Origin of the sequence: Pseudomonas sp. JAI115 (genome assembly GCF_014200835.1) — a bacterium.
In the GTDB taxonomy this organism is placed as follows: domain Bacteria; phylum Pseudomonadota; class Gammaproteobacteria; order Pseudomonadales; family Pseudomonadaceae; genus Aquipseudomonas; species Aquipseudomonas putida_A.
Window position 1 is genome coordinate 1 of sequence record NZ_JACHCY010000023.1, and the last position, 55541, is coordinate 55541.

55 protein-coding genes and 2 pseudogenes (1 of these 57 running past the window's edge) are annotated in these 55541 nt (G+C 58.9%); 25 read left to right on the forward strand and 32 right to left on the reverse strand.

Going from position 1 to position 55541, the window contains the following annotated elements:
• Window positions 1-103: 103 nt before the first annotated feature.
• Window positions 104-1330: a winged helix-turn-helix domain-containing protein gene (locus tag HDC30_RS27950; protein WP_097088305.1), complete on the reverse strand. Its 1227-nt coding sequence runs from the start codon at window positions 1328-1330 to the stop codon at window positions 104-106.
• 64 nt (window positions 1331-1394) lie between these two features.
• Entirely contained in the window at window positions 1395-1616 is a 222-nt protein-coding gene (locus HDC30_RS27955) for a DUF1127 domain-containing protein (RefSeq protein ID WP_097088306.1), read from the reverse strand.
• Between the two features lie 96 nt (window positions 1617-1712).
• Between HDC30_RS27955 and HDC30_RS27960 the strand changes: the two genes are divergently transcribed.
• A complete protein-coding gene (locus HDC30_RS27960; RefSeq protein ID WP_025113145.1) occupies window positions 1713-2567 on the forward strand; it encodes a LysR substrate-binding domain-containing protein in 855 nt (284 codons plus the stop codon).
• On the opposite strand, the gene HDC30_RS27965 is transcribed toward HDC30_RS27960, so the two are convergent.
• The gene (locus tag HDC30_RS27965; protein ID WP_027613445.1) at window positions 2557-3306 is read right to left on the reverse strand and encodes a sulfite exporter TauE/SafE family protein; all 750 of its coding nucleotides are present in this window, start codon (window positions 3304-3306) and stop codon (window positions 2557-2559) included. The genes HDC30_RS27960 and HDC30_RS27965 overlap by 11 nt on opposite strands.
• Before the next feature lie 110 nt (window positions 3307-3416).
• Here HDC30_RS27965 and HDC30_RS27970 point away from each other — a divergent pair, with 110 nt between their 5' ends.
• From HDC30_RS27970 to HDC30_RS27980, 3 genes are all read left to right on the forward strand, one after another.
• Window positions 3417-4373, forward strand: a complete 957-nt coding sequence (locus tag HDC30_RS27970) for a LysR family transcriptional regulator (protein WP_096794959.1) — start codon at window positions 3417-3419, stop codon at window positions 4371-4373.
• Window positions 4374-4446: 73 nt separating this feature from the next.
• Window positions 4447-4902, forward strand: a complete 456-nt coding sequence (locus HDC30_RS27975; protein ID WP_103368328.1) for a MarR family winged helix-turn-helix transcriptional regulator — start codon at window positions 4447-4449, stop codon at window positions 4900-4902.
• A 320-nt stretch (window positions 4903-5222) separates the two neighbouring features.
• Window positions 5223-5642, forward strand: coding sequence for an organic hydroperoxide resistance protein (locus HDC30_RS27980; RefSeq protein ID WP_007964807.1), 420 nt, complete (start codon window positions 5223-5225; stop codon window positions 5640-5642).
• Window positions 5643-5832: 190 nt separating this feature from the next.
• Here the strand turns inward: HDC30_RS27980 and HDC30_RS27985 are convergent, their stop codons facing one another.
• Window positions 5833-6402 carry an elongation factor P gene (locus HDC30_RS27985; RefSeq protein WP_003226785.1) on the reverse strand — a complete coding sequence of 190 codons (570 nt, stop codon included), beginning with the start codon at window positions 6400-6402 and terminating at the stop codon, window positions 5833-5835.
• 48 nt (window positions 6403-6450) lie between these two features.
• Window positions 6451-7593, reverse strand: coding sequence for an elongation factor P maturation arginine rhamnosyltransferase EarP (gene earP / locus HDC30_RS27990; RefSeq protein ID WP_183786042.1), 1143 nt, complete (start codon window positions 7591-7593; stop codon window positions 6451-6453).
• Between the two features lie 124 nt (window positions 7594-7717).
• Here earP and HDC30_RS27995 point away from each other — a divergent pair, with 124 nt between their 5' ends.
• Window positions 7718-8128, forward strand: coding sequence for a hypothetical protein (locus HDC30_RS27995; RefSeq protein ID WP_041069540.1), 411 nt, complete (start codon window positions 7718-7720; stop codon window positions 8126-8128).
• Window positions 8129-8130: 2 nt separating this feature from the next.
• A complete protein-coding gene (locus HDC30_RS28000; RefSeq protein WP_183786044.1) occupies window positions 8131-8613 on the forward strand; it encodes a GreA/GreB family elongation factor in 483 nt (160 codons plus the stop codon).
• 9 nt (window positions 8614-8622) lie between these two features.
• On the opposite strand, the gene cysB is transcribed toward HDC30_RS28000, so the two are convergent.
• The 5 genes from cysB to HDC30_RS28025 all read right to left on the reverse strand — a co-directional run bounded on the left by cysB (window position 8623) and on the right by HDC30_RS28025 (window position 12590).
• Window positions 8623-9597, reverse strand: coding sequence for an HTH-type transcriptional regulator CysB (cysB, locus tag HDC30_RS28005; RefSeq protein ID WP_007908591.1), 975 nt, complete (start codon window positions 9595-9597; stop codon window positions 8623-8625).
• Between the two features lie 113 nt (window positions 9598-9710).
• Complete coding sequence (locus HDC30_RS28010; RefSeq protein WP_027613453.1) at window positions 9711-10214, reverse strand: universal stress protein; 504 nt, start codon at window positions 10212-10214, stop codon at window positions 9711-9713.
• A 98-nt stretch (window positions 10215-10312) separates the two neighbouring features.
• Window positions 10313-11218 (reverse strand): 5'-nucleotidase, encoded by a 906-nt coding sequence (locus HDC30_RS28015; protein ID WP_027613454.1) that lies wholly within the window; start codon window positions 11216-11218, stop codon window positions 10313-10315.
• Window positions 11219-11246: 28 nt separating this feature from the next.
• Window positions 11247-12203: a putative 2-dehydropantoate 2-reductase gene (locus HDC30_RS28020; protein WP_183786046.1), complete on the reverse strand. Its 957-nt coding sequence runs from the start codon at window positions 12201-12203 to the stop codon at window positions 11247-11249.
• Complete coding sequence (locus tag HDC30_RS28025; RefSeq protein ID WP_027613456.1) at window positions 12204-12590, reverse strand: co-chaperone YbbN; 387 nt, start codon at window positions 12588-12590, stop codon at window positions 12204-12206. It lies immediately after the preceding gene.
• Here HDC30_RS28025 and HDC30_RS28030 point away from each other — a divergent pair.
• On the forward strand, window positions 12589-13032 hold the full coding sequence (locus HDC30_RS28030) for a PilZ domain-containing protein (RefSeq protein ID WP_003226800.1): 444 nt from the start codon (window positions 12589-12591) through the stop codon (window positions 13030-13032). The genes HDC30_RS28025 and HDC30_RS28030 overlap by 2 nt on opposite strands.
• Window positions 13033-13161: 129 nt before the next feature.
• On the forward strand, window positions 13162-14238 hold the full coding sequence (locus tag HDC30_RS28035) for a 3-deoxy-7-phosphoheptulonate synthase (protein WP_027613457.1): 1077 nt from the start codon (window positions 13162-13164) through the stop codon (window positions 14236-14238).
• Window positions 14239-14298: 60 nt separating this feature from the next.
• Here the strand turns inward: HDC30_RS28035 and HDC30_RS28040 are convergent, their stop codons facing one another.
• Window positions 14299-14580, reverse strand: a complete 282-nt coding sequence (locus HDC30_RS28040; RefSeq protein WP_003226804.1) for a GNAT family N-acetyltransferase — start codon at window positions 14578-14580, stop codon at window positions 14299-14301.
• A gap of 635 nt (window positions 14581-15215) precedes the next feature.
• Here HDC30_RS28040 and oprI point away from each other — a divergent pair.
• Window positions 15216-15467 (forward strand): outer membrane lipoprotei OprI, encoded by a 252-nt coding sequence (oprI, locus tag HDC30_RS28045; protein ID WP_025113130.1) that lies wholly within the window; start codon window positions 15216-15218, stop codon window positions 15465-15467.
• Window positions 15468-15589: 122 nt separating this feature from the next.
• On the opposite strand, the gene HDC30_RS28050 is transcribed toward oprI, so the two are convergent.
• From HDC30_RS28050 to HDC30_RS28060, 3 genes are all read right to left on the reverse strand, one after another.
• Entirely contained in the window at window positions 15590-16561 is a 972-nt protein-coding gene (locus tag HDC30_RS28050; RefSeq protein WP_027613458.1) for a L,D-transpeptidase family protein, read from the reverse strand.
• A 136-nt stretch (window positions 16562-16697) separates the two neighbouring features.
• On the reverse strand, window positions 16698-16991 hold the full coding sequence (locus HDC30_RS28055) for a hypothetical protein (RefSeq protein ID WP_003226812.1): 294 nt from the start codon (window positions 16989-16991) through the stop codon (window positions 16698-16700).
• A 57-nt stretch (window positions 16992-17048) separates the two neighbouring features.
• Entirely contained in the window at window positions 17049-17654 is a 606-nt protein-coding gene (locus HDC30_RS28060) for an arylesterase (protein WP_007964780.1), read from the reverse strand.
• A 10-nt stretch (window positions 17655-17664) separates the two neighbouring features.
• Between HDC30_RS28060 and HDC30_RS28065 the strand changes: the two genes are divergently transcribed.
• Genes HDC30_RS28065 through greB form a run of 3 tightly spaced genes read left to right on the forward strand, consistent with a single transcriptional unit; the run spans window position 17665 to window position 21384 of the window.
• Window positions 17665-18348 (forward strand): ABC transporter ATP-binding protein, encoded by a 684-nt coding sequence (locus HDC30_RS28065; RefSeq protein ID WP_007964778.1) that lies wholly within the window; start codon window positions 17665-17667, stop codon window positions 18346-18348.
• Window positions 18348-20852, forward strand: a complete 2505-nt coding sequence (locus HDC30_RS28070) for an ABC transporter permease (protein WP_183786048.1) — start codon at window positions 18348-18350, stop codon at window positions 20850-20852. Before HDC30_RS28065 ends, HDC30_RS28070 begins: the two co-directional genes overlap by 1 nt.
• A 34-nt stretch (window positions 20853-20886) precedes the next feature.
• Window positions 20887-21384: a transcription elongation factor GreB gene (gene greB, locus HDC30_RS28075; protein WP_016770885.1), complete on the forward strand. Its 498-nt coding sequence runs from the start codon at window positions 20887-20889 to the stop codon at window positions 21382-21384.
• Between the two features lie 5 nt (window positions 21385-21389).
• Here greB and HDC30_RS28080 read toward each other — a convergent pair whose 3' ends face one another.
• The 3 genes from HDC30_RS28080 to HDC30_RS28090 all read right to left on the reverse strand — a co-directional run bounded on the left by HDC30_RS28080 (window position 21390) and on the right by HDC30_RS28090 (window position 23911).
• Window positions 21390-21698, reverse strand: coding sequence for a hypothetical protein (locus HDC30_RS28080; protein ID WP_003226820.1), 309 nt, complete (start codon window positions 21696-21698; stop codon window positions 21390-21392).
• Window positions 21699-21946: 248 nt separating this feature from the next.
• Window positions 21947-22381 (reverse strand): DoxX family protein, encoded by a 435-nt coding sequence (locus HDC30_RS28085; protein ID WP_183786050.1) that lies wholly within the window; start codon window positions 22379-22381, stop codon window positions 21947-21949.
• 108 nt (window positions 22382-22489) lie between these two features.
• Entirely contained in the window at window positions 22490-23911 is a 1422-nt protein-coding gene (locus HDC30_RS28090) for a transglycosylase SLT domain-containing protein (protein ID WP_183786052.1), read from the reverse strand.
• A gap of 235 nt (window positions 23912-24146) precedes the next feature.
• On the opposite strand from HDC30_RS28090, the gene HDC30_RS28095 reads away from it, so the two are divergent.
• The 3 genes from HDC30_RS28095 to HDC30_RS28105 all read left to right on the forward strand — a co-directional run bounded on the left by HDC30_RS28095 (window position 24147) and on the right by HDC30_RS28105 (window position 27226).
• Window positions 24147-24953: a TatD family hydrolase gene (locus HDC30_RS28095; RefSeq protein ID WP_183786054.1), complete on the forward strand. Its 807-nt coding sequence runs from the start codon at window positions 24147-24149 to the stop codon at window positions 24951-24953.
• A 212-nt stretch (window positions 24954-25165) separates the two neighbouring features.
• Complete coding sequence (locus HDC30_RS28100; protein ID WP_183786056.1) at window positions 25166-26647, forward strand: methyl-accepting chemotaxis protein; 1482 nt, start codon at window positions 25166-25168, stop codon at window positions 26645-26647.
• A 213-nt stretch (window positions 26648-26860) separates the two neighbouring features.
• Window positions 26861-27226 carry an Mpo1-like protein gene (locus HDC30_RS28105; protein WP_183786058.1) on the forward strand — a complete coding sequence of 122 codons (366 nt, stop codon included), beginning with the start codon at window positions 26861-26863 and terminating at the stop codon, window positions 27224-27226.
• Between the two features lie 5 nt (window positions 27227-27231).
• Here the strand turns inward: HDC30_RS28105 and HDC30_RS28110 are convergent, their stop codons facing one another.
• From HDC30_RS28110 to HDC30_RS28120, 3 genes are all read right to left on the reverse strand, one after another.
• Complete coding sequence (locus HDC30_RS28110) at window positions 27232-28026, reverse strand: acyl-CoA thioesterase II (protein WP_183786060.1); 795 nt, start codon at window positions 28024-28026, stop codon at window positions 27232-27234.
• Window positions 28027-28252: 226 nt separating this feature from the next.
• Window positions 28253-29020, reverse strand: coding sequence for a CHAD domain-containing protein (locus tag HDC30_RS28115; RefSeq protein WP_183786062.1), 768 nt, complete (start codon window positions 29018-29020; stop codon window positions 28253-28255).
• Between the two features lie 79 nt (window positions 29021-29099).
• Window positions 29100-29378 (reverse strand): hypothetical protein, encoded by a 279-nt coding sequence (locus HDC30_RS28120; RefSeq protein ID WP_007963692.1) that lies wholly within the window; start codon window positions 29376-29378, stop codon window positions 29100-29102.
• 216 nt (window positions 29379-29594) lie between these two features.
• Here HDC30_RS28120 and HDC30_RS28125 point away from each other — a divergent pair, with 216 nt between their 5' ends.
• Window positions 29595-30632 (forward strand): patatin-like phospholipase family protein, encoded by a 1038-nt coding sequence (locus tag HDC30_RS28125; protein ID WP_047598663.1) that lies wholly within the window; start codon window positions 29595-29597, stop codon window positions 30630-30632.
• Between the two features lie 119 nt (window positions 30633-30751).
• Here the strand turns inward: HDC30_RS28125 and HDC30_RS28130 are convergent, their stop codons facing one another.
• From HDC30_RS28130 to kdpF, 6 genes are all read right to left on the reverse strand, one after another.
• Entirely contained in the window at window positions 30752-31447 is a 696-nt protein-coding gene (locus tag HDC30_RS28130; protein ID WP_096794947.1) for a response regulator, read from the reverse strand.
• A 48-nt stretch (window positions 31448-31495) separates the two neighbouring features.
• Window positions 31496-34147: a sensor histidine kinase KdpD gene (locus HDC30_RS28135; protein WP_183786064.1), complete on the reverse strand. Its 2652-nt coding sequence runs from the start codon at window positions 34145-34147 to the stop codon at window positions 31496-31498.
• Window positions 34148-34277: 130 nt separating this feature from the next.
• Entirely contained in the window at window positions 34278-34823 is a 546-nt protein-coding gene (gene kdpC / locus HDC30_RS28140; protein WP_108183417.1) for a potassium-transporting ATPase subunit KdpC, read from the reverse strand.
• A gap of 131 nt (window positions 34824-34954) precedes the next feature.
• Window positions 34955-37018, reverse strand: coding sequence for a potassium-transporting ATPase subunit KdpB (gene kdpB / locus HDC30_RS28145; protein WP_183786066.1), 2064 nt, complete (start codon window positions 37016-37018; stop codon window positions 34955-34957).
• Between the two features lie 10 nt (window positions 37019-37028).
• Window positions 37029-38723: a potassium-transporting ATPase subunit KdpA gene (kdpA, locus tag HDC30_RS28150; RefSeq protein WP_183786068.1), complete on the reverse strand. Its 1695-nt coding sequence runs from the start codon at window positions 38721-38723 to the stop codon at window positions 37029-37031.
• 8 nt (window positions 38724-38731) lie between these two features.
• The gene (gene kdpF / locus HDC30_RS28155; protein ID WP_007963673.1) at window positions 38732-38821 is read right to left on the reverse strand and encodes a K(+)-transporting ATPase subunit F; all 90 of its coding nucleotides are present in this window, start codon (window positions 38819-38821) and stop codon (window positions 38732-38734) included.
• 399 nt (window positions 38822-39220) lie between these two features.
• Here kdpF and eat point away from each other — a divergent pair, with 399 nt between their 5' ends.
• The 3 genes from eat (at window position 39221) to HDC30_RS28170 (ending at window position 41597) form a co-directional block, all read left to right on the forward strand.
• Window positions 39221-40585: an ethanolamine permease gene (eat, locus tag HDC30_RS28160; RefSeq protein ID WP_027612450.1), complete on the forward strand. Its 1365-nt coding sequence runs from the start codon at window positions 39221-39223 to the stop codon at window positions 40583-40585.
• A gap of 127 nt (window positions 40586-40712) precedes the next feature.
• Window positions 40713-40880: a DUF2897 family protein gene (locus HDC30_RS28165; RefSeq protein WP_003226857.1), complete on the forward strand. Its 168-nt coding sequence runs from the start codon at window positions 40713-40715 to the stop codon at window positions 40878-40880.
• Window positions 40881-41039: 159 nt separating this feature from the next.
• A complete protein-coding gene (locus tag HDC30_RS28170) occupies window positions 41040-41597 on the forward strand; it encodes a TetR/AcrR family transcriptional regulator (protein WP_115989193.1) in 558 nt (185 codons plus the stop codon).
• Here the strand turns inward: HDC30_RS28170 and fabF are convergent.
• The 6 genes from fabF to HDC30_RS28200 all read right to left on the reverse strand — a co-directional run bounded on the left by fabF (window position 41594) and on the right by HDC30_RS28200 (window position 48649).
• Entirely contained in the window at window positions 41594-42868 is a 1275-nt protein-coding gene (gene fabF, locus HDC30_RS28175; RefSeq protein ID WP_183786070.1) for a beta-ketoacyl-ACP synthase II, read from the reverse strand. The genes HDC30_RS28170 and fabF overlap by 4 nt on opposite strands.
• Window positions 42869-42885: 17 nt before the next feature.
• On the reverse strand, window positions 42886-43683 hold the full coding sequence (locus HDC30_RS28180) for an SDR family oxidoreductase (RefSeq protein WP_097088337.1): 798 nt from the start codon (window positions 43681-43683) through the stop codon (window positions 42886-42888).
• A 212-nt stretch (window positions 43684-43895) separates the two neighbouring features.
• Window positions 43896-44231 (reverse strand): helix-hairpin-helix domain-containing protein, encoded by a 336-nt coding sequence (locus tag HDC30_RS28185; protein ID WP_183786072.1) that lies wholly within the window; start codon window positions 44229-44231, stop codon window positions 43896-43898.
• A gap of 110 nt (window positions 44232-44341) precedes the next feature.
• Complete coding sequence (locus HDC30_RS28190) at window positions 44342-46336, reverse strand: nucleoside-diphosphate sugar epimerase/dehydratase (protein ID WP_183786074.1); 1995 nt, start codon at window positions 46334-46336, stop codon at window positions 44342-44344.
• Between the two features lie 1211 nt (window positions 46337-47547).
• A complete protein-coding gene (locus HDC30_RS28195; protein ID WP_183786076.1) occupies window positions 47548-48339 on the reverse strand; it encodes an acyltransferase in 792 nt (263 codons plus the stop codon).
• Window positions 48311-48649, reverse strand: a complete 339-nt coding sequence (locus tag HDC30_RS28200; protein WP_183786078.1) for an acyltransferase — start codon at window positions 48647-48649, stop codon at window positions 48311-48313. Before HDC30_RS28200 ends, HDC30_RS28195 begins: the two co-directional genes overlap by 29 nt.
• Before the next feature lie 629 nt (window positions 48650-49278).
• Here HDC30_RS28200 and tnpB point away from each other — a divergent pair.
• The 6 genes and pseudogenes from tnpB to HDC30_RS28230 all read left to right on the forward strand — a co-directional run.
• Window positions 49279-49440: pseudogene (gene tnpB / locus HDC30_RS29680) on the forward strand (IS66 family insertion sequence element accessory protein TnpB); the annotation flags it as partial.
• Window positions 49441-49508: 68 nt separating this feature from the next.
• Window positions 49509-50962: pseudogene (tnpC, locus tag HDC30_RS28210) on the forward strand (IS66 family transposase).
• A gap of 1307 nt (window positions 50963-52269) precedes the next feature.
• On the forward strand, window positions 52270-53244 hold the full coding sequence (locus tag HDC30_RS28215) for a glycosyltransferase family 2 protein (protein WP_183786080.1): 975 nt from the start codon (window positions 52270-52272) through the stop codon (window positions 53242-53244).
• Between the two features lie 4 nt (window positions 53245-53248).
• Window positions 53249-53587, forward strand: coding sequence for a hypothetical protein (locus HDC30_RS29685; protein ID WP_183786082.1), 339 nt, complete (start codon window positions 53249-53251; stop codon window positions 53585-53587).
• A gap of 121 nt (window positions 53588-53708) precedes the next feature.
• A complete protein-coding gene (locus HDC30_RS28225) occupies window positions 53709-54527 on the forward strand; it encodes an ABC transporter permease (protein WP_183786084.1) in 819 nt (272 codons plus the stop codon).
• A protein-coding gene (locus HDC30_RS28230) for an ABC transporter ATP-binding protein (RefSeq protein WP_183786086.1) crosses the window boundary here: on the forward strand, window positions 54517-55541 show its 5' portion. It continues 367 nt past the right edge of the window; only the first 1025 of its 1392 coding nucleotides appear in the window; the start codon lies at window positions 54517-54519; the stop codon falls past the right edge of the window. The genes HDC30_RS28225 and HDC30_RS28230 overlap by 11 nt, the downstream gene beginning before the upstream one ends.

A 55541-nucleotide genomic window follows, 5' to 3' on the forward strand; every position in this document is an offset into this window, starting at 1 on the left:
GTCTCCCACGGTCTGTACTGGTCAGAGTCAGAATCGAGTCTGTAGTCCCGCCCACCCCTTCAAGTCTAAACATACAAGCGAGCCTGCTCGCGAAGAGGCCAGCTCAGTCACTACAGACTTCAGCCAATGCCACCCGCAACCGCCCCGCACTCTCGCGCTGACAATTAAGCTGCACTCGCGCAAGCCCCAGCCAATCGGCCATCTGCCGCAAATTCAACGCCAGCGCCAGCATCCCCTCTTCGTCCAGCCCCGGCTCTTCCTCGTGCACTGCATGCACCGCCAATCGTCCCGACGCCCGCTCGGCGCGCAGATCGACCCGCGCCGCAATCCGCTCATTGTGCAGAAACGGCAACACGTAGTAGCCGTAGACCCGCTTGTCCTGCGGCGTATAGATCTCCAGCCGATAACGAAAATCGAACAAGCGCTCGGTGCGACTGCGCTCCCAGATCAGCGAATCGAACGGTGACAACAGCGCACTGGCGATGACTTTACGTGGGACTTTCGGCTGCGGCAGGCAGTAGGCGATCTGTCGCCAGCCAGCGACTTCGCAGGTCTGCAATTGCCCGTCCTCGACCAGTTCCGCCAGACGCGGGCGCGCATCGCCAGGGTTCAAGCGGAAATAATCGCGCAGATCCTTTTCCGTGCCGACGCCCAGTGCCTGGGCCGCGTGCAGCAGCAAACCACGTTGTGCTTCGGCTTCATCCGGCAACGGCTGCTGCAGAATCGACGTCGGGATCACCCGCTCCGGCAAATCATACAAACGCTCAAAACCGCGGCGGCCGGCGACGGTCACTTCACCGGCGGCGAACAACCATTCCAGCGCATGCTTTTCCGCGCTCCAGTCCCACCATTGCCCGGCCTTGTCCTCGCGGGTCGACAGACTGCCGGCGCCCAATGCACCGCGCGCCTCAACCGCGCTTAAAACCCGGCGCACGACGTCCTGCTGCTCAAGACCAAACTTCGCCAGTTGCTGATAGATGTCTCTGCCAGTTCTGGCCCGCTGCATCCGCCACCCCATCAACGGATACATCGCCAGCGGCAGCAACGACGCTTCGTGGCCCCAGTATTCGAACAGCGTGCGCCGACGGCCCGAACTCCAGGCAGCCTGGTCGAGCAGATCGGAAGAATAGGAACCCAGACGGGAAAACAGCGGCAGGTAGTGCGAGCGCACCACGGCGTTGACGGAGTCGATCTGCAACAGCCCCAGCCGTTCGATCAGCCGGTTGAGTTGCGGCGCCTTGACGGTCGGCGGCTGGCGCCCATTGAACCCTTGGGCAGCCAGCGCCAGACGTCGCGCCTGTTTGAGGGAAAAGGCCAGAGTCGCGGGCATGAGCATCTCCTTGTCTGCTCGCAACCTACCTCACCTGAAAGTGGTTTGTGTAGTAAGGCCCTGATCATTTATGCATCGGATCGTCCCAGAACGGCCGGATGGCCTCGTGCTCGACGTCGGCCCGACTGACCCCGATGTCCTTCAGCGCTTCGTCGCTCAGGCTGGCAAGCAACTCGCGTTCTCGGTGCAGTTCGTACCAGCGGCTAAACTTGTGCAGCAGGTCGGAAACGATATGGCCGTGGCCGGAAAATTTTGCGTCGTCTACATACTCTCTTTGACCTTTCATCGTGTTGCCCTCCATGTGAATGGCTCAAGTCTCGCGCTGGCGCTAAGATCAATCCAACGAATGTTTCTGATGGCATTCATCACGGAGATTCATCAATTGTCGGCCTACCCCAGTATCGATACCGATGTCCTGCGCACCTTCGTCGCGATTGCCGATCAAGGCGGGTTTACCCGCGCCGGCGAAATGGTCAACCGCACGCAATCGGCGGTGAGCATGCAGATGAAGCGCCTCGAAGAAGACGTGCTGCAACGTCAGTTGTTCGAGCGCGACGGCCGCCAGGTACGCCTGACTGCCGAAGGCCAGGTATTGCTGGGTTACGCGCGGCGCATCCTGAAATTGCACAGCGAAGTGTTCAACACGCTGCGCGAGCCGCACATGGTCGGCACCGTGCGCATCGGTACGCCGGATGATTACGTGATGCGGTTTCTGCCGGGAATCCTCTCGCGGTTCGCTCAGTTCTACCCGCTGATCCAGATCGAAGTGCATTGCGAGTCCAGCAAACAGCTGTTGCAGCGCACCGATCTGGACTTGTCGATTGTCACCCGCGAGCCGGGCAACGAGATCGGTCAGTTGCTGCGCAAGGAGCGTTTCGTCTGGGCCGAGGCGCAGAATTTCAGCGCCCACGAGCAGACGCCGTTGCCGCTGGCCATGTTCAACAGTGATTGTTTCTGCCGTTTGTGGGCGTGCAATGCGCTGGACGCGATGGGCCGTGACTACCGCATCGCCTACAACAGCACCAGCCTGTCGGCGCTGATGGCGGTGGTGAGCGCGGGTCTGGCGATCACCGCGCAACTGGAAAGCCTGATCACCCCGGACATGCGCATTCTTGGCGCCGCCGAAGATTTGCCGCTGTTGCCCGAGGCCAGCATCATGCTGATCCGCAACCTGAACAATCCGTCGCCGATCACCGAATGCTTGGCCGAGCACATCGTCGAAGGCTTCAAACTTTAAACGCGAGCATCACCGCGCACAGCACCAGAAAACCGCAGAACAGCCCGCGCAGGAGCCTTTCCGGCATGGCGTGGGCGACTTTCACCCCCCAACTGATGCTGGCCAGACCGCCGATGGCCAGCGGCAAGCCGATCATCCAGTCCACTTCGTGATGCACCGCGTACGTCACCAAGGTCACGCCGGTGCTCGGCAATGCCAACGCCAGCGACAGGCCCTGGGCAACCACTTGGCTGGTGCCGAACAGACTGGTCAGCACGGGCGTCGCCACCACGGCCCCGCCGACACCGAACAAACCGCCCATGGTCCCGGACGCTGCGCCGAGAACACCGAGCCATGGCCATGAGTAACGCATTTCTGAGGTCACGGCGGTTTTCTTGCCGAACATCTTCAGCAGGTTGTACGCCGAGAGCACCACGAGGAACGCGACAAAACCGATGCGCATGGTTTGCGCATCGATGCCGACCGCCCAGATCGAACCGATCCACGCAAAGCAAAAACCCATGACCGCCAGCGGCAGCGCATGACGCAATTCGATGCGATTGCGCTGATGATAGCGCCACAGCGCCAGCATCACGTTGGGCACTACCATCACCAGCGCCGTGCCTTGGGCGATCTGCTGATCGAGGCCAAACCACACGCCCAGCAGCGGGATGGCGATCAAACCACCGCCGATGCCGAAGATCCCGCCCAGTGTCCCTAGGGCGGCGCCAAACAGCAGGTACAACAAAAACTCGATCACAACGATTTCCTCATCCGTCAGGCGATTCATCCTACGCAGTAGAGGCTGGCGGGGAAACGCACAGCAACGCACAATGGCTATGCCAATTTCGCACAAGCACCGAATCACTCATGAATCCCAATCAGTTGACCGAACAGCTCGGGCTGTTTCTCGATGTGCTGGAAAGCGGCAGTTTTTCTGCAGCTTCCCGTCGTCATCCGCTGACGCCTTCCGCCGTGGCGCGGCGCATCGACAGCCTGGAAAGCGCTGTTGGCAGCCAGTTGTTCATTCGCAGCACCCACGCCGTGCGGGCGACCCCGGCAGGTCTAGCGTTTGCCGAGCGAGCACGACGCATCGTCAGCGAACTGCAACTGGCCCGCGCCGAGGCGGTGTCGTTGAGCAGTGCGCCGGAAGGCTTGATTCGCATCGATGCCCCGGCCGCTTTTGGTCGCCGCCATCTCGCGCCGGTCATCGCTGACTTTCTGGTGCTGTACCCGGGCCTCGACGTGCAGTTGCACCTGATCGACAGCTTCATCGACATGCACGGCTCGAATCTGGGCAAAGTCGATCTGGTGCTGCGCGCCGGGCAAATGGCCGATACGCGGCTGGTCGCCACGCCGCTGGCGAGCATGGTGCGCATTGCCTGCGCCAGCCCCGACTACCTCAAACGCCGTGGCGCACCGCGCCATCCCGCGCAGTTGAGTGAACATGACGGGCTGGATTGGGAAGGTCTCGCCCCGCCCTTCGCCTGGCGCTTCGAACTGGACGGGCAAATGCAACTGCATCGCCCCGCGCGCATCCGCATGAGCGCCAACAATGCCGAAGCGCTGGTGTGCGGTGCTCTGGCCGGGCTGGGCATCGCGCATTTGCCGACCTGGCTGGCCAGCGAATACCTGCTGCGCGGCGAACTGCTGCCGCTGTTCTGCGAGAACGGCCTGCCGCAACCGGAAAGCACCGGCATCTATGCGCTGCGCATGGAACAGCAGACCCACTCGCGCAGCCGTCTGCTTTTGGAATACCTCAAGACCCGCTTCAGCCCGGTGCCACCGTGGGATCTGGCGCTGCAACGCGAGCTGGGCCGACACTAGATCCTGGATAATTATCTGGCGCATTAAACATTCGGGCGCTAGATTCAAGCCCATCACCGAACAAGGCTTTGCCATGACCACCGAACGCGACACCTGCGACGACCTGCTGCTCGACAATCAGGCGTGCTTCGCCCTGCATTCCACTTCACTGATGATGACCAAGGTCTACAAGCCGCTGCTGCAAGCGCTGGGCCTGACCTACCCGCAGTATCTGGCGATGATGGTGCTGTGGGAAAAGGATGGTTTGACCGTGGGCGAAATCAGCACGCGGTTGCTGACCGATCCAGGCTCGCTGACACCCCTGCTCAAACGGCTGGAAGGTGAAGGCTTGCTCAGCCGCACGCGCAGTCGTGAAGATGAGCGTGTGGTGATTGTCGAGTTGACCGAGCAAGGTCGAGCACTGCGCGACAAGGCGCAAACCATTCCACAATGCATCCTCGGCGCCAGTGGTTTCACCCTCGAACGCCTGCAGAAGCTTCAATCTGAGTTGCAAGCCCTGCGCAACCATCTGCAAAACAGTTTGGCCTGAGCCCGCCACTGTAGGAGTGAGCCCGCTCGCGATAGCGGTGAACGCGCCGCCATCGTGTTGACTGCTGCATCGCTATCGCGAGCAGGCTCACTCCTACAGGTAATCTCGTTGTCTGAAAAATATTTTTCCACGCCTGACCTTCCCGCCATCCTCTCTAAACCGCGCCTTCCAGGCTAACCAAACGAACCAGTCCTTCGTCGAAGCGCATATTTTTCAGAAAATTATCTTGCGCACTAAACATTAGCGAGCTACATTCACCTCGCACTTACTTAGCGCGCAAACAATTAGCGCAAAAACAGACACCCAACGAGGCCCACACCATGCAAACTCTCTACACTGCAATCGCAACCTCCACTGGCGGCCGTGATGGTCGTGCGATCTCCAGCGACAACATCCTCGACGTCAAACTCGCTACCCCGAAAGAACTCGGCGGTGCCGGCGGCGCAGCGACCAACCCTGAGCAACTGTTCGCTGCCGGTTACTCGGCCTGCTTCATCGGCGCACTGAAATTCGTCGCCAGCCAGACCAAACGCAAAATCCCCGACGATGCCTCGATCACTGCTCATGTCGGTATCGGTCAGATTCCTGGTGGTTTCGGTCTGGACATCGACCTGCACATCAGCCTGCCGGGCCTGGAACAGGCGGATGCACAGAGCCTGGTTGAAGCGGCGCATCAGGTCTGCCCGTACTCCAACGCCACCCGTGGCAACGTTGACGTACGCCTGCACACCACCGTTTGAGAACAACACCAATCCACTGTGGGCGCGGGCTTGCTCGCGAATGCTTTGTGTCATTCAACACACAGGCTGTCTGACCGGGCCTATTCGCGAGCAAGCTCGCTCCCACAGGGTTCGGGGGTAGACGTGGAATCGCAGGCACAAAAAAACCCGACTCAATGGTCGGGCTTTTTCTTTCCGTAAAAAGCAGTGCTTATTTGGCACGGCCTTTGTAGGAACCGCCTTCGCGGGTATCGATCTCGATCATGTCGCCGATTTCGATGAAGTCAGCAACCGACAGCTCGGTACCGTTCTTCAGTTTGGCAGGCTTCATCACCTTGCCGGAAGTGTCACCGCGAGCGGAACCTTCGGTGTAGTCAACCTGACGCACGATGGTGGTCGGCAGTTCTACGGAAACCAGACGCTCTTCGAAGAACACGGCTTCGCAAACGTCGGTCATGCCTTCTTCAACGAAAGGCAGAACGCTTTCGATATCTTCGGCGTTCAGTTCGTACATGGTGTAGTCAGTGGTGTCCATGAACGTGTAGGTGTCGCCGCTGATGAAGGACAGGGTCGCTTCTTTGCGGTCGAGGATCACGTCGTCCAGCTTGTCGTCCGCACCGTAAACGGTTTCGGTCTTGTAACCGGTCAGCAGGTTCTTCAGCTTGGTCTTCATGATCGCGCTGTTACGGCCCGACTTGGTGAATTCAGCTTTCTGAACCAGCCAAGGATCGTTGTCGATACGGATCACGGTACCGGGTTTGAGTTCTTTACCAGTTTTCATTGCGAATATCCGAATTTGGATGGGATTTACAAAAATCTAGGCCGCGTATCATATCCAATTTAGGTAAAACTGTACCAGCGCCGTGGCAAGATCCGCCTGCAAGCCTTGTTCCAGACACCATTGCTCGGCGTTTTCCTGCAGTTCTGGCCAGTGTTTACGGACCTGGAGCCAGTGCTCGCCGATCGGTTTCCCGGCACTCCAGGCCCGCCACAGACCGCTCATCGCCTCGGCAGCGGCCGGGGAAAGCCCTTTGGTGTAGAGCGCGAGAAAGGCATCGAGCTTGTCGAGGTGAATGTCTTCGTCCTGCTGATAGATGTGCCAGAGCATCGGTCGCCCGGCCCACTGTGCACGGACGAACGAGTCTTCACCGCGCACCGCGTTGAAGTCGCAGCACCACAGCAACTGATCGTATTGATCCTGACGGACGAACGGCAGCACCTGCACCGTCAGCGCCTGACGCACGTCCAGATCGCCGACAGCCAATGCATCGACCCCGAGCCAGCGCGCAACGTCACCGAGAATCCGCCCTTCCGGCACCAGCAGATGGGTCGGCGTGCTATCGGCCGCCAACGCATCCAGCCAACTGGCCAGCCCGGCATTTTCGTAGGCAAACAACGAGATCAGCTGTGCGTCAGCTGCGCGATCTACGCCCAGGCCTTGCAGGAATTGTCGCTGCGCAGCCGCGTCCTGCTGAAATTGCTGACGCCGCTCAAGCAGACCGCTTTCACGCAGCAAGCCGCCCGTCCCCGGCTGAAATCCGGGAAAGAAAAAGAATTTCTGCACCGACTTGTACTTCACCGATGGCAAACCGTGACAACCGGTGACCCAGTCTTCGGCGCTGAGGTAATCGAGGTTCATCCACAGCGGTGGCTGTTGCCGCTCGGCCATGGCGTCCATATAAGCGGTTGGCAACTGACAAGCGAACGCGGCGATCACCACGTCCGCCGCTTCTGTCTGCGGCCAGTCGCTCGGCCAGTGCCGCACCTCGACGCCCTGCTGCGATTGCTGCGCCAGGTGGATGTCGATCTCGGGGCAGATACGCTCGAAGGCGCGCAGGTCGTCGACCCACAGGCGCACCGCCAGCCCATGCTCGGCTACCAGTTGCCGGGCCAGACGCCAGGTCACGCCGATGTCGCCATAGTTGTCGACCACGGTGCAAAAAATATCCCAGCGGGTTTTCGGTATCGGCATGCAAGACTCCCGTTGGCAAAAGCGCTGATTGTCCGCATAAATGACCTCGCGCAGAAGAGCCGACGGCGATTAATCTTCGTGCGACAATCGCCACTTGCCCGCAATCATCCGCCAGGAGGCAGCCATGCCCTATCGCCCCAACCCGCGTCGCCCGTTGCCCGTTCAGCTTAGCGCGCTGCAACTGACCGGCAGCATTGCCCTGGGCATGTGGCTGGGTTTTCTGGCCATTGCCCTGACTTGCTGGCTGATTTCGCGTTTTGTGTTGACCGAGCAACTGGCACCGGTTGCTCAGGCGGTGCAGCAACTGGCCAAGCCGCCAGCGGCCGTTCAGGTACAACCGGACATTCCGCCACAGAGTCCGCTGTTCGAACAGTACGAAGAAAACCTGCGCAAGAACGAGCAGCAGGCGCGCCTGGATCAGGCTCGCGGCAGCAGTCGCAACCAGTCAAATCCGAAATGCCAGTTCTGGCTGCAACAGGACCAGACCGCGCCGAGCGAAAAGAGCCGCGCCAACGTTTTGCAATTCTGCGATTGATCATGAACAAACACACCGTCCACCAACTGATCCTCGACAAACTGCGCGTCGACCTCGACATCGCCGAACGCGCCGCGCAGACCGCTTACGAAACCGCGACCCACGAAGAGAACATCGCCGAGAACAAATACGACACGCTCGGGCTTGAGGCTTCCTATCTGGCGGCGGGTCAGGCGAAACGGGTCGAGGAGATCCGCCAGTCACTGGCGCTGTGCCAGAGCCTGACGCTGCGTGCCTACGACGAAAATCGCGGCATCGAGATTGGCGCCCTGCTCGGTCTGGAAGACGAAAAAGGGCGCGAGCAATGGCTGTTTCTGGCCCCGGATGCGGCGGGCCTGAAAGTCGATGTGGTGGGTCAGCCGATTACCGTCATCACCCCGCGCTCGCCGCTGGGCAAAAGCCTGCTGGGCAAGTTCGAGGGCGATGAAGTGGAGATTCTGGTGGCGGGCACCCGGCAACAGTTTGCTGTCACCGAGGTGCTTTGAGGCAGGGTCTTAGTGGACCGGCAGTTCGACGCCGTCGAACAGCTCTTCCAGTTCCTGCTTGTTGTGGCACTGGATGGCTTTGGCCATCACTTCGCGGGTCAGGTGTGGAGCGAACTTCTCGATGAAGTCGCACATGAAGCCCCGCAGGAAAGTACCGCGACGGAAACCGATCTTGGTGATGCTCGACTCGAACAGTTCGCTGGCATCCAGCACCACCAGGTCGTTATCGAGCTTGGTGTCGACCGCCATCTTGGCGACGATACCCACACCCAGGCCCAGACGCACGTAGGTTTTGATCACGTCGGCGTCGGCTGCGGTGAACACCACTTTCGGCGTCAGGCCACGATGGCTGAACGCTTCGTCGAGCTTCGAACGGCCGGTGAAACCGAACACGTAAGTCACGATCGGGTATTCGGCCAGCGCTTCGAGGGTCAGCTTCGGCAGCTTGGTCAGCGGGTGGCCCTGGGGCACGACCACACAGCGATTCCAGCGATAGCACGGCATCATCACCAGATCACCGAACAGTTCCAGCGCTTCGGTGGCGATGGCGAAATCGACGGTGCCGTCAGCGGCCATCTCGGCGATCTGCATCGGCGAACCCTGGTGCATGTGCAGCGCCACGTCCGGGTATTGCTTGATGAAATTGCTGATCACCGGCGGCAGTGCATAACGCGCCTGGGTGTGGGTGGTGGCGATCGACAGGGTGCCTTTTTTCTCGTTGGAGAATTCCTGGGCAATCTGCTTGATGCTTTCAACCTTGCGCAGGATTTCGCCCGCGGTGGTGATGATGCGCTCGCCGGCCGGGGTAACGCGGGTCAGGTGCTTGCCGCTGCGGGCAAACACTTCAACGCCAAGTTCGTCTTCCAGCAGGCGGATCTGTTTACTGATACCCGGTTGCGAGGTGTAAAGGCTTTGGGCGGTAGCGGAAACGTTGAGGTCGTGGTGCGCCACTTCCCAGATGTAGCGCAATTGTTGAAGCTTCATATGTATCCCTCAAAGCAGGTAGACGCCACGGGCATCAGCGACGATATATAACTATATTAATGGTTTGATGAATAAATCTAGAACTTTTTTATCAAAAGGCCATTATTCCCGCTTCAGCGATCCCCCCGGCGCCGGCGCTCCACCAATGGCACCAGATAAACCGGCACCTTGGCCAATTGCAGGACCCGAGTCGCCGTGCGCCCCAAAGGCGTTTCCGCCCCTACGCCGTGGCTGTGAGTGCCTACGATCAGCAAATCCACAGAGAGTTTCTGCACCTGGTCGAGAATCACCTGCGCCGGATCGCCCTGCACCACCCGAACCGCGCAAATCCGCTGCAGATCCTGCTCGCCCTCGTCGCCCAGCTCTTCGCGAAAACTGTCCAGCACCCGTTGCTCGATATTGGCGATGACAGTTTTCAGACCCTGACTGTGAAATTCGTTCAATGCCTGTTCGTCGAGATAACTCTGCAACACCGACTCGGCAAACAGCCCCATGGGCTCCACTGCATGCACCACATACAAGTCGGCATTGAATGTCCGCGCCAGCGCCAGGGCATGCTGCATCACTAAAGGTGCGTACAGACCGAGGTCAGTGGCATACAGCATCGAACGAATCATATGACCTCCTCGCGTGCCAACATGGCGGAGATTTGATTCAGCTTAGCAGTGCCTTGGCGAGTACGACGTGCGACGCAACGTCTTGAAGCACTGGGGCTTTAGATCGACGGTTCGTTACTGATGCCATGCGGTACGTGACCGGTGGCGACCACTTCGCGGGCCGCCTCGCAGTGGCCGGTCTGATCGTCGAAGAACACATCGGCAGCGAAGGCTTCGAGAAACGCCGATTTGGTCAGCCCGCCGAGAAACAGCGACTCGTCGAGGCGGATGTCCCACTCGCGCAAGGTGCGGATCACCCGCTCATGGGCCGGTGCCGAACGCGCGGTAACCAGCGCCGTGCGAATCGGGCAGTCGTCTTCGGGGAACTCGCGTTGCAGCGCATTGAGTGCCGCCAGAAAGCCCTTGAAAGGCCCACCGCGCAAGGGCTCGCGCGCCGACTCGCGTTCCTTGGCCTGAAACGCCAGCAGCCCGCCGGCCTGATAAACGCGCTCGGATTCGTCGGAGAACAACACCGCGTCGCCGTCGAAGGCGATGCGCAACTCATCACTGGCCGCGCGACTGGCGCCGCCGGAAAGAATCGTCGCCGCGGCAAACCCGGCGTCCAGCGCGGCGCGCACATCCTCGGCGTGGGTGGACAGAAACAAGTCACAGCCAAACGCTTTGAGATAGGGATACGGACTGCGCCCGCCGACGAAGGCCGCCCGCGAGATGTCCAGCCCATAATGATCGATCGAGTTGAACGCGCGCAGGCCGGTGTCGGCACTGTTGCGCGAAACCAGAATCACCTCGACCCGGGCGCGATCGAGGCGACTGTTGAGGCTCAGGAGTTTTTCCACCAGCGGGAACGCATCGCCGGGCGCGAGAATTTCGTCTTCGTGTTCAATCTGGTATTGCCGATAGGCTTCGACGCCGCTCGCCAGGTAAACCTTGTGACTCTCACTCAGGTCGAACAAGGCGCGAGACGAAATCGCCAGCACCAGTTTGTCATCGATGTTCTTGGCCATGCCTTCCCCCACTCCCCCGAAAACCGACTCAAGTGTTGCGTCGGTCGATAAAACTCAATGTGCGATACAGCGCTTCGATCCGTGGCAACTCACAGCCTGCCGCTTTGGCCGCAGCCAGTGGCCGGGCATAAATCGCCTCCAGTTCCAGCGGCCGTTTATGCAGGAAATCGTGGTACATGCTCGGCCAATAGTCGGGCATTTTCTCGGTCATCATGAACAGGTACTCGGCGTAACCGGGCGGAACGTCGTGACCGCAGGCCTTGGCGCCCTGCACCACTTCGGCCATCAACGCCTGGATCAGCGCGCGACTGTCCGCGTCGGCCATCAGCGGCGTGGTGCCGGCACCGAGCAACACCGAGAGACCGTTGTAGGGAATATTCCACACCAGTTTCTGCCAGCGCGCCTGTTGCAGATTGGGCATCGCCTGCGAATCGATGCCAGCGGCGCGGAACAGACCGGCGCCCTCCTCGACCAGTGCCGTGCGCGCCGCTTCATCCGCCGCCGGGCCACTGTGATAGCCGACATTCACCGCACCCAAGGCCTGATGGGTGATGTGTCCCGGCCCTTCGCGATGCACGCAGATCAGGCACAGACCACCGAGCAGATGCAGGGAATCGGGTAGCAACTCGCGCAAGCTGTCTTCGACGTCCAGACCGTTCTGCAGCACCAGCACTTTCGCGCCGGGCCTGGCCGCAGCAATGATCGCCGGGGCCAGACCAGCGCTGCTGGTGGTCTTGGCGCCGACCAGCAACCAGTCGCAAGCCGGCATGTCCTCGGCCTTCGCATACGCCTGCACCGGGTTCAGCGTCAGGGTGCCATGCACGGCACTGTCCACCTGCAAACCACGTTCGACCACCGCCGAGAATTCACTGCGCAGTAAAAAGTGCACATCGAAACCGGCCCGCGCCAGCATCAGACCGTAAAACCCGCCAATGGCCCCGGTGCCGATAATCCCGATCACCGGTTTGCTGTCTGCTCCCACCATCTATGGCAACTCCTCTGCAATTCGACCCAGCGCCTGCGCCACTGCCGCGTTCAGCGCAACGGCGGTCAGACGCGTGTGCAATGCCCCAAAGAACTCGCCGTCGCGTACCACAAACAGCGCCGGCAAATGAAAGACCTGATAGCGCTCCACCAACCCGCCGTTGTTGCCGGCATCGATCCAGCACAGGCGATCCACCGCCAGCTCGAACCCGGGCAACACCTCTCTGGCATAGCGGCAGCTGGAACAGCCGACGCTGGTGAAAATCACCAGCGAAACGCCGCTCATCGCCAGCAGCCGCTGGTCGGCGTCGAAATCGGTCAGCTCGGATTCGACCACTATACTGGGGGAAACAATGTCAAATGGCCGACACAGGGAGTCTGTGCTCATGGGACGTTTCATTCCTCATCCGGACGAAGTGCCGGTTGAATTAACCTTGCTCAAGCCCGAGTGTATTTCCAGGCAACAGCTGCACACTATCAGCCTCGGCGGGATCGCTTGCAATTATCACCGCGCCTGGCGCCACGGCACGGCGCTGCAGGTGCGCATGCCGACACTCAACGCCGAGATCTGTTATCCGGGCTATGTCGCGTGGTGTCTGCGGCGCAAAAAGGGCTATCTGGTGGGGATCGCGTTCACCGATGAGCAGACGCTGTTCAGTGCCCGGATGGGCGAACAGGTGTGCCAGATCGAACGTTATTGCCGCATGAACGAGGCCCACGACGATCTGCAGGATATTCAGGCGCTGGCCCTGCAATGGGTCGAACAACACGCCGACGAGTTCTCCCACGACAGCGTGCGCAAGGCTTTTGCCCAGCCAGTGCTGGATTAAAGCGGCGTTTGCCCATTGTCGAGCCGCGTCTGACGCGCTAAGGTTCGGCTCCCCGACGCGCTTAAATCTGCTGTGCTCCGCCGCGCGGGGATCGCTGGCGGCCGGCACCCGTGACCTGACGAGTAAACGATGGCTGATTTACCGATCAACGACCTAAACGTCGCCTCTAACGAGACCCTGATCACTCCCGATCAGCTCAAGCGTGATATCCCTCTGAGCGATGCTGCGCTGCGCACCGTCACCAAGGGCCGCGAAGTCATTCGCAACATTCTTGATGGCACCGACCACCGTCTGTTCGTAGTGATCGGCCCGTGCTCGATCCACGATATCAAGGCTGCCCACGAATACGCCGATCGCCTCAAGGTGCTGGCGGAGGAAGTCTCCGACACCCTGTATCTGGTCATGCGCGTGTATTTCGAGAAGCCACGAACCACCGTTGGCTGGAAAGGCCTGATCAACGATCCGTACCTGGATGACTCGTTCAAGATTCAGGACGGTCTGCATATCGGTCGCCAGTTACTACTGGACCTGGCCGAGAAAGGCCTGCCGACCGCCACCGAAGCCCTCGACCCGATCTCCCCGCAGTATCTGCAGGACCTGATCAGCTGGTCGGCCATCGGCGCACGCACTACCGAATCCCAGACCCACCGTGAAATGGCTTCCGGTCTGTCCTCGGCTGTCGGCTTCAAGAACGGTACCGACGGCGGCCTGACCGTGGCGATCAACGCCCTGCAGTCGGTGTCCAGCCCGCACCGTTTCCTGGGGATCAACCAGGAAGGTGGCGTGTCGATCGTCACCACCAAGGGCAACGCCTACGGTCACGTGGTGCTGCGTGGCGGCAACGGCAAGCCGAACTACGATTCGGTCAGCGTCGCCCTGTGCGAGCAGGCGCTGAACAAGGCGAAGATCAAACCGAACATCATGGTTGATTGCAGCCACGCCAACTCCAACAAGGACCCGGCTCTGCAACCGCTGGTGATGGAGAACGTCGCCAACCAGATCCTCGAAGGCAACCAGTCGATCATCGGCCTGATGGTCGAGAGTCATCTGAACTGGGGCTGCCAGGCCATCCCGAAAGACCTCGCCGACCTGCAATACGGCGTGTCGATCACCGATGCCTGCATCGACTGGTCCGCCACCGAGAACACCCTGCGCGGCATGCACGCCAAGCTCAAGGATGTTCTGCCGAAACGTCAGCGCAGCTGATCAGCGTTTCACGGGCATAAAAAAACGCCGGGCATTGCCCGGCGTTTTTGTGTGTGCGATTCAGATCTTGGCGGCGCGGCGCTGATGACGTTCCATGTAGCGCTCGACGTAGGAGCATGACGGGATCACCGTGTAGCCCATTTCTTCGGCGTACTGCAGCGCGCTTTCGGTCAGCGCGGCGGCAATGCCACGGCCGCGCAAGGCGTTGGGCACGAAGGTGCGATAGATATCCAGGGTCTGTTTCCCCAGATCCATATAGGTCAGGTAGGCACGATGACCGTCCACATTGGTCTCGAACTGATGACCAGCCTGGTCATGGTGGATGGACAACGCCTCGCTCATCACTACTCCTCGCGGGTCTCGAATTCTGACCCCTACCTTACCGATGTTTTTCCGGCGAAGGAACATCTACGCCACCCCGTGCCTGATGGACACCGAGAAAAACCACACCGGTCTCGCGCAATCGAGCACGTCATAAATAGTAGGCACCATTGGCGAAAATGCTCAAGGTGCGCTCGTCATCATGCTCGTTGAACGGGTGACTCCGATGGGCGTAGTGGCAGGCGCGGGGACGATATTCCCCAGGCACTCGCCTGAACATTGCCGGATGTCGAGACTTAAGACGCAGCCTCTTCTTTAAAGTCACCTCAAGAGCGACAAAGATATGTGAGGTGTCATGCAAAATCGGAACAAAAGTGTAGACGAATTCATCTAGGCAGACTTGGTGCAAGACGCAGAAACAGCACCGGACAACGGGAACTTTTTCTCATTAACACGCTCAGGCCGGGGCCTGCAGCTGGATATTTTTTATACAGCCCGGTTAAAAGTTGCTCGAAAAAGAATCAACGCCTACAATTTTTTTTGCTTCTTGCGCTCCGTCAGTTTACTTACTACAAGTAATGGGTAGTATGTACGCCGGCTATTTCCTCAATCGGAGGAGAAAGCCACTTAATTGAAAGTCCTTGAAGGGGAACACGATGAACAACGTTCTGAAATTCTCTGCTCTGGCTCTGGCCGCAGTTCTGGCTACCGGTTGCAGCAGCGCATCGAAAGAAACCGAAGCACGTCTGACCGCTACTGAAGACGCAGCTGCTCGCGCTCAAGCTCGTGCAGACGAAGCATACCGTAAAGCTGATGAAGCTCTGGCTGCTGCTCAAAAAGCACAACAGACTGCTGACGAAGCTAACGAGCGTGCTCTGCGTATGCTGGACAAAGCTAGCCGCAAGTAATAATCCCTCGGGATTGTTATCAAGCCGACCCATTTTTTGGGTCGGCTTTTTTATTGCCGGTACTTTCCCCCGGGCAATAAAAAACCCGCCGACGCTGCACGCGCCTGCGGGTTTTGATCGACTTACTGCTGCAGGTCGATCGGGGTGTTCGAGACCATCGGCGCCGAGGTATTCGGTGTGCCGATTTCAGTTGGCAGGCCATCTTCGGCCGCTACCACATCACGCACGACATCCCAGTTCACGCGCAGGTTGTTGGTGACATCTTCGCGCTTGAGCATCGCATTGATCACTGCAGTGTGCTTGTCGACCACCGACGGGTTGCCCTTGTCATCGATGGGTGTGTGCGCTTCCAGATAGACCTTGCCGCCACTGCTGCCGAACTTGTACGCATCGTTGAGAATGCGCACCGAAGTGCCGACCGGCACCATGGCCGCCATTTCCAGCACGTTGTTGTTGAACATGCGGAAGCAGCCGTGGCTGGTGCGCATGCCGATGCCGAACTTCTTGTTCGAACCGTGGATCAGGTAGCCCGGAGTGCCCAGGGTGAACTTGAACGGCCCCAGCGGGTTGTCCGGGCCGGCCGGTACCACGTTCGGCAGCGGATCACCGTCGGCGGCGTGCTCGGCCTTGATCGACGCCGGAGGGGTCCAGGTCGGGTTCGGCGTCTTGGCAGTGATCGAGGTGTGTGCGATTGGCGAGCCCCAACCTTCACGCCCAATCCCCAGCGGGAAGGTGTACACCACGTTCCGGCCTTTCGGGTAGTAGTAGAGGCGGTACTCGGCGAGGTTGATCACGATGCCTTCGCGTGGACCCGGCGGCAGAATGAACCGGGTCGGCAGGACGATTTCGGTACCGGCGCCCGGCAGCCAGGCATCGACGCCCGGGTTGGCCGCGACCATTTCCGAATAACCCAGGTCGTACTTGGTGCCCAGGTCAGCGAAGGTGTCTTCGTATTTGGCCTTGATCACCTGCACCTGGCCGATGATGTCCTCACCGGGTGGTGGCAGGGGAAACTCCAATGCAGCAACGGGACCGGCCACACACAGGGCGGCAAGTGACAGGCAGCGGGTGACGGCAGGAAAGCGCGGCAACATCCGGAAAATCCTTCGCATGATCAACAAGGGTATAAGAGCGCGATTGTACACCGCACCTCGGGAATTCGGGGAGATGCGCCGATGGCCAGCCAGAAGTCTTCATGTAGGAGCTGTCGCAGGCTGCGATCTGTTGATCCTAGAGTTCGAAACGCAACTCAGGCCAGATCGGCGAGGTGCCGCGCTTCTGCGACTCGAGAATCGCCCGGCACAACGAACACAGACGCTGATCCTGAAACACCCGACGATCCACACTCGACCAACGCGGTTGGGCTGGAAGCAGACTGCCACACAACGTGCGGTCTGCCGAGCCACCGAGTTCGAGCTGACGGGTCACCAGATGCACCCGCACTTCCTGGCAGGCGAACAGATCCAGCTGTTCGTCAGGCTCGATCAGTTGGTAGGCAAACAGGGACCAGGCAGGACGCGGCATCGGGGGCTCCAAATAAGGGGGCGCCACATTAGCCGAAAGCCTGCCACTAGAAAAGCCTCATAACAGCGGTTTTAGCGTCGGCCAGACATTTTCCAGCAACTTGCCCTGAGCCCCGGCGGCCGGATGCAGACCATCGGCCTGCATCAGCTCGGGATGCCCACCCACGCCGTCGAGGAAAAACGGCACCAGCGGGATTTTTTTATCGTCCGCAAGTTTGCCGTAGACCTCGGCAAAGGCATCGGTGTAACGCTTGCCGTAGTTGGGCGGCAATTGCATGCCCAGCAGCAACACCTTGGCGCCACTCTGGCGCGAGCTGTCGATCATCGCCGCAAGGTTTTGTTGCAATTGCGTTGGCGGCATTCCGCGCAGGCCATCATTGCCCCCAAGCTCGAGGATCACCAGTTCCGGCTTGTGCTCTGCAAGCAGCGCCGGCAGGCGCGCCTGGCCTCCGGCACTGGTGTCGCCGCTGATCGAGGCATTGACCACTTTGTCGTCAAAACCCTCCTGCTTGAGCCGTTGCTCGAGCAGCGATACCCACCCCAGGCGGGTATCCAGTCCGAAACCGGCGCTGATACTATCGCCAACGATCAGGACAGTACCCGCCGCTGCGTTCTGGGCCATGCACATCAAGGCCAGGCCAGCACTCAAAAACCAAACACGCATCGGATTCTCCATGGGCGCAAGCATTCTCACCGCGAAGAACCTCAGCAAAGTGGTTCCCAGCGCGGAAGGTGAACTGACTATCCTGCACGAACTCAGCCTGGAACTGAACCAGGGCGACAGCCTGGCCATCGTCGGCGCGTCCGGTTCCGGCAAATCCACCCTGCTCGGCCTGCTCGCCGGCCTCGACCTGCCAAGCAGCGGCGAAGTCATCCTCGCGGGGCAAGGCCTGAGCAATCTCGACGAAGACCAGCGCGCGCGAATCCGTGCCGAACACGTGGGTTTCGTCTTTCAATCCTTCCAGTTGCTCGACAGCCTCAACGCCCTGGAAAACGTCATGCTGCCGCTGGAACTCGATGGCCGCAAAGACGCCCGAGAACGCGCCACCGAACTGCTGCAACGGGTCGGTCTCGGCCAGCGCCTGACACACTCGCCGCGCCAGCTCTCCGGCGGCGAACAACAACGCGTGGCGATTGCCCGGGCCTTCGCTGCCGAGCCGGACGTGCTGTTCGCCGACGAACCCACCGGCAACCTCGACAGCCACACCGGCGAGCGCATCAGCGACTTGCTGTTCGAACTGAACAAGGAACGCGGCACCACCCTCGTGCTGGTGACCCACGACGAACGCCTGGCCCATCGCTGCCGGCGCCTGATCCGACTTGAAGCCGGGCTGCTGGTTGCCCCTCTGGAGCCTTGATGGCACGTCTGCCGCTGTTGCGTCTGTTCAGTCTCGCACTACGTCAACTCATGCGCGATGCACGCGCCGGCGAATTGCGCGTGTTGTTTTTTGCCCTGGTCGTCGCAGTGGCGGCGAGTACTGCCATAGGCTACTTCGGCGCCCGCCTCAACGGCGCGATGATGCTGCGCGCCACCGAGTTCCTTGGCGCCGATCTGGTGCTTGAGGGCAGCTCGCCGGCCCGCGACGAACAGATTCGCAGCGGCACTGAGCTGCGCTTGAATCATGCACAGGTGGTGGAGTTTTCCAGCGTCATTGCCACCGACAATGGCATTCAGTTATCGAGTATCAAAGCCGTCGACCGCGCCTACCCGCTGCGCGGCGAGCTGAAAAGTGCCCCGGCCCCGTTTGCCGCTGAAACCTCGGGCGGCGAGCCGCAACCCGGTGAAGCGTGGGTTGAAGCTCGTCTGCTGACTGCGCTGGATCTGAAGATCGGCGACAGCATCGACGTCGGCATGAAAACCTTGAAGCTGACCCGCGTGCTGACTTACGAGCCGGATCGCGCCGGCAACTTCTACAGCCTCACGCCTCGGGTGATGATCAATCTCGATGACCTCGCCGCCACCGGCGTAGTGCAACCCGGCAGCCGCGTGAGTTATCGCGAACTGTGGCGCGGCGAACCGCAGGCACTGGAAACCTATCGACAACTGCTTAAACCCGGCCTGGCCGCCAATCAGCGCATTCAGGATGCGCGCGACGGTAACCGGCAGATTGGCGGCGCACTGGGCAAGGCCGAGCGCTACCTGAACATGGCCAGTCTGGTCGCGGTGCTGTTGGCCGGTGTGGCCGTGGCGCTGTCGGCCAACCGCTTCGCCAGTCGCCGCTTCGATGCCAGTGCCTTGCTGCGCTGCCTTGGTTTGTCGCGTCGGGAAACGATGCTGTTGTTCAGCATTCAACTGACCGTGCTCGGCCTGTTCGCTGCCCTCAGTGGCGCGGTGCTCGGCTGGCTGGCGCAACTGGGCCTGTTCGCTCTATTACATGATCTACTGCCTGCCGATGTGCCACCGGGCGGCCTGTTTCCGGCGCTCGCCGGGATCGGCACCGGGCTGGTAGCGCTCGCCGGGTTTGCCCTGCCGCCACTTGCCGCGCTGGGTCGGGTGCCACCGCTGCGGGTATTGCGCCGTGACATGCTGCCGATTCCGTCGAGCACCTGGATGGTCTATGGCGCGGCGCTGGGTGCACTGGGCCTGATCATGTGGCGTCTGAGTCTGGATCTGCTGCTGACCTTCGCTCTGCTTGGCGGCGGCGTGGTCGCTGCGCTGGTGCTGGGTGGCTTGCTGCTGTTGTTGCTCAACAGCCTGCGCCGAATGCTCGCCCGCGCGCCGCTGCCGTGGCGCCTCGGTCTGGGCCAGTTGTTGCGTCATCCGCTGGCGGCGGCCGGGCAAGCGCTGGCGTTCGGTCTGATCCTGCTGTCGATGGCGCTGATCGCCCTGCTGCGTGGCGAGCTGCTCGACACCTGGCAAAACCAGTTGCCGAAAAATGCTCCGAACTACTTTGCCCTGAATATCCTGCCGGGGGACAAACAAGCCTTCACCGATCATTTGATCAAGGTGTCCGCACAAGCGGCGCCCCTGTACCCGGTAGTACCAGGGCGGCTGATCAGCATCAACGGTGACCCGGTGCAGCAGATCGTCAGCAAGGATTCGGCCGGCGACCGTGCCGTGCAACGTGACTTGAGCCTGACCTGGGCCGCCGACCTCCCGGCTGGCAACAAGCTCACCGCCGGTACGTGGTGGACCGGGCAACCCTCGGACGACGTACCGGGCGTGTCGGTTGAAGGTAAAGTCGCCGAAAGCCTCAAGCTCAAACTCGGCGATCACATGGTGTTCAGCGTCGGCGGGGTCAATCGTGAAGCGAAAGTCACCAGCCTGCGCGAGATCAACTGGGACAACTTCCAGCCGAACTTCTTCATGATCTTCCAGCCCGGCACCCTGAAGGATCTGCCGGCGACTTACCTGACCAGTTTCTATCTGGCCCCCGGTCACGATCAGCAGATCGTCGAGCTGTCGCGAGCCTTCCCGGCGGTGACCATCCTTCAGGTCGAAGCCTTGCTCGAACAACTGCGCAGCATCCTCGCCCAGGTCACCCTGGCGGTGGAATACGTGTTGTTGTTTGTGTTGGCGGCGGGGATGGCGGTGCTGTTCTCCGGCTTGCAGGCAACCCTGGATGAACGCATTCGCCAAGGTGCGCTGCTGCGTGCGCTGGGCGCCCAACGGCAGTTGCTGATCAAGGCGCGGCGCATCGAGTTCGGCTTGCTCGGTGCGGTCAGCGGCTTGCTCGCGGCCATCGGTTCGGAAGTGGTGAGTCTGGTGTTGTATCGCTTTGCCTTCGATCTGCCATGGCATCCGCATCCGTGGTTGCTGATGCTGCCGTTGATTGGCGCCGCGCTGATTGGCGGTGCCGGCGTGTTCGGTACGCGTCGAGCATTGAATGCGAGTCCGCTGACAGTCCTGCGCGAGGGTTGATAGACTCCAGCCTTCGTCACCACAAGAAGTTGCCATGAGCCGTTATCGCCCTCCCCGCACCGCCGGCACCGCGCTGATCACCCCTGAAGGTGAAGCGCGGATGCGCGCCGAATTCCATGAGCTGTGGCATGTACGCCGCCCGCAGGTGACGCAAGCGGTCAGCGAAGCAGCGGCGCAGGGTGATCGTTCGGAAAACGCCGAATACACCTACGGCAAGAAAATGCTGCGCGAGATCGACAGCCGCGTGCGATTTCTCACCAAGCGTCTCGAAGCACTGAAGGTCGTCAGCGAAAAACCCAGCGATCCGAACAAGGTCTACTTCGGCGCCTGGGTCACCATCGAGGACGAAGACGGCAAGCAGTCGCGCTACCGCATCGTCGGTCCGGATGAACTGGATCTGAAACTGGGTCTGATCAGCATCGACTCACCACTGGCCCGCGCCTTGATCGGCAAGGCGCTGGACGCCGAAGTCCGGGTACAGACGCCAACCGGTGAGCAGTTTGTCTATATCGTGGCGATCGAATATCCCTGAGCGTTTCAGCGGCGGGTGATCAAACCCTGCCGCGCAACGCGGGTCAGTTGCTTGATCATTTCCGGCGCGTCTTCAGCGCTCGGTGCCTGAATCACTGCCAGATCAAAACTGTCACTGGCAAACCGCGCCAGCGACTCGCCATCTTCAACGAACTGGATCAGGAACGCGGCAGGACCGCCGCTGCGACGTGGCCAGCCATCGAGATAACGCAACAGCGTTGGCTGATGTTTGCCGCCAAGCAGGATTTTCGGGTTGCGCTGGGTGATATGTGCCGTGATCGGCGCGGGACGTGCTGGAGGGCGTAGTGCATTCATCGTGTCGTGTCTCTGCCTCAAAAGTCTGCATGGCAGGTGAGAGGCAACACCGAACCAGCGCTTTAGCGGTATTTCGAAGCCCTGTTCCGGCTTCTGACGGCAACTGTCTGAGTCACCTGGCGCCCCGCAAGTAGCTGTTTAAATCGGCGCATGAGCAACATCCTAGATAACGTGACCGATGAGTGTCAAGAATCGGCCGCAACAAAAAAGGCCCGCACAATGCGGGCCTTTTGCTTGAGCCAGAGCGCTCAACCGGCGATGGCGCGATCCACCGACAGCTTGCCGGCGCCTTCGATCATCACCGCGAGGCTGCCACCGAGCAGCGCCAGGGCGAACTCGTAACCGTTGTTGGCCATGAACAGACCGTTGCTGATGTGTACGGTGAAGATCGCCACCAGCGACAGGAAGGTCAGACCCAGCGCCGCCGGGCGCACCAGCAGGCCGATGATCAGCGCCAGACCGGCGAAGAACTCGGTACCGCCGGCCAGCGTGGCCATCAGGTAACCCGGGTGCAGACCGATGCTGTCCATGTATTGCGCGGTGCCCGCCAGACCGTAACCACCGAACAGACCAAACAGTTTTTGCGAACCGTGGGCGGCGAAGATCACGCCGACCGCGATACGCAGAATGGTCAGGCCGTAACCGGCGCGAGTGAACATAACCTTGTTGATCAGAGAGCTCATGGGGCATTCCTTGTTTTGCGAGAAGTGTGTTGGGATTGGCCGCTATATTAATCAGTTAAATTCATGTTAAAAGCGCAATTATTCCGCTATAACAATCAAATTATTAGATCATTTCCGTGAAGCGACTTTCTGTCCCCGGGGCTCCAGCGACTCCCGTTCCCGGTCGAACGCCAAGTAATACTTGTTCACGCTATTAACATAGCTGACGGGGCCCATGCCCACCTGCTCCATGGCGATGCGCTCGACCTGAAAGAACCACTGGTTCGGATTCAGCCCGCGCCGCCGTGCCTCCGCGCGCATGCCTTGCACCCGCTCCGGGCCGATGTTGTAGGCCGCCAGGGTGAACGCCATGCGCTCGCGCTCATTGAGTTTCGGACTGTTGAAAAACTTGCGGCGAATCATCGCCAGGTACTTGGCCCCGGCCTGCACATTCGCATCGAGATTCTGGATGTTGCTCACACCGACTCGCTGCGCTGCGGACGGGGTAATCTGCATCAACCCGGTCGGGCCACTGCCGCTGCGGGCGCTGGGTTGCAGGGCTGACTCCTTGAAGGCCAGCGCCGCCAGGTTCAGCCAGTCCATGCTTTGCGCGTCGGCGTGTTTTTGCAGGGTCGGGCGCAGTTTCTCCAGACGCTGGCGGTCAGCCTTGGCCAACGGATAATGCACTTGATAGAGCCGTCGATAAATCCGCAGAAACTCTGCATCCTCGTTCGCCGGCTTCCTGTAGCCGACCAGAAAGCGATCGATGCTCGCTCGCAGCATCGAGGCATCACGGCGCACGAACCAGTATTCCTCACCCGGTTCGCTGATCATCAATTGCCGGTCGAAACGCAGCTTGGGCAGGATCTTGCCCCAACGCTCGGCGATCGGTTGCTCGACGATGGTCAGGTGGAAAATCCCGCCCTGCACCATCTCCAGCACGTCTTCAACCGCCAGCGTCGGATCGACCCATTCGATCTTGATCGGCGCCAGTTTGTGCAACGCCAGTTTCTGATTGAGCTGGCTGACCGCCTCCCCCGCCGCACTGCCGGTGGGCAACGCCAGGGTTTTGCCGGAAAGCTGCTCGACCTTGGTGTAACGACGCTCGCCCTTGATGCCGACCAGCACCAGCGGCACGTTGCTGGCGATCGGCTCGCTACTGGCCACCGCGTGGCCGGGTTGCAGATCAAGCAGCTCACCGGGCGCGACCAGATCACCTTCACCACGCTGCAACGCGCCGAGCAGTTGATCCTTGGCTTTGGGAATGATCTTGAGGGTAATTTCCTGACCATCGCGGGCGTGGCCATTGAGGTATTGCTCGAAGGCGCGCAGGCGATGGTATTCGACGCCGATGGCCTGACCCTGGACTTCACCGGAACTGTTGCGACTCTGATTGACCAGCACGCGCAACACGCGACTGCTGCGGATCTCCGACAGGTCACTAACCTTGGCGGCCGGCACGGCTTGCTGTGGCCCGGGCAGGCGCGCAACCGCCGTTATCGGCAGCAGCAGCGACGCGCACAACAGGAGCAAAACCGAGGGACGATGCATCCACTCTCCGGAAAGAATACGGGGTGATTTCACCGCCGAACGGTCGAAATCACCGACGAAAACAGAGCGCCTGGAGCGCTGGCAAAGTGCGAGAGACTGGCACAGCGATGGCTTTTCTGCCAACCCGGGCTACGTCACGGCATCAAAAGACAGCTATAACTCGTTGTAGTTCTTGGCTTTTCTTATAAATCTACAGCTCTGGTATGCTTTCCGGCCTTCGGCCCGAGGTAGAACCATGCAACTCATCGATATCGGCGTCAACCTGACCAACCCCAGTTTCGCCGAAAAACATCAGGCCGTGCTCGACCGCGCCTACGCTGCAGGGGTCTGCCAACTGGTGCTGACCGGCACCAGCGTCGAGAGTAGCGAGCAGGCGCTGGAGCTCTGCCGGCAACTGGATAAAAGCGGCCAGCGGCTGTTTGCCACCGCTGGCATTCACCCGCATTCGGCCAGTGACTGGAACGCTGACAGCGCGCGCCGTTTGCGCAGCCTGCTGCACGAGCCAAACGTGGTCGCCGTGGGTGAATGCGGACTGGATTTCAACCGTGATTTCTCGCCACGCCCGCAACAGGAAAAAGTCCTCGAAGAACATCTGGCGCTGGCAGTAGAACTGCAATTGCCGGTGTTCCTGCATGAGCGGGATGCCAGTCAGCGTCTGCTGGAAATCCTCAGGGACTTCCGCGATCAACTGCCCGCCGCCGTGGTGCACTGCTTTACCGGCGAGCAAAAAGCCCTGTTCAGTTATCTCGATCTGGATCTGCACATCGGCATCACCGGCTGGATCTGCGACGAGCGCCGGGGCACGCATCTGCACCCGCTGGTCAAGGAGATCAAGCGCGGACGACTGATGCTAGAAAGCGACGCGCCGTACCTGCTACCTCGCACCTTGCGCCCAAAGCCGAAGAACGGCCGCAATGAGCCGGCGTATCTGACCGAGGTGCTGCGCGAAGTGGCGCTGCATCGGGGCGAGACCGAGGAAGATCTGGCTGCGCACACAACGGCGTGTGCCCGCGCGTTCTTCAACCTCCCCGCCCTGCCCTGATACACCTCAAATCCCATTGTGGGAGCGGGCTTGCTCGCGAAAGCGGTGGTTCAAATGTCAATGATGTTGGCTGACACGCCCTCTTCGCGAGCAGGCTCGCTCCCACAGGGGGGCGATGTGTTCTTTTGATATGTATCAAGATCTTCAGATCTGCATAGCGGCACAATGCTGGCACCTTGCCGAAACTGTTTCCGCTATCAGAGAAGACCTCCATGGGTGCCTGGCTTAGCAATATCTCGCTGAAATACAAATTCTGGGCGGTCAATGCGGTCGCTTTCGTCACCACCCTGCTGCTGGTGCTGTATGCCGTGCAGCTTGAGCAGCAGGCACGCAGCCACGTCTCACAGGCTTCCGCACAGGCCCAGGCGCAATTGCTCAAGGCCTGGCCGGCTGGGCAGGCGCTGCCCAAGGCCGATCAGGTACTGACCTTCAAACGCGGGGAAGCGCCGCGCCTTAATGATCAACCGCTGCTGGAGATCAGCGATAGCAACGGCTGGAACGAGATCAATCATCTGCCGCTGTTCGGCAGCAACCCGCTGCTGGGCGCTGAAGTGTTCAGTCGTGGCGACGGCGAGCAAGTCGCGGTCATCGCCTATGGCCCGAGCCTGGCGCAAGTGTTCAGTGAACGTTTTGCCAACTACGCCGTGGCGGTGTTCATCCTGATGTTCGCCATGCTTTGCGCCTCACAGTTGCTGATCCGCTTCCTGCTCAGTCAGCTCAACACCTTGAAAGACGTGATGCTGCATGTAGAGAAGAGTGGTGACCTCTCGGCCCGTGTGCCGCTGGCCTGCAAGGACGAAGTCGGGCAAATGGCCAATGCGTTCAACGCGATGCAGGCCGGTTATCAGCGCGTGGTCACCACGGTCGCCAACACCGCGCGGCAACTCGACGTCGGCGCTGCGCGTCTGGCAGCAAGCATGAACGAAGTGCGCCACGGCATGCTCGGTCAACAGAGCGAAACCGATCAGGCCGCCACTGCGATCAATGAAATGACCGCCACGGTTTACCACATCGCCCAGCACGCCGGTGCCACCCGCGACCTGTCGCAGACCGCCGATGGTCTGGCCGGCAGTGGCCAGCAAGTGGTCAGCCGCGTGCAACAGTCGATTGCCGGACTCTCCAGCGGTGTGCAGCAGACTGCGGAAATGATCCAGCGCCTGGCCGAAGACAGCCAGAAGATCAACGGCGTAGTCAGTGTGATCCACAGCATCGCCGAACAGACCAATCTGCTGGCGCTGAACGCCGCCATCGAAGCGGCCCGTGCCGGCGAGATGGGCCGCGGTTTTGCGGTGGTCGCCGACGAGGTGCGCAATCTCGCCAAGCGCGTGCAGACCTCCACCGATGAAATCACCACCATGGTTTCGGCGCTGCAGGCCGGCACCCGCGATGCGGTGGACTTCATGCAGGAGAGTTCGTACAAGGCCGACGACTGCGTGCAGCAGGCGCAGGAGGCTGGCGAGGCGCTGGCGGAAATCACTGGCGCGGTGGCGCAGATGCGCGAGAGCAACACGCAGATTGCGGTGGCGGCCGAGCAGCAGAGTCAGGTCGCGGAAGAGTTGAATCGGGCGGTGGTGAGCATTCGTGATGTGACCGAAAACACCGTGCAGCAGACCGTGGATTCAGCGACCACCAGCAATGAGTTGGCAACGTTGGCCGGGGAATTGAGCAAGGCCATCGGTCAACTCAAACTTTAAGGGACTCATCGCGAGCAGGCTCACTCCTACAGGGGATTTGTGTGCGCAGCAGATCCTTTGTAGGAGTGAGCCTGCTCGCGATGGCGTCAATTGCAACACCATCGAATCCAGCCATTGCACCTATCACCACCATAGCCAACCTTGATTCGCCGCCCCACCCGCCCCGGCCTATTCTTCAAGCATGTGTTCAACATGGATCGAGGAGTAGTCAACATGGGCAAACGTCACCCCAATCTTCCCGCGTGGCAATGGCGCGCGTACCCGAACAATCACCAGCACCCGACCAATCTGGTGCTGCACCTGATTGCCGTGCCGCTGTTCATCGTTGCATTTCTGTTGATCGTGTCCGGCGTGTTCAGCTTGAGTCTGGCCAGTATTGCCATCGGTGTGATCGGTATCGTCGCGGCGCTGGGTCTGCAGCGCCACGGCCACAGCCTGGAGGCGCAAGCCTCCGAGCCGTTCAGTGATCGTAAAGATGCCGTGTCGCGCTTGCTGGTCGAGCAGTTTCTGACCTTTCCACGGTTCTTCCTCAGTGGCGACTGGTGGCGCGCCTGGCGTGAGCGCCACCGTCGGCATTGAGTGATTCAGGCAAAAATCGTCACGGTCTGCCGACTCATGGCGATCAACTCTCCCTCCGCGCTCCACAGCTTGGCGGCGACATGGCCATAGCCGTCGGCGGCGTATTCGATGTCTGCCAAGTATTTGCACCAGTCCAGCGTGCTCAACTCGCGTAACGGCTGCACGAATTCAATAGTCCAGGTCAGCGTGCTGCCCGGTGCCGGCTTCTTCAGGTACGGCAACAAGGCCGGTGGCCACGCATCCACCAGCGCCAGCAGATGCGCCTCATTGACCGGCTCTTCCTTCACATCGCCACGCAAACGCACCCAGCCGCCCATCTGTCGCGACTTGTTGCCGGTGAACGGCATGCCGCCAACGCTCCAGCGCATCGCCAGGTGACGCATGAACTCCGGGGTCACGCCCTTGATGTAGGGCAACTCCTGGCATTCTTCCCAGTGTTTCATTTCAGCTGCCGGATAGGCCTCGACTGCGACTTCCGAAGGTCGCGAAGCACCAAAGCTGCCCTGCACGATCGTCACTACCTGACCGTTCTGCACAGCCCGGCCCAGCACTTGGCTGACCGCTTTGCCTTCGCGCAACACGTCAACTTCGAAACGCACCGGAATTTCCGGCTCGACCGGGCCGACAAAAGTGATCGCCAACGAACGCACCGAGCGATCCGCCGGCACATTCGCGCGCATGGTCTCGTATTGCAGCGCCGCCACCAGGCCACCAAAACTGGCTCGCCCCTGACCCCACTCGGCGGGAATGGTCACTTCTGGCTGGCGACGGACCGCCTCGATCAGATCGGAAAAGCGCATGACAACCTCGGCAAGCGAAAAAAGGAATGCAGCGATCTTAACCAGCATGGCAGAGCGCCGCAGCGTCTATTCCGGTCAAATGGACTGACAGAAAGGCCTTAAAGTCAGGAAGTAATTCGAACGTGGGAGCGGGCTTGCTCGCGAAAGCGGTGTATCAGTAGACATATCTGTGACTGACACAGCGCTTTCGCGAGCAAGCCCGCTCCCACAGGGGATCTGAGTGGATTCAGGATTTGAAGCAGGCAGCGCTGAGTTTTTCCAGCACCCGATCCGCCTTGGCTTCAGCCTTGATCAGGCCCGCCTGCCAGGTCGCGACGCAGGGTTGCAGATCGCTTTCCAGTTCGGCCCGCGCCAGCCACTGCCAGCAATCGTGCCAGTCACCCAACGCGCCCTGCGCCGACTTCAACCGCGCCAGCGCCGGCTCAGGCAGGCGATCGAGTTCCGGATAGGCTTCGATGCCATAGCGCACGCGTTTGATCAGCAAGCGCAGACGATGGCGGTCGTGGGCCGGATCGTGCAAGGCCTCGTCGAGTTTTTTCCATTGTTTGTGCAGGCGTTTTTCGATGCGCTTGCCCAGACCCTTGAGCAGGCCCTGGCGCTCGGAAGCACGCAGGAATCGCGGGAACGCATCGAGGATGATCAGCAGCGAAGCCACTTCGGCGCTCGCTGCCAATGCTGGATAGGCTTCGTCCATTTGCGCCATGCGTCGCTGTGCGGCTTGCGGTTGATCGTGCTTGAGCAGGTAGGCGGCCAACACCTCGCGATCGCGCCACGGGGTGGTCAACTGCCCCACCGCAGATGCCGCCACTTCCAGTTGCTCGACTCCGGGCAAACCACGCAAGGGTCGCAACAGGCTGCGCAAGCGCCGTACCGTGGTGCGCAAGTCGTGCAGCGCCTCGGGGTCGGTCCGCGCAGTCAGGCGCGCCTGACAGGCCAGCAGCCGCACTTCCAGGCTCAGGACATGAGCCACCAACCGGTCAACCAACCCAGACATCGCTTGCTCCTGATTCAAATGGCTTGAAAGACCAGTCTGCCGCTGCAAGGCAGACGCATCCTTGCGTCAGGTCAGCAGCTTAGCGTCCGGCGCGGGATTCGCGAATATAGAAACGGGCTTTCTCGGCCTTGTTGCTGCAGCCTTCAAAGCCTTCGAATTGCTGCTGAGTCTTGGCAGCCGTCAGCAACGACAGCGCCTTGGAGTAGCTGACTGTGCCGGCGAAACCTTCGGCCTTGGCCAGGTCCAGTTCATGCCACGCCGCATCCAGCTGACTGCCACAGCTGTCCCGATAAGCAGTCTTGCCCGCGCAACCGGCCAATGCCAGCGCGATCAACGGCACACAGATCCAGGCTTTCATCACTCACACCTCAAAATAGGTCAACAGTCGTGCAGGTAAGACGTTGCGACGCGGGAAAAGTGCCTTGGCGCCCCATGAATCTGCGGCGACCAAAGCATAGCGCCGAGCGGTCACGGAGTATCGAAAAAACGACGCCCCTGCCGTCTCCAGCGACCCTGCCGATTGTCGCCCGCCCCCCGAAGGGTGCATTGTGGAGCCTTGTCGGGAGGAAGTTTGATGAAAAAGCGTGTCGCACTGGTGCTGGGCTCCGGAGGCGCCCGGGGCTACGCCCATATCGGAGTCATTGAGGAGATCGAAAGACGCGGTTACGACATTGCCTGCATTGCCGGTTGTTCGATGGGCGCGGTGGTCGGCGGGATCTATGCGGCGGGCAAACTTGACGAGTACCGCACCTGGATCGAAACCCTCGACTATCTGGATGTGCTGCGGCTGGTAGATGTGAGTTTTCGCCTCGGCGCAATTCGTGGCGAAAAGGTCTTCGGGCAGATCCGCAAGATCGTCGGCGAGATCAATATCGAAGACCTGCGCATTCCCTACACCGCCGTCGCCGCCGACCTCACCAACCAGCAGGAAATCTGGTTTCAGGAAGGCTGTCTGCATCAGGCAATGCGCGCCTCGGCGGCGATTCCCAGCCTGTTCACCCCGGTGATGCAGGGCAACCGGATGCTGGTGGACGGCGGCATTCTCAACCCGTTGCCGATCGTGCCGGTGGTGTCCAGCCACTGCGACCTGATCATCGCGGTCAACCTCAACGCGACCAACCAGCGCCACTACAAATTACCGGTGATCCAGCGCCCGCCAGCGTTTCGTTCACGCTTCGACAGCCTGCTCAGTTCGCTGGGTTCGAAGATGCCGTTCCGCCGCAAACAGGCCGAACAATTGCTGTTGCTCGAACAGGAAGCCCTGCGCGCCGAAGCCGCCGACATCAACCCGTGGCTGGAAGGCAGCGAGCCGGAAAGTCAGCAACCGGCAGCCGCCCCTGAGCGCGAAGGCGCACCGAAGTCCGCCACCGGTTCTTTCATCATCGACAACGTCGGGCCGGCGTCACTGCTGGACCTGATCAACCAGAGTTTCGAGGTGATGCAGACCTCGTTGGCGCAGTACAAGATCGCCGGCTATCCGCCGGACATCCTGATCAACGTGCCGAAGCGCGTGTGCCGGTTTTTCGAGTTCTACAAGGCGCCGGAACTGATCGCGCTGGGACGGGAAATTGCGCGGGATACGCTGGATCGGTATGAGAGTGAGCAGGGTTGATCGGGCCTGATTTCTCGGGTGTGTTTGATGACATCTTCGCGAGCAGGCTCGCTCCCACAGGGGATTTGTGAACGACGCAGATCCAGTGTGGGAGCGAGCCTGCTCGCGAAGAGGCCAGATCAGCCAACATCACTCAACAACCGATATCCAACCCCCGCCTCCGTCACAATAAACCGCGGCCGCGTCGGATCATCCGCCAGCTTCTGACGCAAATGCCCGACCACAATCCGCAAGTAGTGACTGTCCTCGGTATGCGTCGGCCCCCAGATGTCCTTGAGCAATTGCTGCTGGGTGATCACCCGGCCCGGATGCCGTGCCAGTTGCGCCAACACTGCGTATTCCTTGCGAGTCAGCGCCACTTCGGCACCGTCGAGCAGCACTCGTCGATAGGCCAGATCCACGGTCAATGGGCCGAACGTCAGCGCTGCTTGCTGGGCCTCGCCGGCCGGTGCCTGACGCAACAGCGCACGGACCCGGGCGAGGAATTCCTGAATGCCGAACGGCTTGGTCACGTAGTCATTGGCGCCGCCATCCAGCGCTTGGACTTTCTGCCCTTCGCTGGCCCGCACCGAAAGCACCAGCACCGGCGCGGTGGCCCACTCGCGAAACTCGCGCAGCACCTGCTGGCCGTCCATGTCCGGCAGGCCGAGGTCGAGCACCAGCAGGTCGGGTTTGTTCAGCGCCGCTTGGGCCAGCCCCTCGGCGCCGGTGCCGGCCTCGAGCACTTTGTAGCCTTGTGAGGCGAGGCTGATGCGCAGGAATTTACGGATCTGCGGTTCGTCATCGATGACCAAAATGGTCGCGGTCTGGCTCATGAATTCACATCACCACAAAAGATTGGCAAGAGAGTAGCGCAGTCGCGATCAGGCTTCATTGTCCATCCCCGGTTGCGTCTGCAACGGCAGGTGCAGGGTGATGCTGGTGCCGCGCCCGTCGATGCCGTCGGCGACGCTGATGCGCCCGCCATGCGCGCCGACCATGCCCTGACAGATCGCCAGCCCCAGACCGGTGCCCTGCCCGCCACGATCACCACGGGCGGCGGTATAGAACATGTCGAAAATTTTCGCTCGCTCGTCCTCGGGAATCCCCGGCCCCTCATCGCTGACTGTGAAGAAGATCTCTTCGTTATTGGCACCAGCACTCAATTGCAAACGACCGTGAACCGGCGAGAAGCGCGCAGCGTTTTCCAGCACATTGACCAGCGCCTGCTCGATCAGCGCCGCATGCACGAACAGCAGCGGCAACTCGGACGGCACGTCGGTGCTGACCTGCAACGGCGCAAGCACCGCACGCAGGCGATTTAGCGAACTGCCGACGATGTCCGCCGGCGCTACCCAGTCGCGCGCGAGCTTCAATGCACCGTGGCCGAGGCGGGTCATGTCCAGCAGATTCTGGATGTAACGGTCGAGGCGTTCGGCTTCGTCGCGGGTGCCTTCGAGCAACTCGCGGCGATCCTCCAACGGAATGGCTTCGCCGAGCGCCAGCAGGCTGTCGATGCTGCCGCGCATGGCGGTCAGCGGTGTGCGTAAATCATGCGACACCGAGGCCAGCAACGCGCTGCGCAATTGCTCGGTTTCGCCGTGCAGGCGCGCAGCTTCCAGATCGTCCGCCAGTTGCGCACGGGCCAGTGCCTGAGCCAGTGGCTGACTCAAGGCAGTGAGCAAGCGTCGACGCTGTCCGCTCAAGGTCTGGCCTTCTTTGGCGCAGACCCCGAGCAGCGCCAGCGGCCCGTCCTCCACCGACAGCGGCCACCACCACCAGCGACCGAACGGCAGCGTACCGGTGCCCATGCCGGCCGGTTGATCGTGTTGCCAGGCCCAGTCGGCGGCGGCGCGTTCGGATTCGCTGAATTCCAGAGGCCCGCCGGTCTCGACTTTCCAGCCGCCCTGGCCGTCGCGGTTGAGCAGGCACAATTGCAGATCGCTCCAGCCGTTGAGGTGCTGCGCCGCAGCGCTGACCACCGCTTGGCGGTCCGTCGCCGCAGTCAGTTTGCGCGACAGGTCGAGCAGCTCCGTGGTCTCTTCTTGCGTATCGCGCAATGCCTGCAACTGCCGCCGCTGACGCGCCGCGAGGTTGCCAGTGAGCGCCGCCATCAGCAGGAAGAACAGCAAGGTCAAAACGTCTTCTTCGCGCTGGATGGCGAAGGAAAAATTCGGCGGAATAAACAGAAAATCGTAGGTCAGAAACGACAACGCCGCGCAGGCCAGCGCCGGGCCCAGACTGCTGCGCACCGCCACCAGCAACACCGCCGCGAGGAACACCAGCGAGATGTTCGGCAGCGGCAAAATACTCGATACCGCCCACGCCAGCGCACTGGCCAGCAGCGTGGCAACCAGCGCCAACAGATAGTCGAACCAGACCAGCGTCGGCGTCGTTCGCAGGCGCAGTTGCGGGTGTTCATGATCGTTATCGAGTACGTTGATTTCCAGGCCGTGGGCCTGGCGCAGCAAACGCGCGGCGAGCCCACCACCGAACAGGCGACGGCGCAGACTCGGCCGCGACTGGCCAACCAGCAGCAGACTCGCACGGCGTTCGGCGGCATGCTGGATCAGGGTTTTCGCCACTTCGCCGGCGCGCAACAACACCACCTCACCGCCGAGGCGTTCAGCCAGTTGCTGGGCATTTTGCAGGCGCAGGCGCGATTGCTCGTCGCGCACCGTGCCGTTGTCGACATGCACCAGACTCCACGGCAAATGACGGCGCTGGGCCACGCGGCTGGCGTGACGCACCAGGCGTTCGGCATGCGCATCGCCATCGACGCCGACCAGCAAACGCCCGCGCACCGCCGGAGCTGCCTGACCAAGTTGGCGATAGCCTTGCGCGAGATCGTTATCAACCTGCGCGGCCGCCGTTTGCATCGCCAGCTCGCGCAACGCGGTGAGGTTGGTCTGGGTGAAAAACGCATCGATCGCCGCCCGCGCCTGTTCTGGCACGTAGACCTTGCCTTCGCGCAGACGCTCCAGCAGCTCGCGCGGTGGCAGGTCGATCAGCAGCAGTTCGTAGGCTTCCTGCAGCACCCAGTCCGGCAGGGTTTCGCGCACCTGCACGCCGGTGATGCCGCGCACCTGATCGTTGAGACTTTCCAGGTGCTGGACGTTGACCGTGGTGTAGACGTCAATGCCGGCGGCGAGCAGTTCCTGAATATCCTGCCAGCGCTTGGCGTGGCGACTGCCGGGGGCGTTGGTGTGCGCCAGCTCATCCACCAGCACCAGCTTGGGTTTGGCCGCGAGCAGGCCGTCGAGGTCCATTTCTTCGAGCATCACGCCACGGTATTCCGAGCGCACCAGCGGCTGCTGCGGCAAACCGCCGAGCAGCGCTTCGGTTTCTGCACGGCCATGGGTTTCGACGACACCGGCGATGATTTTCACGCCCTGGCGCAATTGCGTGTGCGCGGCCTGGAGCATGGCGTAGGTCTTGCCGACCCCGGGGGCGGCGCCGAGGAAAATCTTCAGCCGGCCACGGCCGTCGCGGGGCAGGTCTGCTAACAGCGCGTCGGCGCGGCCGGAGTCGCTCATGCTTGATGTTCTCTCTTCCAGATAGTTATGCGGTGTTCTTTCGGTCCTCTTCGCGAGCAGGCTCGCTCCCACATTTGGAACACGTATTCCTGTGGGAGCGAGCTTGCTCGCGAATGGCCGCGCCGCCGGTTCAGAGTTTTTCCAGCGCCATGTTCAGCTCCAGCACATTCACCACCGGCGGCCCCACCAGCGGCTGTTCGATGTGCGCATCGAGCAGTTGCTGCAAAGTCGACACAGGCAGGTTGCGCGCTTGCGCGACACGCGCCAGTTGATAGGCAATTGCCGCCGGTGGCAAGTGCGGATCGAGGCCGCTGCCGGAGGTGGTCAGCAGCGCCAAGGGCACCGGCCCCTGGCCGGGCACCTGCAACTTGTTGGCGTCGTCGATTACCCGAGTGGCCAGCGCCGGATTGCTCGGCGCGAGGTTGCTGGCGCTGCTGGAAACGGTCGCGAAGGCGCCCGCCGAAGGACGCGGATGAAACCACGCATCACCGACGAAATCCTGGGCAATCAGCGACGAGCCGCGCACCTTGCCATCGGCATCGTGCACCAGGCTGCCGTTGGCCTGTTCAGGGAAAGCGACCTGCGCAACGCCGGTCACCACCAGTGGATAGGCCACGCCGGTGACCAGGGTCATCAGCACCAGCAGGCTCAGGGCCGGACGTATCATTGTGGACATTGCAAAATCCTCGAATTCAGAAAGCGGATACCGCGTTAATTCAGGTGGACCGAGTCGACTTCATCGCCAGCAGGCTGGCTCCCACAGGAGGCCGCATTGCAAATGTGGGAGCGAGCCTGCTCGCGAATGGATCACACCAAATGCAAAGCCGTGAGCAGCATGTCGATCGCCTTGATCCCCACGAACGGCACCAGAATCCCGCCCAGTCCGTAGATCAGCAGGTTGCGCCGCAGCAGTGCCGCGGCACTCGCTGCCTGTACGCGTACGCCACGCAATGCCAGTGGAATCAGCACGACGATGATCAAGGCGTTGAAGACGATCGCCGAGAGGATCGCGCTCTGCGGACTGGTCAAGTGCATGATGTTCAGCACGCCCAGTTGCGGATAGATCGCGGCGAACAGCGCCGGCAGAATCGCGAAGTATTTGGCCACGTCGTTGGCGATGGAAAACGTCGTCAGCGCACCACGGGTCACCAGCAATTCCTTGCCGATCTGCACCACGTCCAGCAGCTTGGTCGGGTCGCTGTCGAGGTCGACCATGTTGGCTGCTTCGCGTGCGGCTTGCGTGCCGTCGTTCATCGCCATGCCGACGTCAGCCTGGGCCAGCGCCGGGGCATCGTTGGCACCGTCGCCGCACATGGCGACCAGACGACCGTCGTTCTGCTCAAGACGGATACGTGCGAGTTTTTTCTCCGGGGTGGCCTCGGCGAGCACGTCATCGACGCCCGCTTCAGCCGCGATGGCCGCCGCGGTCAGAGGGTTGTCTCCGGTGACCATCACCGTGCGAATCCCGAGTTTGCGCAGCTCGGCGAAACGCTCGCGAATGCCTGGCTTGACCACGTCCTTGAGATGGATCGCACCCAGCAGCTTGCCGTCGGCGCAGACCAGTAACGGCGTACCGCCGCTCTGCGCGATCTTGTCGATTTCCCGCGACAGCGCCGGGGCCAGATCGGAGCGTTGTTGACCGAGGAACGACAGCAGCGAATCGACTGCGCCCTTGCGATACACGCGGCCCTGATAGTCGACACCGGACAAGCGGGTTTCCGCACTGAACGGCACGGCAGTCAACGTATCCAGTGCCGGCTCGGTTTGCGGATGCAGACCGCGCAGGTACTCGACGATGGATTTGCCTTCGGCGGTTTCGTCCGCCAGCGAGGCAAACAACGCGCCTTCGGCCAACTCGCGACCACTCACGCCCGGCGCCGCATACACCGCGCTGCAACGGCGGTTACCGAAGGTGATGGTGCCGGTCTTGTCCAGCAGCAACACGTGCACGTCACCGGCCGCCTCCACGGCGCGCCCGGATTTGGCGATCACGTTCAGCCGCACCAGTCGATCCATCCCGGCAATACCGATGGCGGACAACAGGCCACCGATGGTGGTCGGAATCAGCGTGACCAGCAGCGCCACCAGGAACACCAGCGGCAGGCTGCCGTTGGCGAAGTGGGCGAACGGCTGCAGGGTCACCACCACCAGCAGGAAGATCAGGGTCAGGCCGATCAGCAGGATATCCAGCGCGACTTCGTTCGGGGTCTTCTGGCGTTTGGCGCCTTCGACCAGCGCGATCATACGGTCGAGGGTCGATTCACCGGGGTTGGCGGTGATCTTCACCAGCAGCCAGTCGGACACCAGACGCGTGTTGCCGGTAACCGCGGAGCGATCGCCGCCGGACTCGCGAATCACTGGCGCCGATTCACCGGTGATCGCCGCTTCGTTGACCGCGGCAATACCTTCGATGACTTCGCCGTCACCGGGGATCATCTCCCCCGCTTCGACGCGCACCACGTCGCCTTTGCGCAGGCTGGCGGCGGGTACCACCTGAAAGCTGCCATTGGCCAGTTTGCGCCGCGCGCTGAGGCCTTCGCTGCCGGCCTTGAGGCTGTCGGCGCGGGCCTTGCCGCGACCTTCGGCCAAGGCTTCTGCGAAGTTGGCGAACAGCACGGTGAACCACAGCCACAGAGCAATCTGCGCGGCGACGAACGTCGGCACGACGTTGTCCGGGATGAAGCACAGCACGGTGGTGAAAATCGCCGTCAGTTCGACCACCAGCATCACGGGCGAACGCACCAGTTGGCGCGGGTCGAGCTTGACGAAGGCTTGCACCAGCGCCGGACGCCACAGGGCCGAGATCGCGGTTTTCGGTGCTTCTGCCGACTGGGTCGGCACCGCAGGTTTTGCAGGAACATGCATATTCATGATCGATTCCTTAGAAGCCCATGCTCAAGTGTTCGGCGATTGGCCCCAGCGCCAGAGTCGGCAGGAAGGTCAGGCCGCCCACCAACAAAATGGTCACGGTCAACAGGGTCACGAACAGCGGGCCGTGGGTCGGAAAGCTGTTCTGGCCGATCGGTGCGGTTTTCTTCATCGCCAGGCTGCCGGCCAGGGCCAGTACCGGCAGGATGTAACCGAAGCGACCGATCAACATGCCCAGACCGAGCATCAGGTTGTGGAACGGGGTGTTGGCACTCAGGCCACCGAACGCCGAACCGTTGTTGGCGCTGGCCGAGGTGTAGGCATAGAGCAACTGGCTGAAACCGTGCGGGCCGGGGTTGCTGATGGTCGCCGCCGGGCCAGGCAAAGCCGCCGCGATGGCGCCGAGTACCAGCACGCCCACCGGCATCACCAGCAAGGTCACCACCAGCAATTGCACTTCCCGCGCCTGCAGTTTCTTGCCCAGGTATTCCGGGGTGCGGCCGATCATCAGGCCGGCGAGGAACACCGCGATCAGCACGTTAAGCAACATGCCGTAGAGCCCGGCACCGACGCCGCCGAAGATCACTTCGCCGACCATCATGTTGACCAGCGCCACCATGCCGCTAAGCGGGTTGAGGCTGTCGTGCATGCCGTTGACCGAACCGTTCGACGCTGCGGTGGTGGTCACCGACCACAGCACGGTGGCGGTGGTACCGAAGCGTGCTTCCTTGCCTTCCAGCGGCGCGGTCTGTTCGACAGCAACATTGTTCAGCGCCGGGTTGGGCTGATATTCGGCCCACAGCGAAGTCGCGCCGCCGATCAGGAACAGCGCCAGCATGCAGGCGATGATCGCGCGGCTCTGACGCTGGTCTTTCACGTAATGACCGAAGGTGAACACCAGCGCTACCGGAATCAGGATGATCGACGCGAGTTCAAACAGGTTGCTCCACGCGGTCGGGTTCTCAAACGGATGCGCCGAGTTCACACCGAAGAAGCCACCGCCGTTGGTACCCAGTTGCTTGATCGCAATCTGGCTGGCCGCCGGGCCGAGCGGGATCACTTGATCGACACCCTGCATGGTGACGGCATTGACGTATTGCGCGAAGGTCTGCGGTACGCCCTGCCACACCAGGTACAGCGCCAGCAGCAGGCACAGCGGCAGCAGGCCATAGAGGGTGGCGCGGGTCATGTCGACCCAGAAGTTGCCCAGAGTCTTGGTTGACTTGCGACCGATGCCACGGCACAACGCAACCAGCACGGCGAGACCGGTGGCGGCACTGACGAAGTTCTGCACGGTAAGGCCGACCATCTGACTCAGATAGCTGAGGGTCGCTTCACCGCTGTAGGACTGCCAGTTGGTGTTGGTCATGAAACTGACCGCGGTGTTGAACGCCTGAGTCCATTCCTGGCCCGGCAGGTTTTGCGGGTTCAGCGGCAGGTGATCCTGAAACAACAGGATCGCGAACAGCAGCAGGAAACCGGCGAGGTTAAACGCGAGCAAGGCCAGCGTGTACTTCTGCCAGCTCTGCTCAGCCTGCGGATCCACCCCGGCAATCCGATAGCAACCGCGCTCGACCGGGCCGAGAATCGGTGTCAGCCAGGTGCGCTGACCTTCCATCACCTTGTAGTAAAAGCGCCCGAGGAACGGCGCCGGCAGCAAGACCACCGCAAAAAACGCGAGGATCAGCCAATATTCATAACTGTGCATAGCCGCTCCTAGTTCCGGTCCGCGCGCAACAGCGCAACCAACAGATAAATGAACAGCCCGGCTGCCAACAGCAGGGACACCCCGTCCAGAACGCTCATGGAAGATCTCCGTGTTACGGCGTATTGCCGCGTGTGGAGGCATTGTCCGAAAAGAGGCTGTAAAGGAACGAGACCGAGGGGGTTAGCTAGGCATAAAGAAAGCGTAAAGAGTGGGTTTATGCTGGCGTTACAGCGGGGTTTTGCGCCGTATGGGCTGGCCTCTTCGCGAGCAGGCTCGCTCCCACATTTTGAAATGCATTCCCCTGTGGGAGCGGGCTTGCTCGCGAAGACGGCATAACCGACAACATCGCACCCAACTGGCGCACAAAAAACACTCATCCAGCCGCGAACATCCCCGATACGACAGCTTTCAGCGCATTACGACCTGACTCCCAGCAATGGCACGCGCGCTGCACACGCCCTCACCCGAGCTTTCCAAACCGTTCCGGGAGCAAGCGCATGAACACACAACTCAAACCCACGCTGGGCACCTTGCACCTGTGGGGCATCGCCGTCGGGCTGGTGATTTCCGGCGAGTATTTCGGCTGGAGTTACGGCTGGGGCGTGGCCGGCACGCTGGGTTTTCTGGTGACCTCGTTCATGGTCGCCACGATGTACACCTGTTTCATCTTCAGCTTCACTGAACTGACCACGGCGATTCCCCATGCCGGCGGGCCGTTCGCTTACAGCCGTCGTGCGTTCGGTGAGAAAGGCGGGCTGATCGCCGGGCTGGCCACGCTGATCGAATTCGTTTTCGCACCTCCGGCGATTGCGCTGGCGATCGGCGCCTACCTGAATGTGCAATTTCCAGCGCTCGACCCGAAACACGCGGCAGTCGGCGCCTATATCGTGTTCATGACTTTGAACATCCTCGGGGTGAAACTGGCCGCGACGTTCGAACTGATCGTCTGCGTGCTGGCGGTGATCGAATTGCTGGTGTTCATGGGTGTGGTCGCACCGGCGTTCAGCTTCAGTAGCTTTGCCCTGAATGGCTGGGCCGGTTCCGATGTGTTCGGGCCGCCAGCGATTGCCGGGATGTTCGCCGCGATTCCATTTGCGATCTGGTTTTTCCTCGCCATCGAAGGCGCGGCGATGGCCGCCGAAGAAGCCAAGGATCCCAAACGCACGATCCCCAAGGCCTACATCAGCGGGATCCTGACCCTGGTGTTGCTGGCGATGGGCGTGATGTTCTTTGCCGGAGGCGTCGGTGACTGGCGCACCCTGGCGAACATCAACGATCCGCTGCCGCAGGCGATGAAAACCGTGGTCGGCGACAACTCCGGCTGGTTGCACATGCTGGTGTGGATCGGCCTGTTCGGGCTGGTGGCGAGTTTCCACGGGATCATCCTCGGCTACTCGCGGCAGTTCTTTGCCCTCGCCCGCGCCGGTTACCTGCCGGCGTCGCTGGCGAAACTCTCGCGCTTCCAGACCCCGCACCGGGCGATCATCGCCGGCGGCATCATCGGCATCGCCGCGATCTACAGCGATGGTTTGATCAACCTCGGCGGCATGACCCTCACTGCGGCGATGATCACCATGGCCGTGTTCGGCGCGATCGTGATGTACATCATGAGCATGCTCAGCCTGTTCAAGCTGCGCAAAACCGAACCCAATCTCGAGCGGACTTTCCGTGCGCCGTGCTATCCGCTGATTCCGCTGATCGCACTGGTGCTGGCGGTGGTGTGTCTGATCGCCATGGCCTGGTTCAATGCACTGATCGGGCTGATTTTCCTTGGCTTCATGGCGGTCGGCTTCGGCTACTTTCTGCTCACCGGGCAACTGCGCGCTGACGCTCCGGCCGATGCGATGCTGACCGGCCGCTGAGGGATTTCGGGTACACCGGGCTTAACCGGCCTAGAATGGAACCACTGCGAACTCACTTCGCTCAAAGTGGTATGCAGCGTCGCTGGCGAAACCCTCGCCCGCCGAGCTGCCATTAAGGAGAGCCGTTATGCCCTGGTATGCCTGGTTGATTCTGGTCGTTGCAATCGGCTCGATCGTTGGCGGATTGATGATGCTGCGCGACACCGCCAACAAGGTTGAACTGACCGATGAAGAACGCAAACGCGTTGCACAGCGCAACGCCGAAGCGGACATCAAAGACGCGCAGGATCGCTGAACGAAGAACCCCGCCTGAATCGGCGGGGTTTGTTTTTTGTGCGGAGTATTAACTCCAAGGATCGTGTTGGACTCAGCGGCGCGCTTTTAAGAAGTAGAAGTACAGTCACCATGTCATTTACCTTGGTTAAGATGGTGGTCTTGTTGCGGAGAGTTCCACATGCGTTACTCGCAAGATCATAAAGCTCAAACCCATCAGCGGATCATCAAGGAAGCCTCGGCGCGATTTCGCAGAGACGGCATTGGTGCTACCGGTCTGCAACCCCTGATGAAAGCACTGGGGCTGACCCACGGCGGCTTTTACTCACACTTCAAATCCAAGGACGAACTGGTCGAAAAAGCCTTGCAGGAGGCAAGCAATCAAGTCGATGGTCTGTGCGCCGAGATCTTTGCCAAGGAACAGCCGCTGCAGGCGTTTATCGACACCTACCTGTCCGAATGGCATCAGACCTCCCCGCACGAAGGCTGTCCGCTGCTGACCATTTCCTCAGAGCTGGGTCTGCGCGGCCAGCCGAGCCCGACCAGTGATGCGGTACTCAATGCCCGACTGAGTCAAATCGAAGGCACCCTCGAGGGCGACAACAACGCCGACCGGGCCATTGTCATCATGTCGACGCTGGTCGGCGCGCTCTTGCTGTCACGCAGTGTCGCTGACGTCGAGCTTGCCCAACGCATCCTCGACGTCACGCGCGATCACCTCAAGCAATCGCAGGACTAAGCCTGCCAGCGCTTGAACAGCAAACTGGCATTCACTCCGCCAAAACCGAAACCGTTGGACAGGGCATACTCGATTGGCATCGACCGCGCCTGACCGTGAACGATATCTACACCCGCACTCGCCGGATCGGGATTGTCGAAGTTGAGCGTCGGCGGGACGACCTGATCCCGGATGGCCAACAAGGTGAAGATCGCTTCCAACCCGCCGGCAGCGCCGAGCAAATGCCCGGTGGCGGATTTGGTCGAAGTCACGGCGATTTTATTCTCCGTACCGAACAGCGCCTTGATCGCTGCCAACTCACCAAGATCGCCCACCGGCGTCGAGGTCGCATGCGCATTGAGATGCTGCACCTGATCTGGCGCAACACCCGCCTGAGCCAGCGCCAACTGCATCGCCCGTCGTGCACCGCTGCCGTCCTCCGGCCCGGCGGTGAGGTGATAGGCGTCGGCAGTGGTGCCGTAACCGACCAGCTCAGCCAAAGGCTGCGCGCCACGTGCCAGCGCGTGCTCCAGCGATTCGATCACCAGCAGACCGGCGCCCTCGCCCATCACGAAACCATCGCGACCGCTATCAAAGGGTCGTGAGGCACGTTCGGGGGTGTCGTTGTAACCGCTGGACAACGCTCGCGCCGCGGCAAAACCGGCCAGGCTGACCCGATCGATGCAGGCTTCCGCGCCGCCGCAAACCGCGATATCCGCTTCACCGGCACGAATCATCCGCGCAGCATCGCCGATTGCCTGGACCCCGGCAGCACAAGCAGTCACCGGTGCGCCGAGCGGGCCTTTTAAAGCGTGCTGGATCGACACATGACCGGCCGCCAGATTGACCAGAAACGATGGAATGGTGAACGGCGACAGCCGACGCGGGCCACGACTGTCGGTGGTGCGTACGGCGTCGGCGATTGCACCGAACCCGCCAACACCGGAGCCGATGATGGTCGCGGTGCGCTCCTGATCCTTGGCCTCGGACGGCTGCCATCCGGCTTGCGCCAACGCTTGGCGCGCCGCTTCCATGGCGAACAGGATGAAGCGATCCATCTTCTTCTGCTCTTTGGGCGGCGTGGCAAGATCCGGATCGAAACCGGCCTCGACGTCATCCGCCGCCGTTGGCACCATCCCGGCGACCCGGGTCGGCAGATCTGCGCTCACCGCCTCCGGCAAATTGCGCAAGCCCAAGCGCCCGGCGAGCAAGCGCTGCCAGACCCTCTCGACGTCACTGCCCAAAGGCGAAACCAGGCCCATACCGGTGACAACAATTCGACGCTGACTCATACCGCAGTTACCTCTTATCAATTTTTGTAGCGTTGGGCCGCGGAGCTGCGCGACAGATTCGGTGCCATGACATGCCGTGCACGCACAAAGGCCTGCCATTCACCCTCGTCAGGCAGCGACGGGATGGTAATCAACTCGCCCTGATCCAGGCCGGCCAGTGCCGCGTCGACCATCTCGCCGGCTTCCATCACCATCTCCGCCGGTATGCCACTGGCGTCGATGCCGGAACGCTCCCAGATTTCGGTGCGGGTAACGCCAGGCAACACCGCTTGCACCTTTACGCCAGTGCCTTCGAGCTCGGCGTTGAGCGATTGAGTCAGGCTCAACACGTAGGCTTTACTGGCGCTGTAGGTCGCGTTGAAGCGTTCAGGAAAAAGCGCCACCACCGAGGCGATGTTGATGATCGTGCCGCGTCCGGCCTTGGCGAAACTGGCGGCAGCCGCCGACGCCAGCAACGTCACCGCGGTGACGTTCAACTGGATCAGACGCTCCAGTTGCTCGGCATCGGAATTGGCCAGCAAACCATCGGCTGCGACCCCCGCGTTATTCACCAACAGGCTGATGCTCGAATCACTGCGCAGGCGTTGCTGGAGTTTGAGGACATCATTCTTTTGCGTCAGATCGGCCTTGAGCACTTCGACCTTTACACCGTGGGCCTCGCGCAACTGGTTCGCAGCGGTTTCCAGACGCTGTTGATCACGTGCCACCAACAGCAAATCAAAACCACGCGCTGCCAGCCGCTGCGCGTAGATGGCACCGATACCGGACGATGCGCCAGTGACGACAGCGGTACCTTGAGACTGGACTGAACTCATGAGAGCGCTCCTGAAACATATTGGGAGATAGGCCTCCAACGCTCACTGGCCTGGAGGTGACGGAAATTATTATAGGCATAATCCAAAGACAATATGATACCCATAATTTTCAGCTCACCGACAAACGCGACGCCACTCCCTCTGTCGCATCTCTACCACCAGAAAGCAGAAAGGCCGGTCAATGACCGGCCCCTTGGCGTTGAATAATCAGCTTAGTTCACTTCCAGCTTGTCGCGGTTGCGATCCAGGATCGCCTTGCCGATGCCCTTCACTTCAAGTAGTTCATCCACCGAGGCGAATGGCCCATTAGCATCACGATACGCAATAATCGCCTTGGCTTTCGCCTCGCCGACTCCGGCCAATTGTTTTTGCAGAGTGGCTGCGTCGGCACCGTTGAGATCGACCTTTTCACTCGACGGCAATGTCACGTTATCGCTCACCATCGTAGCCTTATCCGTGTTCTGGACAACGGCAGGTGCCGCCACTACAGCGATTGAAGCACTGGTGAGCAAAGCAAAAACCAGAGAGTAGAAAAAACCGTTACGCATAAATGACGCTCCATCATCGTTTGGGAAAGCAGCTTTTCCGAAGCTGCTCTCCAAACTTAGGCGATGGTTGGCGGGTGTCAAAAATGCGTCTATTACAGGATGTGAAACAATCAGGGTTCCAGGCGGCGCTGCTGGTAGATCCAGTCGACGATTTCGCCATCGGGGGTGTAACCGCTGACAGTTTCGCGCAAGAGCTGGCGGACGCGGGAATAATCGTCTTTTTCGACCGCATTCAGCAATTCGCTCAACCTGTCTTTTAATACATCCCAAGGCAAGTGATCTTCATTGGCCGTCATGATCATGGGGTGCGCCGTAGCGGCCACGTTCTCGCCAATCAGCAGTTCCTCGTAGAGCTTTTCACCGGGGCGCAAACCGGTGAACTCAATCGAAATGTCGCCTTGAGGATTTCGTTCTGAACGAATACTTAATCCGGACAGATGAATCATCTTCTCTGCCAATTCGACAATCCGTACTGGCTCGCCCATATCGAGAACGAACACATCGCCGCCCTGCCCCATCGAGCCGGCCTGAATGACTAGCTGCGCAGCCTCGGGAATGGTCATGAAGTAACGAGTAATCTTCGGATGAGTTACCGTCATAGGTCCGCCGGATTTGATCTGGCTGTGAAACAATGGAATCACAGAGCCGGATGAACCCAGTACATTGCCGAACCGTACCATGGTAAAGCGAGTTTTGTTGACCCTGGAGATATTCGCCTTGTCGCCGAACAAAACGGGAGCAACCTCGCGACTCAATGCCTGAAGCGTCAATTCAGCTAGGCGCTTGGTGCTTCCCATGACATTCGTAGGACGTACAGCCTTATCAGTGGAAATCAGCACGAAATTCGATACGCCCGACTGCAGCGCCGCCTGTGCGGTATTGAGCGTGCCGATCACGTTGTTCAGCACGCCTTCGGCAATATTGTGCTCAACCATAGGCACATGCTTATAAGCCGCCGCATGATAGACCGTGTCTACCTGCCAGGTTTTCATAACATCAAGCATCTTGTCCTGGTAGCGGATCGACCCCAGAATCGGCAGCAACCGCACTGGTGCCGATTGCCGAGAAACGCGCTGCTCAAGCTCAGACAAAATGCTGTATAGATTGAATTCGCTGTGCTCGAACAGAATGAGTATTGTCGGTCTCAGGGCGAAAATCTGCCGACACAACTCAGCACCAATCGACCCTCCGGCGCCGGTAACCATTACAGTTTTGCCTTTGACACAACGCTGCAAAAGTTCCGGCTGCGCGGGGACAGCATCCCGCCCCAGTAAATCAGCGATATCGACTTCCTGAATGTCCTCCACCTTGACCCGACCGCTGGCCAGATCGGTAAAGTTGGGCACACTGCGAACATGCAGTGGGTAACCCTCCAGAAAATTGAGAATCTCCCGGCGACGGGCACGTGTTGAAGATGGCAGGGCCAAAAGAATTTCCTGAGCCCCGGTTTCATCGATCATCTGTTGAATGTGTTTGGGCTTGTAAACCTGAAGTCCGGAAATCGAACGATCGGAAATACCGGGATCGTCGTCTATAAACGCCACAGGGCGCAGTACCCGCCCCATGCGCAAAGCTGCCAATAACTGATTGCCAGCCACTCCGGCGCCATAAATAGCAACCTTGGTTAGACCGTCATCGCGATTTGTAAAGGGAACGTGCTGCGAAGCGGAAAACCAGTCCCCCATAAAGTACTGGCGCATACACAGGCGCAGGCCGCCGATGATGACGAGACTCAACCACCAATAATTGAAGATGATGGAGCGTGGGACAACGGCCTGGTGGTTGCTATACCAATAGACGACAAGTGCCAGGATCAGAGACGACAAGCTGACAGCTTTGACAATCGTGACCAGAGCATCATTGCCAAAATAGCGCATGACGGCGCGATACATCCCAAAGCGAATAAATAATGGAATGGCAATGACTGGCGCGCAGGCGAAAAGCCATAAATGGATTTTGAGCGGGTTATACATGTCGTCAATGCCCAGACGAACGATGAACGCGAGCCACAGGGCGCCCCAGACCAGCAGCACATCCGCGAAGACCTGGATCAGCCTTTTCTGCCGTCGAGGCAACCCTAGCAAGAAAGCTCTCACACTATCCATATATCTTTCCGCCACCTCAGCTTGCTCCGTTTAACTGAAAAAACACCGGTCAAAAACATGGCTGTGCCCCAGCCAAACAAGCCGAATTCTAAGCCAATCCAATGATACAAACGACCGAAATCGTCGCCTCAGGTCAGCTAGGTCCTCTTCCACTATGACTTTACGATTGATCGTTTTCAGGGCACCTCGATGCCCCAGACCCAACTTGGGGCCTTCAGTTGCATCAGGAAACCTTTTATCTCTGTGTGGCGTACGTGTGATGTCATTTCGCTGTGCAAAAATCGTCTGCAGCCTAGACACGTGAAATTCCCAGCCCCAATTATTACACTTTGTCATGATTACCATGCGCCAGAAAACTACTTTTCCCAAATCCTTAAACGCCCAGATCGTCCAATAGTGCCTGCAATCTAGCGTGTCGATGGCAAGTTTAGCCCTGCGTCACGGTATCAATGCCAACATGGTTAGAAAGTGGATACCTGCTCCTCGTGATCGTCGGAGGCCAACGGCCTCCCTTTGGTTCTTTAAATTAGCGTACGCAATAGAACCCGATCCGCAGATTTCCTTCAGCATCAAGGTTTCGCTCGGACAACAAAAGCTCACCTTTCGACAATAATCCAATCAAAAACCGGATCAGGCGTTGATCACCTGAAAGCTGGAACTGCTGTTCGCCGGGTCGCTACGCAGCGATTAACGGGCGGCAGCGATCATAAGTTTGATTCAGCCGGCGCGTATCAATGGTCTGAGCGCTTCGTGAACACGATCAAGCGTAAATACTTGATGTACATGCCCAGCTTGGGGTGAGAAACGGCCTTTCGCAACTTGGCAATCGCCTTTGAACACCACAACGATCAACATCCGCATTGTGCTTTGAACTATCACTCGAAAGGAAATTTAGACGCTTGGCAGCAACATCAATTCAATAGGGAGTTGGTGTCAGGTCGCCGTATGCATCGCCTGTGAAGTCACTCAAACGCTAAAAGCTGACGCGTTTCGAAGGAAACAACGGCAGAACTGGCCGTGACCAGCCGTTTTTTTACTGCGCTATCGCCAACGATCCGATCAGATCCGGCCCGATCAGGAAATATGCGCAATAACAGCGATCCGATGACAGAGGGGGCGAACGGATCGAGCAACGGTCATCGAGAAGTTCACTATTGAAGTCGCAGGGGAATTCAAGTCAGACTTCAAGCGCATGATGAAGAAACACGGCCTCAAAAACTAGCAGGTGGCGCATCAGAACCCACTGCGCCACTTGATCTTGACACAAATTTACGCTTTAAATTCAACATAGGCCGTTCAACATATTTCCAACTACCGTAAGCAAGCACAAGCGTCAGAGGCAACGCGAAAATTACCACTGCAACTGGGTTAGTTAAGGTAAAAGCCGTAATCACTGCCTTCTGAACAGGCCAAGCAAAAATATATGTTCCATATGAGAGATCCCCAATTTTCTTCAAACTAAAAACCTGGGGAATTCCGATAGCGATAAATATCGTAATATAAGACACCGTCAAATATAGAACCGCAGCTTGACTAGTAGTACCTTTAGCAATATACATCGCGATAGCCAAGAGAATCGCCAGCGCCCCCGAGAGTGGAATTTCCTTTCTGTAAATATAAGAAAATGAACCAATAAAGAAGAAAAGACCATAATGCAACAGAGACCAGGTCTGAACCGCTTTGAAAATGAAGGCTCCACGATTCGCGTCCGAAATATTTAGGTATAGCGAGCTGTATATGGAGATCGAAATGAAGACTAGAAGGGACAGCGCCGCCATTCTCTTAGTTAATAGTCGAAACATGACCAATATCGGAAGAAATATATAAAGAGAGCACTCTATAGGTAAAGTCCAGAGAGAACCGTTTACATGGGGATAGGTTCCACCCTCAAAGACACCCGGGAGATTATATTGTATCGGGAAGACCATGAAATTAAGGAGATGATCAAAAGTTATTGGGCTAGTAACGTACTCCTTAAACCCAAGAGTTGTAAAAAAAAACACCTATTACAACCACATCAAACAAAGAAACCAACAGTAGAGCAGGTATAATTCTAAGCAACCTAGAAACTACATATTCCTCCGCCGATCTTTCGAGTGCAGACTTTGTAACAAGCAACCCGCTTAAAACAAAAAAAACACATACGGCGAGACTCCCGCCTCCTATCAGTCCACCGGTTAAAAATGCGACGGGATCCACCTCTGAGCCCGTCAGCGGCCAGCTATGAGCTATAAGAACCAATATCGCAGCTAAAATTCTTATCAAGTCAATATTATTGTATTTTGAATCAAGCGCAGCTTCTATTGTTTTCATTTTAACTCACGTAACCAGACACATAAAATTGATAAAACATTGGCCTCAACCTTGCCTGTATTACGCTAAAGCAAAGAAGTTGATGCTTTTGAATTCCGGTGAATGCATGACCACTCTAAAGGGATAGTGCACGCTTTCAAAGATCCGTATCGCCGTCTTGGAATGTTCGACCCGGCAAACGTAAACCAACCGCCAACGACTTGGAGGCATAGATAATAACCTATTCCCTGCTCATGGCCCAGTACGGTGGACGGACAATCATCCCCCTCTATCGGGTCCGCCCTGGCTTCCCACCCCCGAAGAAGATGAAACTCAAGGCTGCCAGAAGCGCAGTCATCGATCGCTCTGTCGTAAGGACTCCATAGACCCCATACTCAAAGTGCTTAGCTCGTGTCGGATGTTTTTGCTCCCAATTTCTTTCTGGAGCAACCGCCATGATGCGACCTGACGCCAAAGTCGAAAAAGTCTATCTCTACCCCAAGCCTGTCGACTTCCGAAATCCATCGATGGCCTAGCCGCGCTGGTCGAGTTGGATATCAAGCTTGCAGTATCGACCTAGTGCTTTTTGTTTTGCTCAATAAACCCGTAACCGCGTGATGATCTTGTACTGAGAGCTTAACGGCTTTTGCCCTCGGCTCAAACGTCTGGAGTCTGAACGTTTCAAAACATCGCCCGATGTCACTGACGAGGCTATTGTCCTGACCGTGCAAGAACTCAATTGGCTACTCGATGGTTTCGACCTCTGGCGTAACCATCCCCACCAGGCTTTTACGCCGCGATTCGTAGCCTGATTCGATATAATCCATGGCATGAATTCGTGCCCGACAACCCTCCTGATGATCCTGAACTGCTTAAGCAGATGCCTGCAAAGATGCAATCCAAGATGGGCGTGCTCGAAGAACAAGATGCACTGCTAAGACAGCGGTTGCTTGATCGAAAATCGGAGCAGGCGATCGACCCGGAGACTCCGCAGATGGCGCTGTTCAATGAAGTGGAACACAAGGTTGATCTGGCGCACGAGAACGTTGAAGAAGAGGTCGTCACTCCCGCCAAACGCCGAGGCAGGCGCAAGCCACTACCTACCGATCTGTCGCGCATCGAAGTATCCATGAACTGCCCGAGCATGAATTGACCTGCGTCTGCAGCTGCCCCAAACATACCATTGGCGAGAAATCAGCGAGCAACTTGAAATCGTGTCGATGCAGATCCGGGTGATCAAACATGTTCGTAAAGTCTTCAGTTGCCACGACTGCGAGACCGCGCCGGTCACGGCGGACACGCCTGCTCAGTTGATTGAAAAAGCATGGCCAGTCCGAACGTTCTGGCGATGTTGCTGCCCACCAAATATATGGACGGCTTGCCGCTTCATAGATTTGAAAAAGTACTGGGCGGCCACGGCATCGATATCCCTAGCCAGACGCTGGCACGCTGGGTTACCCAGCGCGGTGAGCACTTGCTGCCACTGCTAAATTTAATGCGCGATAGCCTTTTGGCCGGTCGCGCCATCCACTGCGATGAAACCCGGGCACAGGTGTTGAAAGAACCTGACCGCGAGCCAAGCAGTCAGTCGTGGATGTTGGTGCACACCAGCGGCCCACCGGATAAGCCGCTAATACTTTCTGACCACTCCACCAGCCGAGCACAGGAGCTGCTTAAGCGCCTGCTCGATGGCTATCGTGGCTACGTCATGACCGATGATTATGCCGGTTACAACGCGCCGGGTGCCCAATCAGGAGTTGAGCGTATAGAAGGCTGGGCCCATGTTCGTCGCAAATTCGTTGAAGCGCAGAAAGTGCAACCAAAAGGTAAAACGGGGCGCGCAGATAACGCGCTGAATCTGATCAACAAGCTTTACAGTATCGAACGCGACCTAGGCTTGCGGCGACGCTGAACGTAAGATCGGTCGTCACGAACAAAACTTGTCGATACCGGCTCAGTTGAAAGCAGGATCGAAAGAGGCAGTCACAGGTCACCGCTCAGAACGCCCTGGAAAAAGCCATCAGTTACCTCACAAGTAACTGGAGCAAGCTGGAGCGATTCGTCGAGGAAGGCTACCTGCCGCTCGACAACAACGACGCTGAGCACGCGATCCGGCTCTTCGTGATCGGAAGAAAGAAGTGATTGTTAGCGACACGCCCAAGGGCGCGACGGCCAATGCTCAATTTTACAGCCAGGTCGAGACTGCCAAAGCCAACGACCAAGAACCCTATGTGCGTGGCTGCGCCACGCATTGGAACACCTGCCAACGGCGACATCGGTTGAGACTACGAAGCCTTGCTGCCTTGGAACCGCTCGCCCGCATCGTCCAGCTGAGCGCCCCCCCTCCATTTAAGGACGGTGGGGCTTGTGGAGCGCTTATCGCCTATTTGCCTCAGAAGTGAGAAATAACTCCGGACAATCAATACTAAATTCAGCTCTTTCTATATTCAAAGGCCCATTCACTACTAATCCTTGGTATATGTACGTAATCCTGAGACTGACAATATTCACTCCACCCCTGAGCAAGATATACATAAACTCTACAAAAAATCAAATACGAGCAGTATAGCCATATGGTTTTTTGACCTCTCCGATTATTCCTGTCGCTATTGATTTGCTTGGCATGAAGTCCTGTACGCGCTTACGGGTTTGGAGCCCTTCACTGGCTTCATGGGTCTTTGCTTTTTAGGCGCAGACCTATATGGCAATAGAAAAAAAGAGAGGCTGCTTGGACGGCATCCAATGTGTCAGGTTTTATTGGAGCCGGTATTCTGATCGCCTTTTCTACCTTCTGGCTGCCGGTACACAGAGGTGCCCCGCAGAACTTTTTTACGGATACACCTGTTTGAGTAAAACAGGTATCGACGCAGGCGAAAAATCGAAATTTCAAAGTCGTCTAGAACGCTTGCATCACACGTTAAAACCGCTTGACTCCAGATGCGTAAGGCGAAGAAAAGGGCAAAGCATTACGACCGACACCCCACTTCAAAACTTGTTAGGAAATACGAAATGCACCGCGTGCACTATCGCAACCTTAATATCCAGCTCAAACAAAGCAGAAAGGATATCGAGGAACTTCTGGAACTCAGCACATCTTGAACAAAAATAGACCTCTCGCTTTTTGCGTCGGGGCGCATCGTGAGGTGCTGGCTCAGAAAAGGAATAAGGGCCACCGCATCGGCAATCAAGTGGTGAGTTTAAATACCTGTTTTACGGTGAAATTACGGTCGCCACCCCTTAAATAAAACGGCAGTGGGAGTGGCAGTGGCAGTGGCGATCAATAATTCGACTGCAGAGAGTTATGCAATTTTTGGTAATCGAAATCCCCGCGCAGGGATAGCTCGGAGCGGAGTTCATCATTCGAATATCCCCAACCTGCCCGATTAGCCCAGCCCGTTCCCACGTGTAGCCCTTCCTACATTTACCTTTAAAACCGGCCCTACACACCGCAGCCTGAAACAAAGCCGCAATCCATTGCAATGTCGAAGCCCAACCTCGGAGCCCTGATGTTGTGGATGTCTAATCAAGTGGATAGAATGCGCTGATGAGTACCAACGTGGCCTCTCAAGCTTGGGAATACCTGCCCTAGGTGCTCCCATGCTTCGCGGTATGACTAGAATTGATAGGCTAGTGGTGGTGTTTTGATTTCCAAGCTCTCAGAGCAAACCCAAGGAAGACTGATAGCGTCAGCGCAAAGCGACAAGCATGTCGCTATCCTGCTTTCAACGTACAACGGAGAAGACTTTCTCTCCGAGCAACTTGACTCGCTCATTCAGCAAACCCATACGAACTGGTCAATCTATGCTTCCGACGATGGATCGAGCGACGCAACACTCAACATCCTGCAGTCGTATCGCGAACGTATCGGCGTCGATCGAATGTATATTCTCAAAGGACCACAGCACGGCTTCGCCGCGAATTTCCTGAGTATGTTAAGACGCGAGGAAATCCAGGCCACCTATTTCGCCTTCTGCGATCAGGATGATATCTGGGTGCCCCAGCGACTCGAAGCCGGTGTCCGCTGGATGGAGAAATTACCGGTCGAGCGTCCTCTGCTCTATTGCTCAAGCACCTCGCTGATTGATGCTCAGGGAACCTCCATTGGCGCCTCTCCCCTCTTCGGAAAACCTCCATGCTTCAAAAACGCCCTTGTGCAAAGTATCGGTGGCGGGAACACGATGCTGCTCAATGAGGCTGCACGGGATTTACTCAAGCAGACCCTGATCGACACACCAATCATTTCTCATGATTGGTGGGCCTACATCCTTGTGTCAGGCTGTGGCGGTGCTGTTGCATACAATAAAGAGCCGACAGTCCATTATCGCCAGCACGGAAAAAATATCATTGGTTCAAACTCCGAACGAAACCGCCTGCTGCGCTTCAGAAGAATGCTGCACGGAACCTTTCGCGAGTGGAACGATGCGAACCTGAAGGCCATTTCACCTTTCAAGATGCATCTCACCCAGGAAAACCTCAGAACACTGGAACTCTTCGAGCAATGTCGAAAAGCCAGCTTGCTAAACAGACTCCGCCTGATTCACCAATCTGGCGTTCATCGGCAGACGCTTGCCGACACGCTAGGCCTTTTGGCCGCAGCGATCCTTCAAAGACTATGAACCCATGACCATTTTTGTAACCGGCAGTGCTGTCTTTATCGGCGAGAACCTGATACTCGACGAGCTAGGCGCCTGTGATGAAACCGCTGCCAGCGTCGAGAAGCTTACCGATGCTGGGAACTTGCAAAATCTGACAGGCCTCGAAGGTGACGCCTTGACGTCTAGTCAATTGATCGCAGCGCAGGCAAACCGCAAAAGGCTTAAATTGACCTGCCCAGAAGAAATCACTTTCCGTCAGCAGTGGATCAGCGCCGAGCAGTTATACGCCCTCACGACTTCCGCTGACCAAAAATGGCTTTGGCCAATACCAGAAACGCCGCGAGTCGAGACCGTTTACCAATGAATGCTACCTTTCTTGCAATTCCCGATGCTGCACTAATCGAACCGAAACTCTCCAGTGACACGCAGCTATCCGCCGAGGATCTGGTTGGACTACCCTCAGGCGAAGCAGAGGTGTTCGCCTGATGCAGAATTTTTCCATCTCACCCATCGAAATAATGAAAAGTGCCTGCCGGCACAAAGGGTTAATCTGGACAATGATTCGGCGCGATATCGCCGGACGATATCGCGGCTCGTCGCTTGGCTTGCTGTGGTCTTTGTTCAACCCGATCCTGATGCTGGTGATCTATACGTTCGTCTTCAGCGAAGTCTTCAAGGCACGCTGGAGCACTGAGGGGGAGTCGAAAGAGCAGTTTGCGTTGATGCTTTTTGCGGGTTTGATATTTTTCAATCTATTTTCGGAATGCATCAGTCGCGCGCCCAACCTCATCCTGGGCAACGTGAACTACGTCAAAAAAGTGGTATTCCCTCTGGAAGTACTGCCTTGGATAACGCTCGGCGCAGCGCTGTTTCATTTCTTTATCAGCTTGCTGGTCTGGCTGGCTGCCTGCCTCTTCCTGACAGGAAAACTCCATCTGACAACACTGCTGCTGCCTTTTGTCATGTTGCCCCTGCTGCTTATTACACTCGGCCTCACCTGGCTACTGGCCTCGCTGGGGGTATTCCTGCGTGATGTTGCTCAGATTGTCGGAGTGATCATTTCAGTAATGATGTTCATATCGCCGATCTTTTACCCAGTTAGCGCATTACCCGAAGCCTACCGAGGCATCCTGCAGGCGAACCCTCTAACGCCAACGATTGAAGGCGCAAGGAAGATCATGTATCTCGGTGAAATGCCCGATTGGCATCAACTCGGGATGCTAAGTCTGTTATCTCTGATCATCTGCTGGCTTGGGTTCGCCTGGTTCCAGAAAACGCGCAAGGGCTTTGCCGATGTCCTCTGAAGTTAAGCAATCCACTGAATCAAAGAAGGATGGCTCGGATATTGCGATCAAGGTCAGCAATCTCTCCAAGTGCTACCACATTTATGAGCAACCGCGAGACAGGTTGAAGCAATTTATCCTGCCTACCTTGAGACGCTCCGCCCGATTGGAAAACAAGCAGTACTTCCGTGAATTCTGGGCACTGCGCGACGTATCATTCGAAATACGCAAAGGCCAGGCAGTCGGAATTATCGGACGCAACGGTAGCGGCAAGTCGACGTTGCTGCAGATGATTTGCGGAACGCTGAATCCCAGCAGCGGCAGCATCCAGACCCACGGCCGCATAGCCGCACTTCTGGAGCTTGGCGCGGGCTTCAATCCGGAGTTCACTGGACGCGAAAACGTCTACATGAATGCGTCTGTTCTCGGTCTGAAAAAAGCAGAGATCGACGCTCGCTATGACGACATCGTGTCGTTCGCCGATATCGGTGATTTTATCGAGCAACCGGTGAAGACATACTCTAGCGGCATGATCGTACGCCTCGCCTTTGCAGTGCAGGCGCAGATCGAGCCAGACATTCTTATCGTAGATGAGGCGTTGGCCGTCGGCGACGCCAAGTTCCAGGCTAAGTGCTTCGAGCGGCTGCGGCAGCTGAAGGAGAACGGCACAAGCATCCTGCTTGTCACTCACTCCACCGAACAGATCGTTACCCACTGCACTCACGCAGTATTGCTGAACAACGGCCAAGTGGTCGAACAAGGCGATCCGCGGCGTATCTCGAACCGCTACCTGGATCTGCTATTCGGAAAGGAACGGCAAAGCAAACCAGCTGAAACCAAGGCGCTGACCTCCCCCCAAGAAAAGGAAAAGGTCACCGACTACACTAGCCCCGATTACTGCTCATTGAATGTCAGTGAGGACGCTTACAGCAAACGGCCAGGCTACAATCCCCACGAGTATCGTTGGGGCGATGGTGCCGCGCGCATTCTAGACTATTACATAGCCGCCGAAGGCGAGGCTTATCCAACGAGTTA

What these genes read in the sequence shown, in the direction of transcription:
- HDC30_RS27950 (WP_097088305.1), bottom strand. Translation starts at nt 1,330, where the DNA reads ATGCCCGCGACTCTGGCCTTTTCCCTCAAACAGGCGCGACGTCTGGCG.
- HDC30_RS27955 (WP_097088306.1), bottom strand. Translation starts at nt 1,616, where the DNA reads ATGAAAGGTCAAAGAGAGTATGTAGACGACGCAAAATTTTCCGGCCAC.
- HDC30_RS27970 (WP_096794959.1), top strand. Translation starts at nt 3,417, where the DNA reads ATGAATCCCAATCAGTTGACCGAACAGCTCGGGCTGTTTCTCGATGTG.
- HDC30_RS27975 (WP_103368328.1), top strand. Translation starts at nt 4,447, where the DNA reads ATGACCACCGAACGCGACACCTGCGACGACCTGCTGCTCGACAATCAG.
- HDC30_RS27980 (WP_007964807.1), top strand. Translation starts at nt 5,223, where the DNA reads ATGCAAACTCTCTACACTGCAATCGCAACCTCCACTGGCGGCCGTGAT.
- HDC30_RS27985 (WP_003226785.1), bottom strand. Translation starts at nt 6,402, where the DNA reads ATGAAAACTGGTAAAGAACTCAAACCCGGTACCGTGATCCGTATCGAC.
- earP (WP_183786042.1), bottom strand. Translation starts at nt 7,593, where the DNA reads ATGCCGATACCGAAAACCCGCTGGGATATTTTTTGCACCGTGGTCGAC.
- HDC30_RS27995 (WP_041069540.1), top strand. Translation starts at nt 7,718, where the DNA reads ATGCCCTATCGCCCCAACCCGCGTCGCCCGTTGCCCGTTCAGCTTAGC.
- HDC30_RS28000 (WP_183786044.1), top strand. Translation starts at nt 8,131, where the DNA reads ATGAACAAACACACCGTCCACCAACTGATCCTCGACAAACTGCGCGTC.
- cysB (WP_007908591.1), bottom strand. Translation starts at nt 9,597, where the DNA reads ATGAAGCTTCAACAATTGCGCTACATCTGGGAAGTGGCGCACCACGAC.
- HDC30_RS28010 (WP_027613453.1), bottom strand. Translation starts at nt 10,214, where the DNA reads ATGATTCGTTCGATGCTGTATGCCACTGACCTCGGTCTGTACGCACCT.
- HDC30_RS28015 (WP_027613454.1), bottom strand. Translation starts at nt 11,218, where the DNA reads ATGGCCAAGAACATCGATGACAAACTGGTGCTGGCGATTTCGTCTCGC.
- HDC30_RS28020 (WP_183786046.1), bottom strand. Translation starts at nt 12,203, where the DNA reads ATGGTGGGAGCAGACAGCAAACCGGTGATCGGGATTATCGGCACCGGG.
- HDC30_RS28030 (WP_003226800.1), top strand. Translation starts at nt 12,589, where the DNA reads ATGGGACGTTTCATTCCTCATCCGGACGAAGTGCCGGTTGAATTAACC.
- HDC30_RS28025 (WP_027613456.1), bottom strand. Translation starts at nt 12,590, where the DNA reads ATGAGCACAGACTCCCTGTGTCGGCCATTTGACATTGTTTCCCCCAGT.
- HDC30_RS28035 (WP_027613457.1), top strand. Translation starts at nt 13,162, where the DNA reads ATGGCTGATTTACCGATCAACGACCTAAACGTCGCCTCTAACGAGACC.
- HDC30_RS28040 (WP_003226804.1), bottom strand. Translation starts at nt 14,580, where the DNA reads ATGAGCGAGGCGTTGTCCATCCACCATGACCAGGCTGGTCATCAGTTC.
- oprI (WP_025113130.1), top strand. Translation starts at nt 15,216, where the DNA reads ATGAACAACGTTCTGAAATTCTCTGCTCTGGCTCTGGCCGCAGTTCTG.
- HDC30_RS28050 (WP_027613458.1), bottom strand. Translation starts at nt 16,561, where the DNA reads ATGTTGCCGCGCTTTCCTGCCGTCACCCGCTGCCTGTCACTTGCCGCC.
- HDC30_RS28055 (WP_003226812.1), bottom strand. Translation starts at nt 16,991, where the DNA reads ATGCCGCGTCCTGCCTGGTCCCTGTTTGCCTACCAACTGATCGAGCCT.
- HDC30_RS28060 (WP_007964780.1), bottom strand. Translation starts at nt 17,654, where the DNA reads ATGCGTGTTTGGTTTTTGAGTGCTGGCCTGGCCTTGATGTGCATGGCC.
- HDC30_RS28065 (WP_007964778.1), top strand. Translation starts at nt 17,665, where the DNA reads ATGGGCGCAAGCATTCTCACCGCGAAGAACCTCAGCAAAGTGGTTCCC.
- HDC30_RS28070 (WP_183786048.1), top strand. Translation starts at nt 18,348, where the DNA reads ATGGCACGTCTGCCGCTGTTGCGTCTGTTCAGTCTCGCACTACGTCAA.
- greB (WP_016770885.1), top strand. Translation starts at nt 20,887, where the DNA reads ATGAGCCGTTATCGCCCTCCCCGCACCGCCGGCACCGCGCTGATCACC.
- HDC30_RS28080 (WP_003226820.1), bottom strand. Translation starts at nt 21,698, where the DNA reads ATGAATGCACTACGCCCTCCAGCACGTCCCGCGCCGATCACGGCACAT.
- HDC30_RS28085 (WP_183786050.1), bottom strand. Translation starts at nt 22,381, where the DNA reads ATGAGCTCTCTGATCAACAAGGTTATGTTCACTCGCGCCGGTTACGGC.
- HDC30_RS28090 (WP_183786052.1), bottom strand. Translation starts at nt 23,911, where the DNA reads ATGCATCGTCCCTCGGTTTTGCTCCTGTTGTGCGCGTCGCTGCTGCTG.
- HDC30_RS28095 (WP_183786054.1), top strand. Translation starts at nt 24,147, where the DNA reads ATGCAACTCATCGATATCGGCGTCAACCTGACCAACCCCAGTTTCGCC.
- HDC30_RS28100 (WP_183786056.1), top strand. Translation starts at nt 25,166, where the DNA reads ATGGGTGCCTGGCTTAGCAATATCTCGCTGAAATACAAATTCTGGGCG.
- HDC30_RS28105 (WP_183786058.1), top strand. Translation starts at nt 26,861, where the DNA reads ATGGGCAAACGTCACCCCAATCTTCCCGCGTGGCAATGGCGCGCGTAC.
- HDC30_RS28110 (WP_183786060.1), bottom strand. Translation starts at nt 28,026, where the DNA reads ATGCGCTTTTCCGATCTGATCGAGGCGGTCCGTCGCCAGCCAGAAGTG.
- HDC30_RS28115 (WP_183786062.1), bottom strand. Translation starts at nt 29,020, where the DNA reads ATGTCTGGGTTGGTTGACCGGTTGGTGGCTCATGTCCTGAGCCTGGAA.
- HDC30_RS28120 (WP_007963692.1), bottom strand. Translation starts at nt 29,378, where the DNA reads ATGAAAGCCTGGATCTGTGTGCCGTTGATCGCGCTGGCATTGGCCGGT.
- HDC30_RS28125 (WP_047598663.1), top strand. Translation starts at nt 29,595, where the DNA reads ATGAAAAAGCGTGTCGCACTGGTGCTGGGCTCCGGAGGCGCCCGGGGC.
- HDC30_RS28130 (WP_096794947.1), bottom strand. Translation starts at nt 31,447, where the DNA reads ATGAGCCAGACCGCGACCATTTTGGTCATCGATGACGAACCGCAGATC.
- HDC30_RS28135 (WP_183786064.1), bottom strand. Translation starts at nt 34,147, where the DNA reads ATGAGCGACTCCGGCCGCGCCGACGCGCTGTTAGCAGACCTGCCCCGC.
- kdpC (WP_108183417.1), bottom strand. Translation starts at nt 34,823, where the DNA reads ATGTCCACAATGATACGTCCGGCCCTGAGCCTGCTGGTGCTGATGACC.
- kdpB (WP_183786066.1), bottom strand. Translation starts at nt 37,018, where the DNA reads ATGAATATGCATGTTCCTGCAAAACCTGCGGTGCCGACCCAGTCGGCA.
- kdpA (WP_183786068.1), bottom strand. Translation starts at nt 38,723, where the DNA reads ATGCACAGTTATGAATATTGGCTGATCCTCGCGTTTTTTGCGGTGGTC.
- kdpF (WP_007963673.1), bottom strand. Translation starts at nt 38,821, where the DNA reads ATGAGCGTTCTGGACGGGGTGTCCCTGCTGTTGGCAGCCGGGCTGTTC.
- eat (WP_027612450.1), top strand. Translation starts at nt 39,221, where the DNA reads ATGAACACACAACTCAAACCCACGCTGGGCACCTTGCACCTGTGGGGC.
- HDC30_RS28165 (WP_003226857.1), top strand. Translation starts at nt 40,713, where the DNA reads ATGCCCTGGTATGCCTGGTTGATTCTGGTCGTTGCAATCGGCTCGATC.
- HDC30_RS28170 (WP_115989193.1), top strand. Translation starts at nt 41,040, where the DNA reads ATGCGTTACTCGCAAGATCATAAAGCTCAAACCCATCAGCGGATCATC.
- fabF (WP_183786070.1), bottom strand. Translation starts at nt 42,868, where the DNA reads ATGAGTCAGCGTCGAATTGTTGTCACCGGTATGGGCCTGGTTTCGCCT.
- HDC30_RS28180 (WP_097088337.1), bottom strand. Translation starts at nt 43,683, where the DNA reads ATGAGTTCAGTCCAGTCTCAAGGTACCGCTGTCGTCACTGGCGCATCG.
- HDC30_RS28185 (WP_183786072.1), bottom strand. Translation starts at nt 44,231, where the DNA reads ATGCGTAACGGTTTTTTCTACTCTCTGGTTTTTGCTTTGCTCACCAGT.
- HDC30_RS28190 (WP_183786074.1), bottom strand. Translation starts at nt 46,336, where the DNA reads ATGGATAGTGTGAGAGCTTTCTTGCTAGGGTTGCCTCGACGGCAGAAA.
- HDC30_RS28200 (WP_183786078.1), bottom strand. Translation starts at nt 48,649, where the DNA reads ATGAAAACAATAGAAGCTGCGCTTGATTCAAAATACAATAATATTGAC.
- HDC30_RS29685 (WP_183786082.1), top strand. Translation starts at nt 53,249, where the DNA reads ATGACCATTTTTGTAACCGGCAGTGCTGTCTTTATCGGCGAGAACCTG.
- HDC30_RS28225 (WP_183786084.1), top strand. Translation starts at nt 53,709, where the DNA reads ATGCAGAATTTTTCCATCTCACCCATCGAAATAATGAAAAGTGCCTGC.